Annotated in this window: 49 protein-coding genes and 1 pseudogene (1 of these 50 cut by a window edge); 22 read left to right on the forward strand and 28 right to left on the reverse strand. The window is 66.7% G+C overall.

Translation table 11 applies throughout. The features are described 5' to 3' along the window. Both RF644_RS05895 and RF644_RS05900 read right to left on the reverse strand, forming a co-directional pair. Positions 1-338: pseudogene (locus RF644_RS05895) on the reverse strand (cupin); the annotation flags it as partial. A gap of 117 nt (positions 339-455) precedes the next feature. Continuing rightward, positions 456-1,835, reverse strand: a complete 1,380-nt coding sequence (locus tag RF644_RS05900) for an MFS transporter (protein ID WP_368795811.1) — start codon at positions 1,833-1,835, stop codon at positions 456-458. Between the two features lie 145 nt (positions 1,836-1,980). Here RF644_RS05900 and RF644_RS05905 point away from each other — a divergent pair, with 145 nt between their 5' ends. The 5 genes from RF644_RS05905 to RF644_RS05925 all read left to right on the forward strand — a co-directional run bounded on the left by RF644_RS05905 (position 1,981) and on the right by RF644_RS05925 (position 8,951). Beyond that, positions 1,981-2,814 carry a PaaX family transcriptional regulator C-terminal domain-containing protein gene (locus RF644_RS05905; protein ID WP_368795812.1) on the forward strand — a complete coding sequence of 278 codons (834 nt, stop codon included), beginning with the start codon at positions 1,981-1,983 and terminating at the stop codon, positions 2,812-2,814. Between the two features lie 88 nt (positions 2,815-2,902). Beyond that, positions 2,903-4,474, forward strand: coding sequence for an FAD-dependent monooxygenase (locus tag RF644_RS05910; RefSeq protein ID WP_368795813.1), 1,572 nt, complete (start codon positions 2,903-2,905; stop codon positions 4,472-4,474). Continuing rightward, the gene (locus tag RF644_RS05915; protein ID WP_368795814.1) at positions 4,471-6,543 is read left to right on the forward strand and encodes an acetate--CoA ligase family protein; all 2,073 of its coding nucleotides are present in this window, start codon (positions 4,471-4,473) and stop codon (positions 6,541-6,543) included. Before RF644_RS05910 ends, RF644_RS05915 begins: the two co-directional genes overlap by 4 nt. 5 nt (positions 6,544-6,548) lie before the next feature. Next, a complete protein-coding gene (locus tag RF644_RS05920) occupies positions 6,549-8,219 on the forward strand; it encodes a (2,3-dihydroxybenzoyl)adenylate synthase (protein ID WP_368795815.1) in 1,671 nt (556 codons plus the stop codon). A gap of 183 nt (positions 8,220-8,402) precedes the next feature. Beyond that, positions 8,403-8,951, forward strand: coding sequence for an antibiotic biosynthesis monooxygenase (locus tag RF644_RS05925; RefSeq protein WP_133410751.1), 549 nt, complete (start codon positions 8,403-8,405; stop codon positions 8,949-8,951). A 181-nt stretch (positions 8,952-9,132) separates the two neighbouring features. Here the strand turns inward: RF644_RS05925 and RF644_RS05930 are convergent, their stop codons facing one another. From RF644_RS05930 to RF644_RS05950, 5 genes are all read right to left on the reverse strand, one after another. Then, positions 9,133-9,294 (reverse strand): hypothetical protein, encoded by a 162-nt coding sequence (locus RF644_RS05930; RefSeq protein ID WP_206064055.1) that lies wholly within the window; start codon positions 9,292-9,294, stop codon positions 9,133-9,135. A 502-nt stretch (positions 9,295-9,796) separates the two neighbouring features. Next, a complete protein-coding gene (locus RF644_RS05935; protein WP_368796161.1) occupies positions 9,797-10,789 on the reverse strand; it encodes a formylglycine-generating enzyme family protein in 993 nt (330 codons plus the stop codon). Further along, positions 10,761-12,419 carry a sulfatase-like hydrolase/transferase gene (locus RF644_RS05940; RefSeq protein WP_206064054.1) on the reverse strand — a complete coding sequence of 553 codons (1,659 nt, stop codon included), beginning with the start codon at positions 12,417-12,419 and terminating at the stop codon, positions 10,761-10,763. The genes RF644_RS05935 and RF644_RS05940 overlap by 29 nt, the downstream gene beginning before the upstream one ends. A 302-nt stretch (positions 12,420-12,721) precedes the next feature. Continuing rightward, the gene (locus RF644_RS05945) at positions 12,722-13,834 is read right to left on the reverse strand and encodes an NAD(P)-dependent alcohol dehydrogenase (RefSeq protein ID WP_368795816.1); all 1,113 of its coding nucleotides are present in this window, start codon (positions 13,832-13,834) and stop codon (positions 12,722-12,724) included. A gap of 247 nt (positions 13,835-14,081) precedes the next feature. Beyond that, a complete protein-coding gene (locus RF644_RS05950) occupies positions 14,082-14,915 on the reverse strand; it encodes a PaaX family transcriptional regulator C-terminal domain-containing protein (RefSeq protein ID WP_368795817.1) in 834 nt (277 codons plus the stop codon). A 319-nt stretch (positions 14,916-15,234) separates the two neighbouring features. Here RF644_RS05950 and RF644_RS05955 point away from each other — a divergent pair, with 319 nt between their 5' ends. After that, positions 15,235-16,689: an aldehyde dehydrogenase family protein gene (locus tag RF644_RS05955; protein ID WP_368795818.1), complete on the forward strand. Its 1,455-nt coding sequence runs from the start codon at positions 15,235-15,237 to the stop codon at positions 16,687-16,689. A gap of 130 nt (positions 16,690-16,819) precedes the next feature. On the opposite strand, the gene RF644_RS05960 is transcribed toward RF644_RS05955, so the two are convergent. Beyond that, positions 16,820-17,770 (reverse strand): aldo/keto reductase, encoded by a 951-nt coding sequence (locus tag RF644_RS05960; RefSeq protein WP_368795819.1) that lies wholly within the window; start codon positions 17,768-17,770, stop codon positions 16,820-16,822. Positions 17,771-17,902: 132 nt separating this feature from the next. After that, positions 17,903-18,517, reverse strand: coding sequence for a cysteine hydrolase family protein (locus RF644_RS05965; RefSeq protein WP_368795820.1), 615 nt, complete (start codon positions 18,515-18,517; stop codon positions 17,903-17,905). Positions 18,518-18,723: 206 nt separating this feature from the next. On the opposite strand from RF644_RS05965, the gene RF644_RS05970 reads away from it, so the two are divergent. From RF644_RS05970 to RF644_RS05995, 6 genes are all read left to right on the forward strand, one after another. Continuing rightward, positions 18,724-19,254, forward strand: a complete 531-nt coding sequence (locus RF644_RS05970) for a PadR family transcriptional regulator (RefSeq protein ID WP_368796162.1) — start codon at positions 18,724-18,726, stop codon at positions 19,252-19,254. Positions 19,255-19,266: 12 nt separating this feature from the next. Then, entirely contained in the window at positions 19,267-20,247 is a 981-nt protein-coding gene (locus RF644_RS05975) for an NADPH:quinone reductase (RefSeq protein ID WP_368795821.1), read from the forward strand. A gap of 341 nt (positions 20,248-20,588) precedes the next feature. After that, positions 20,589-21,401 (forward strand): ABC transporter ATP-binding protein, encoded by an 813-nt coding sequence (locus tag RF644_RS05980; RefSeq protein ID WP_368795822.1) that lies wholly within the window; start codon positions 20,589-20,591, stop codon positions 21,399-21,401. Next, positions 21,398-22,075, forward strand: a complete 678-nt coding sequence (locus RF644_RS05985; RefSeq protein ID WP_368795823.1) for an ABC transporter permease — start codon at positions 21,398-21,400, stop codon at positions 22,073-22,075. Before RF644_RS05980 ends, RF644_RS05985 begins: the two co-directional genes overlap by 4 nt. Continuing rightward, positions 22,072-22,773, forward strand: a complete 702-nt coding sequence (locus RF644_RS05990) for an ABC transporter permease (protein ID WP_368795824.1) — start codon at positions 22,072-22,074, stop codon at positions 22,771-22,773. The genes RF644_RS05985 and RF644_RS05990 overlap by 4 nt, the downstream gene beginning before the upstream one ends. Further along, entirely contained in the window at positions 22,770-23,696 is a 927-nt protein-coding gene (locus tag RF644_RS05995; protein ID WP_368795825.1) for an ABC transporter substrate-binding protein, read from the forward strand. Before RF644_RS05990 ends, RF644_RS05995 begins: the two co-directional genes overlap by 4 nt. Before the next feature lie 161 nt (positions 23,697-23,857). Here the strand turns inward: RF644_RS05995 and catA are convergent, their stop codons facing one another. From catA to RF644_RS06015, 4 genes are all read right to left on the reverse strand, one after another. After that, positions 23,858-24,742: a catechol 1,2-dioxygenase gene (gene catA, locus RF644_RS06000; protein WP_368795826.1), complete on the reverse strand. Its 885-nt coding sequence runs from the start codon at positions 24,740-24,742 to the stop codon at positions 23,858-23,860. A gap of 132 nt (positions 24,743-24,874) precedes the next feature. Further along, positions 24,875-25,411: a VOC family protein gene (locus tag RF644_RS06005; RefSeq protein WP_368795827.1), complete on the reverse strand. Its 537-nt coding sequence runs from the start codon at positions 25,409-25,411 to the stop codon at positions 24,875-24,877. Between the two features lie 12 nt (positions 25,412-25,423). Next, the gene (locus tag RF644_RS06010) at positions 25,424-27,304 is read right to left on the reverse strand and encodes an FAD-dependent oxidoreductase (protein WP_368795828.1); all 1,881 of its coding nucleotides are present in this window, start codon (positions 27,302-27,304) and stop codon (positions 25,424-25,426) included. Positions 27,305-27,426: 122 nt separating this feature from the next. Beyond that, on the reverse strand, positions 27,427-28,311 hold the full coding sequence (locus RF644_RS06015; RefSeq protein WP_368795829.1) for a helix-turn-helix domain-containing protein: 885 nt from the start codon (positions 28,309-28,311) through the stop codon (positions 27,427-27,429). 719 nt (positions 28,312-29,030) lie between these two features. On the opposite strand from RF644_RS06015, the gene RF644_RS06020 reads away from it, so the two are divergent. Further along, on the forward strand, positions 29,031-29,927 hold the full coding sequence (locus RF644_RS06020) for a LysR family transcriptional regulator (RefSeq protein WP_133410734.1): 897 nt from the start codon (positions 29,031-29,033) through the stop codon (positions 29,925-29,927). A 249-nt stretch (positions 29,928-30,176) separates the two neighbouring features. Beyond that, positions 30,177-31,655, forward strand: coding sequence for an Nramp family divalent metal transporter (locus RF644_RS06025; RefSeq protein WP_368795830.1), 1,479 nt, complete (start codon positions 30,177-30,179; stop codon positions 31,653-31,655). A gap of 237 nt (positions 31,656-31,892) precedes the next feature. Here RF644_RS06025 and RF644_RS06030 read toward each other — a convergent pair whose 3' ends face one another. The 3 genes from RF644_RS06030 to RF644_RS06040 form a co-directional block, all read right to left on the reverse strand. Beyond that, positions 31,893-32,921 carry a cyclase family protein gene (locus RF644_RS06030; protein WP_368795831.1) on the reverse strand — a complete coding sequence of 343 codons (1,029 nt, stop codon included), beginning with the start codon at positions 32,919-32,921 and terminating at the stop codon, positions 31,893-31,895. A gap of 241 nt (positions 32,922-33,162) precedes the next feature. Next, positions 33,163-34,239 carry a zinc-binding dehydrogenase gene (locus tag RF644_RS06035; RefSeq protein WP_368795832.1) on the reverse strand — a complete coding sequence of 359 codons (1,077 nt, stop codon included), beginning with the start codon at positions 34,237-34,239 and terminating at the stop codon, positions 33,163-33,165. 51 nt (positions 34,240-34,290) lie between these two features. After that, positions 34,291-35,421: a mandelate racemase/muconate lactonizing enzyme family protein gene (locus RF644_RS06040; RefSeq protein ID WP_368795833.1), complete on the reverse strand. Its 1,131-nt coding sequence runs from the start codon at positions 35,419-35,421 to the stop codon at positions 34,291-34,293. A 632-nt stretch (positions 35,422-36,053) separates the two neighbouring features. Here RF644_RS06040 and RF644_RS06045 point away from each other — a divergent pair. From RF644_RS06045 to RF644_RS06055, 3 genes are all read left to right on the forward strand, one after another. Then, positions 36,054-36,932 (forward strand): VOC family protein, encoded by an 879-nt coding sequence (locus tag RF644_RS06045; protein ID WP_368796163.1) that lies wholly within the window; start codon positions 36,054-36,056, stop codon positions 36,930-36,932. Next, positions 36,929-37,651, forward strand: coding sequence for an SDR family NAD(P)-dependent oxidoreductase (locus RF644_RS06050; RefSeq protein ID WP_368795834.1), 723 nt, complete (start codon positions 36,929-36,931; stop codon positions 37,649-37,651). Before RF644_RS06045 ends, RF644_RS06050 begins: the two co-directional genes overlap by 4 nt. A 272-nt stretch (positions 37,652-37,923) precedes the next feature. Further along, positions 37,924-38,631 carry an SDR family NAD(P)-dependent oxidoreductase gene (locus tag RF644_RS06055; RefSeq protein ID WP_368795835.1) on the forward strand — a complete coding sequence of 236 codons (708 nt, stop codon included), beginning with the start codon at positions 37,924-37,926 and terminating at the stop codon, positions 38,629-38,631. A 144-nt stretch (positions 38,632-38,775) separates the two neighbouring features. Here the strand turns inward: RF644_RS06055 and RF644_RS06060 are convergent, their stop codons facing one another. Beyond that, positions 38,776-39,702, reverse strand: coding sequence for a helix-turn-helix domain-containing protein (locus tag RF644_RS06060; protein WP_368795836.1), 927 nt, complete (start codon positions 39,700-39,702; stop codon positions 38,776-38,778). A 181-nt stretch (positions 39,703-39,883) separates the two neighbouring features. Here RF644_RS06060 and RF644_RS06065 point away from each other — a divergent pair, with 181 nt between their 5' ends. After that, positions 39,884-40,672 carry an SDR family NAD(P)-dependent oxidoreductase gene (locus tag RF644_RS06065; protein ID WP_368795837.1) on the forward strand — a complete coding sequence of 263 codons (789 nt, stop codon included), beginning with the start codon at positions 39,884-39,886 and terminating at the stop codon, positions 40,670-40,672. A gap of 51 nt (positions 40,673-40,723) precedes the next feature. Next, positions 40,724-41,509 carry a (S)-acetoin forming diacetyl reductase gene (locus RF644_RS06070; RefSeq protein WP_368795838.1) on the forward strand — a complete coding sequence of 262 codons (786 nt, stop codon included), beginning with the start codon at positions 40,724-40,726 and terminating at the stop codon, positions 41,507-41,509. A gap of 267 nt (positions 41,510-41,776) precedes the next feature. On the opposite strand, the gene RF644_RS06075 is transcribed toward RF644_RS06070, so the two are convergent. The 6 genes from RF644_RS06075 to RF644_RS06100 form a co-directional block, all read right to left on the reverse strand. Then, positions 41,777-42,820, reverse strand: coding sequence for a zinc-binding dehydrogenase (locus tag RF644_RS06075; protein ID WP_368795839.1), 1,044 nt, complete (start codon positions 42,818-42,820; stop codon positions 41,777-41,779). 105 nt (positions 42,821-42,925) lie between these two features. After that, on the reverse strand, positions 42,926-43,807 hold the full coding sequence (locus RF644_RS06080; protein WP_368796164.1) for a 3-hydroxyacyl-CoA dehydrogenase family protein: 882 nt from the start codon (positions 43,805-43,807) through the stop codon (positions 42,926-42,928). Positions 43,808-43,845: 38 nt separating this feature from the next. Next, positions 43,846-44,703 carry an enoyl-CoA hydratase/isomerase family protein gene (locus RF644_RS06085; protein ID WP_368795840.1) on the reverse strand — a complete coding sequence of 286 codons (858 nt, stop codon included), beginning with the start codon at positions 44,701-44,703 and terminating at the stop codon, positions 43,846-43,848. Then, on the reverse strand, positions 44,703-45,917 hold the full coding sequence (locus RF644_RS06090; protein ID WP_368795841.1) for an acetyl-CoA C-acyltransferase: 1,215 nt from the start codon (positions 45,915-45,917) through the stop codon (positions 44,703-44,705). Before RF644_RS06090 ends, RF644_RS06085 begins: the two co-directional genes overlap by 1 nt. Before the next feature lie 56 nt (positions 45,918-45,973). Beyond that, positions 45,974-47,203, reverse strand: coding sequence for an acyl-CoA dehydrogenase family protein (locus tag RF644_RS06095; RefSeq protein ID WP_368795842.1), 1,230 nt, complete (start codon positions 47,201-47,203; stop codon positions 45,974-45,976). Positions 47,204-47,225: 22 nt separating this feature from the next. Beyond that, positions 47,226-48,470 carry a CaiB/BaiF CoA transferase family protein gene (locus RF644_RS06100; RefSeq protein WP_368795843.1) on the reverse strand — a complete coding sequence of 415 codons (1,245 nt, stop codon included), beginning with the start codon at positions 48,468-48,470 and terminating at the stop codon, positions 47,226-47,228. 110 nt (positions 48,471-48,580) lie between these two features. On the opposite strand from RF644_RS06100, the gene RF644_RS06105 reads away from it, so the two are divergent. Then, on the forward strand, positions 48,581-49,480 hold the full coding sequence (locus RF644_RS06105) for a LysR substrate-binding domain-containing protein (protein ID WP_368795844.1): 900 nt from the start codon (positions 48,581-48,583) through the stop codon (positions 49,478-49,480). A gap of 183 nt (positions 49,481-49,663) precedes the next feature. On the opposite strand, the gene RF644_RS06110 is transcribed toward RF644_RS06105, so the two are convergent. Together RF644_RS06110 and RF644_RS06115 are read right to left on the reverse strand one after the other, a co-directional pair. Further along, positions 49,664-51,052: an aldehyde dehydrogenase family protein gene (locus RF644_RS06110; RefSeq protein WP_368795845.1), complete on the reverse strand. Its 1,389-nt coding sequence runs from the start codon at positions 51,050-51,052 to the stop codon at positions 49,664-49,666. Positions 51,053-51,103: 51 nt separating this feature from the next. Then, positions 51,104-52,714, reverse strand: a complete 1,611-nt coding sequence (locus RF644_RS06115) for a flavin-containing monooxygenase (RefSeq protein ID WP_368795846.1) — start codon at positions 52,712-52,714, stop codon at positions 51,104-51,106. Positions 52,715-52,990: 276 nt separating this feature from the next. On the opposite strand from RF644_RS06115, the gene RF644_RS06120 reads away from it, so the two are divergent. Continuing rightward, entirely contained in the window at positions 52,991-54,607 is a 1,617-nt protein-coding gene (locus RF644_RS06120) for a helix-turn-helix domain-containing protein (protein ID WP_368795847.1), read from the forward strand. 1,381 nt (positions 54,608-55,988) lie between these two features. Further along, positions 55,989-56,111: a hypothetical protein gene (locus RF644_RS06125; protein WP_280531841.1), complete on the forward strand. Its 123-nt coding sequence runs from the start codon at positions 55,989-55,991 to the stop codon at positions 56,109-56,111. A gap of 94 nt (positions 56,112-56,205) precedes the next feature. Here the strand turns inward: RF644_RS06125 and RF644_RS06130 are convergent, their stop codons facing one another. The 3 genes from RF644_RS06130 to RF644_RS06140 all read right to left on the reverse strand — a co-directional run. Then, complete coding sequence (locus tag RF644_RS06130; RefSeq protein ID WP_368795848.1) at positions 56,206-56,682, reverse strand: VOC family protein; 477 nt, start codon at positions 56,680-56,682, stop codon at positions 56,206-56,208. A gap of 246 nt (positions 56,683-56,928) precedes the next feature. After that, entirely contained in the window at positions 56,929-57,201 is a 273-nt protein-coding gene (locus tag RF644_RS06135) for a putative quinol monooxygenase (RefSeq protein ID WP_368795849.1), read from the reverse strand. Between the two features lie 87 nt (positions 57,202-57,288). Then, positions 57,289-57,325: the 3' portion of a DUF1801 domain-containing protein gene (locus tag RF644_RS06140; protein WP_368795850.1), read on the reverse strand. It continues 392 nt past the right edge of the window; 37 of the gene's 429 nt are visible here — the last part of the coding sequence; its start codon lies off the right edge, out of view; its stop codon occupies positions 57,289-57,291.

Consider the following 57,325-nt stretch of genomic DNA (forward strand, 5'->3'; position numbering starts at 1 on the left):
GCCACCTCGTGGCCGCCGAGGTACTGGATGGCGCACCACAGGGTGGGGGTGGCGTACGGGCGCCCGCCCAGGCCGGGGTTGGCCAGCGCGATGGCCCGCCGCTCCCCGCCGCGGCCCACGGGCACCAGGTCCCCGGCCCGCTCGGCCAGCGGCAGCAGGTTCTTCCACTCCCACACGAACGGCACGGCCGCCGAGGCCGGGGCCTCCGGCATGAGGTCGCCGATCTCCGTCCACAGCGGGACCATGTGGCCCGACTCGAAGTCCTGGTAGAGGGCGTCGAGCTGGGCCTGCTCCTGAGGCGTGGGGGCCGGGACCGTCATCCGGTTGTCGTGACTCATGGGGAGCTCCTCGATGTCGATGGTGAATAGCCGGTGGTCTGATTCGTTCTGTCTGCCGGGCTGTGGCGGACCGGGATTGGGGCGAGGGCGGATGCCTCGGGTGTGGGCCTGGTCTGGCTACACCGCGGGGGAGGACCGGCGCGCGGACGTCATGCGCGGAACGGTCAGGACTGCGAGGATGCCGATCAGCGCGGCGACGGACCAGACCGCGAAGTTGGTGAAGGTGCCCAGCTCGGCGGCAACGAGCACGCCGCCGCCGGCGATGGCCAGCACCGCCCCGATGCGTCCGATGCCCAGGGTGACGCCCAGGGCGGTGGCACGGGTGGCATCGGTAAAGTAGGTGGCGACGAAGCCGTTGACGAGGATCTGGGCGCCGATGGATCCGAAGCCGACGACGGCCACGAGCAGGTACATCGCCCACAGGGGCATGATTCCGGTGGCCATCAGCAGCAATGCGGCTCCGGAGGAGAGGAATGCGAAGGCAGTCACCGGCCGGGGGCCGAACTTGTCGGCCAGACGGGAGGAGATGATCACTCCGAGCACGGCACCGATGTTGACGGTGAGCAGGAAGCTGAGCGAGGAGGTCAGGGAGTAGCCGGCCAGGACGAGCAGCTGCGGCATCCACGTGTTGAGCCCGTAGACGAGGGTCTGGCCGGCGATGCCGGCGAGGCAGAACAGGGCGGTGGCGATCGCCCAGCGGCCGGTGAGGATCGACCGGAGCCGGTTCGGTGCCTTGGGCTGCTCAGTAACGCTGCCTGCCGCGGTGGCGGCCTCTGTCGGGGTGGCGTCCTCGGGGGTCGGCAGGCCGTAGTCGGCGGCCACCTTCGCTGCTTCGGCGTGGCGGCCACGGGCGCGGAGGTAGGCCGGGGACTCGGGAAGCAGGAAGAACAGCAGCGGGACCACCGTGATCAGAGGGAGGCCGCCGATGGCGAGCATGCCGCGGAATCCGATGGCGCTGAGGAGGAGGATCGCCAGCAGTGCGGCCATGATGCCGCCGATGGCGTAGCCGGAGAACATCAGGGCATTGTTGAAGTTGCGCCGGTGCGGTGCGGAGAACTCGACGGTCACAGCGATGGCTGTGGGGATCACGCCGCCCAGGCCCAGGCCGGCCAGGAATCGGAAGAGGCCGAACAGCTCCGGGCTGGGGGCCGAGGCTGTGGCGACCATGAGCAGGGAGAACACCGCGATGCAGGTCAGCAGCACCTTGCGCCGGCCGACGACATCGGTGAGGTAGCCGACCAGGATCGCCCCGACGAACATGCCCGCCAGGGCGTAGCTGCCGTAGGCGCCGGTCTGGACCGGGGTGAGGCCCCATGCCTCGTACTGGAGGAGAGCCGGGACGATGGCACCGTAGACGACGAGGTCGTAGCCGTCGAAGACAATGGCCACGAAGCACAACAGGATCACGACGGCGGCGGACTTCCGAGGACGGGGGGTCCCGTTCTCGAATGCGGCCTCGCGGCCGTTGGCCGCCAGGCCAGTGGGTGAGTCATTCATGGGGTACTCCTTGATGAACGGTGATGCCGCACCGTCGTGGCGAGCACCAAGAGCATATGTAACACTTAAAATGTGAACACACGGTGGGATGTTTCACAAGAGGAAGTCGGCAGTTGTCGAAGAATGCCGCCGAGGAGGAGACGAAATGCGACCCAAGGACCTGGTGATGGATCTCTTCGGGGACTATGTCCGCTACATGGGTGGCAGCATCCGCCTGAGTCAGCTGAGCCAGCTGCTGGAACTGTTCGGGGTGGAGCCGGCCACCACTCGCGTGACCCTGTCGCGGATGCGCAAGGACGGCTGGGTGGCAACAGAGCGGCACGGCAGGGAGATGGACTACTCGGCCACACCCAAGCTCCTGGAGGTCCTGGACGAAGGTCGCGAGCGCATCTTCGCCCCACCGCGATCCCCCTGGGCGGGACAGTGGACCATGGTGCTCTACCAGATTCCCGAGTCCCGCAGGGCAGACCGGGACCACTTGAAGAAGACGTTGTCCTGGGAAGGGTTCGGCCAGCTCAACCCCACCACATGGGTCGCCCCGCGCGACGTGCGAGAGAAGATGTGTGCCGCCCTGGGCTGCGATGCCGACGAGAACATCCACGTCGTGACGATGTCGACCGGCTCCTTGGGCCGGGATCGCGGGCTGGCCCAGCAGTGCTGGGACCTCGAGGATCTGGCAACCGACTACCGGCACTTCATCGATCAATGTGCCGAGTGGACACCGCTCGATCCGAGCGAGCTCACCTCGGAGGAGGCTCTGGTCGCCCGGGTGGAGCTGGTCTCGGCCTATCGGCAGTTTCCTTTCCGCGACCCGCAACTGCCTACAGTCCTCCAGCCGGACAGGTGGCCCGGGGACGAGGCCTATGAGGCGTTCGTCCGCGCACACCAAGCCCTCGCCGGTCCGGCCACCTCCTACGTCTCCTCGGTGCTGACCGAACCGGTCAAGGCATCCGGGACGTCACCCAAGACATTTGCGTGACACTCTTCCGTTGATACGCGAAGTGTTGTTACAGTTGGCGGGAGACCTCGATCACATCGAGACCATCCACACGAGGGAGTGACCCACCATGACGATCCGAGTCGCATGCATCGGCGGAGGACCCGGCGGCCTGTTCTTCTCCACCCTGCTCAAGCGCCAGCTGCCCGAGGCCGAGGTGGTGCTCTTCGAGCGCAACCAGGCCACCGACGCCTTCGGTTTCGGTGTGGTGTTCTCCGACGCCACGCTGCGGCGGATCACCGAGGCCGACCCGGTGCTCAACGACGCCCTGTCCGACCACGGGTGCCACTGGGACGCGATCCAGGTGTGGCTCAAGGATCAGCGGCACGCCTTCTCCGGCAACGGCATGGCCGCCATCCACCGCAAGACCTTGCTGTCTCTGCTCCAGGAGAAGGCTAGGGAGGCGGGGGTGGACCTGCGGTTCGGCACCTTCGTCCCTGATCTGGCGCAGCTGGCCGACTACGACCTGGTGGTCGCCGCCGATGGCGCGAACTCCAACACCCGTCAGCAGATCGGTGAGGAGGTCCTGGGCCACGAGGTGGTCGAGGCGACCGCGAAGTTCATCTGGTTCGGCACCACCTACATGTTCGACGGGCTGACCTTCGTGCACCGGCAGAACGACCACGGCAACTTCGCCGCCCACGCGTACCCCATCAGTGACGAGCTCTCGACCTTCATCGTCGAAGCCGACGAGCAGACCTGGCGCAACGCCGGCCTCGACGAGTTCGACCCGTCCCAGCCCCCCGGGGTCTCGGACATGAAGTCCAAGGACTACCTGGAGAAGCTGTTCGCGCCGGACCTGCAGGGCCACGAAATCGTGGTCAATAACTCCCGCTGGGGCAACTTCCGCACCCGCCGCACCGCCCACTGGTACCACGACAACGTGGTCTTCATCGGTGACGCCCTGCACACCGCGCACTTCTCCGTGGGCTCGGGCACCAAGATGGCGATGGAGGACTCGATCGTTCTGGCCCGCGAGGTCGCCGCCCACCCGCAGGACCTGCCCACCGCCCTGGCCAACTACGAGGCCGAGCGCAAGCCCGAGGTCGCCAAGGTCCAGGACGCTGCCCGTCCCTCGCTGAGCTGGTGGGAACACTTCGGCCGCTACCACAACGCCTTCGACCCGCTCCAGTTCACCTTCCACTTCTTCTCCCGATCCATTCCCCGGGAGAAGATCCGCCAGCGCGACCCAGAGCTGGTGGCCGCGGTGGAGCAGGAGTGGCTGCGCCGTCACGGGACCGACCCGCTGCGCACCCCGGTCGTCGTGGACGGGACCGAGTTCTCCGGTCGCCTGCTGTCCGCCGTGGACGATGGGCTGACCGACGGCACCACCACCTTCTCACTGGACGCCCCGGCCCTCACCGTTCTCGAGGCTCCCGCCGACGAGACCGGTCTGGCCGAGGTGTTCGCGCAGGTGCCGGCTTCCGGCACCGTTCTCGTGCGCGGCGGCACCGCTCTGACCCGCCGCCTGGTCTCGGAGGAGGCACGGCTGGGCCGAGGTCTGACCGCGATCCTGTTCGAGGACGCCACCGAGGACGCGGCGGCCACCGCGGTCCTCTCGGGCAGGGCCGACGCCGTGGCCGTCGGCACCGGCGTGGCCTCCCAGGGCTCCGACGCCGTGACCGCCGGAGGTGCCCGATGACCAGCTCCCTCGACATCAGTCCGACCCAGTCCGTCACCGGCCTGGAGGCGCTCTTCGCTCCGCGCGCCGTCGCGGTCGTGGGTGCTTCATCCACCCCGGGCAAGCTCGGGGCCGTGATGGCCCAGGCCGTCGCCTCCTACGATGCGCCGATCGCGCTGGTGAATCCCCGGGGTGAGGACATGCACCCCTCCATCGGAGCCGCCGCTGACGCACTGGACAGCCCGATCGACCTAGCCATCCTGTGCGTGCCGGCCTCCGTCACCGCTGAGACCCTGCGCGCCGCCGCAGCCGCCGGAGTACAAGCAGCTCTGGTCTGCGCCGGCGGCTTCGCCGAGGCCGGAGGCCCCGGGGTGCAGTACCAGCAGGGCGTCATCGACGCTGTCCGCGAGACCGGCATCCGCGTGCTGGGCCCCAACACCTCCGGGTTCTTCGCTCCGCACCGCGGCCTGCGCGCCAGCTTCGTGCCCGGGGTCTCAGCCATCAGCCCTGGACCCGTCGGAGTGATCTCCTCCAGCGGCGGGGTCAACCACGCCGTGTCCTTCCGCCTCCAGCAGGCCGGTGTCGGGGTGAGTCTGGGGGTGGGCCTGGGTGCCGGCATCGACGTCACCGCCCCGGACGTGATCGACCATCTCGCCGCCGACCCGCACACCACCGCCATCGCCCTGCACATCGAAACGGTCACCGACGGACCGCGCATGATGGATGCCATCCGACGAGCCACCAGGGTCAAGCCGGTCGTCGCCCTGGTCATCGGGCAGAACGACGTCGCCGAGTTCGCCCAGTCCCACACCGGGGCACTGGCCACCTCCTGGCGCACCAGCCGCTCGATCCTGCGCCAGTCCGGGGCGGTGCTCGTCAACGACGAGACCGAGCTGGTCGACGCCGTCACCGCACTGGCCCGCACCCGCATCCCCGCTCACCCTGCACCCGGGATCGGTCTGATCACCGGCCAGGCCGGGCCCGGGCTCATCATCGCGGACCAGCTGGCCGGCGCGGCCGTGGCCGTGCCGCGCCTGTCGGAAGCCACGACCGCGACCCTGTCGACACTGCTGCCGCCGCTCACCTTCCAGGGCAACCCCGTGGACACCGGCCGACCCGGCCCCGAGTTCCCGGACGTGGTGCGCGCCGTGGCGGAGGACCCGGCCATCCAGGCCGTGGGCCTGTACGGAATCCTCGAACCCGTCGTGGACCTGCCCGCCGCTGTGACCGCGGCCGGCATCGAGAGCACCCCGGCGCTCATCGCGGTCGACGGGCCGGCACCGGAGGTGGCCTCCGTCGTGGCCGACGGCGCCCAGCGGAACCTGCCCGTCGTGACCGGACCCACCGCCCTGGCTCGCGGACTCACCGCACTGGTCCGCGACGCCCAGGCACAGCACGGACTGGGCCACCCGCTCGTGGCAGCACCGGCCATCGAGACCGGCGACGGCCCGTGGGACGAAGCGGAGGCCAAGGACCTCTTCGAGGCCGCCGGCATCCCGGTGCCCACTCGGGCCCGAGCCACCACCCACGAGGCGGCCCGCACCGCTTTCGCCGACCTGAACAAGCCTGTGGCGGTCAAACTGGTGGACGCCGCGGTGCTGCACAAGACCGAGATCGGCGGTGTGCACCTCGGCATCGCTACCGAGTCTCAGCTCGACGAGGCACTGGCCGCACTGGACCGGGCCGGGGCCAAGGAGTACCTCCTGGAGGAGATGGCGTCCTCCGGCATCGACCTGGTGGTCGGCGCCCGCCGCGATCCCGTCTTCGGGCCGGTCGTGCTGCTCGGACTGGGAGGCACTGCAGCCGAGGCCCTGGCCGACGTGGCTCTGCGCGCCGCACCGATGACCGAGGGCGCCACCGAGTCGATGATCGAGGAGCTGGCCGGCAAGGCCCTGCTGCGCGGCTGGCGCGGCGGACCGGCCGTCGACACCGGGCAACTCGCGCGCATTCTGGCCACACTGGGCGCCACCCTGACTGCCGACACCGGCATCAGCGAGATCGAGATCAACCCCTTGCGACTCACCGGCTCCGGGCTCATCGCCCTGGACGCCGTAATCGTCGCCAACGGCACTTCGGTCGAGGAGGACTGAAACACATGGTCAAGCACACCAGCGAGGGCACCGTTCCCTGGCCCGCCGAGTACGCCGAGCTCTACCGCACCAAGGGATACTGGGAGGACAAGCCTCTGGGCGCCCACTTCCAGGAGGCCGCCCGGGCGTTCCCCGACCGAATCGCCGTCGTCGACGCGGCCGACGGTACGCGAATGACCTATGCCGAACTCGTCGGCCGGGCCGACGCCGCCGCAGAGCGACTCCTGCGGCTGGGCCTCGAGCGTGACGACCGCGTGCTCGTGGTGCTGCCCAACGGCTGGCAGTTCATGGTCTTCACCTTGGCCTGCTTCCGTGCCGGGATCATCCCGGTCATGGCGCTGCCTGCCCACCGGCAGTACGAACTGAAGTTCCTGGGCAAGCTCGCCGAGGCCCGCGCGATCGTGGCCGCCGACGAGGTCAAGGGCTTCGACTACCAGCAGCTCGCCGCTGAGCTGCGCCCAGAGATTCCCACCCTGGAGTGGACCCTCGTCTCGGGGACGCCCCAGGACGGCAATCTGTCCTTGGAGGACATCCTCCGCCCGGGCGATGATCCCGACGGCGCCCGCGCACGCCTGGACGCCTCCGCCCCGGCCGGTACGGACCCGGCCCTGTTCCTGCTCTCGGGCGGGACGACAGGTCTGCCCAAACTCATCACGCGCACCCACAACGACTACGCCTACAACATCAAGGCGTGCGCCGCGGTGGCCGGTCTGACGGCGGACTCTGTCTACCTGGTGTCCATGCCCGTCAGCCACAACTTCCCGCTGGCCTGCCCCGGTGTCCTCGGTGCCCTCTTCCTGGGCGCCCGCGCCGTGACGCTGCCGTCCCCGAACCCTGCCAAGGCGTTCCCCGTGATCGCGGCCGAATCCGTGACAATCACCGCGGTGGTGCCGGCGGTGGCGCAGAAATGGATCGAGTACCGAGAGGAACACCCCACCGACCAGCTCACATCCCTGGAAGTGTTGCAGGTCGGCGGTTCCCGGATGCCCGACGAGGTCGCCCGCAAGGTCAAACCGGTCCTGGGCTGCACCCTGCAGCAGGTCTTCGGCATGGCCGAGGGCCTGATCAACATGACTCGGCTGGACGATCCGGAGGAGGTCATCTGCACCACCCAGGGCCGGCCCGTCTCCGAGGCCGACGAGGTCCGCATCGTCGACCTGGTGGTCGACGAGGAGCTGCCCGATGGCACCCCCGGGTCCATCCTTACCCGCGGGCCCTACACCCCACGTGGCTACTACGCCGCCCCGGAGGCCAACACCAAGTCCTTCGAGGACGGCGGCTGGTACGCCTCCGGTGACATCGTCGAACGCCGCCCCGACGGCAACCTGATCGTGCAGGGACGGGACAAGGACATGATCAACCGCGGCGGGGAGAAGGTCTCGGCCGAGGAGATCGAGTCTCTCGTCTACCAGATCCCGGGTCTGAGCATCGTCGCCGCGGTCTCCATGCCGGACCCGGTGCTGGGGGAGAAGGTCTGCCTCTACGCCGAGATGGCCGGCGGAAAGCCGCTGACTCTCGAACAGGTCCAGGCCCACCTGAAGTCAGCCGGTGTCGCCGCGTACAAGATCCCCGAGAAGGTCGTCGTCGTGGATCAGATCCCCACCACCAAGGTCGGCAAGATCGACAAGAAGGCCCTGCGTGCCGACATCGCCGAACGGATACAGCTCGAGGTGTGATCCGTCCCGAGTGCCGAGCCGCCGCATGACCGCGGCGGCTCGGCACTCCCGTGCACGGTGCGGGCACGGCTCGCCGGTCCGCCGTCGCACGGACTGCCTCCCGGAATCTGGCACCGAAGCCCCCGGCTGATGGGCCCGCACTGAGCGGCCCGGACCCGCCTCGAGAAAGGACGGCTCACACCCATGGCGATGATCGCCGTCTCCATGCGGGCCCGTCCGGGCCACGAGGACACGCTCCGCGACAGGGCCGGCGCGCTCTGCGACGCCGCCGGCACCTTTCCGGGCTATCTCGACGCCCACCTCACCCGAGAGGATCAGGAGGGCCACCAGCTGCTGGTCGTCCTGACCTTCGACAGCACTGAGCACCTCCTGGAGTGGGAGCGCAGCGACGAGCGGCACCACCTCCTCGATCAGTGCCGGGACTCCATGCTCGTGCCGAGCAGCCGCTTGTCCGCCGCCGATCTGAACAGCGCGCTGCTGGGAGCGCGTCCCGGCGAACCGGTCTCGCCCCCGTCACGATGGAGGACCATAGTGTGGGTGTGGATCACGCTCTTCCCGACCTCCACCATTCTGGGCTACCTCCTGGTGCCTCAGCTCGAGCCGCTCCCGCTTCCCGTGCGCACCCTGATCACCACCTTCGTCACAGTCCCGTTCCTCATCCTGATCGCCATACCTGCCGCTCAGCGTCTCCGCGACTGGCTGCTGGGCCCGTTCCGGATTGCTCATCGATGAACACGGCCGTACGGATGCACGTGTGACCTTGCGCTCCGCGGAGGAGAAAACACTGACCGGCAATCCGGTCCGCACCCCACCACGCGGGCCGGGCCGGGCGCCGTCGTCGCGGACGACCGCACGACGATGGGCGCACCCCGCCACGGCGGAGAGCGCCCATCGTCGTGGCCCCGAGGTCGGGTCAGTCGGCGAAACTCACGATCGGCTTGATGACGGATCCGCTCTCCGAGTCCTCGAACCCCTGATTGATGTCGGACAGGGCGTAGTGCCGGACGAGCTTGTCGAAAGGGAACCGGCCCTGCCTCCACAGCTTCACGAGACGGGGGTTGAACACCTGTGGCACGGAACTCTCCGCACATCGTCGCGCCGTCGGTTCATTGCCTGCTCTGCTGACCAGGCGTTTCCCCAGCTTTTCGGATGCTTCGAGCATTGAGGGTACGTGCCGGTCGAGGTCTTCGCGCATGGAGTAACTGACGATCCCGATGGCCGCTTTGAGGACTTGTCCCGCGGCCGTGGTTGGTGAAGCGGCGGATCCGAGTGGGCTTCTACCACTTGCGGATGAGCTCGACCCGGCCCTTTGGACGGCCGTAGGGGTCGAGCAGCGTGTCCCTTCTGGGCCTCCCTGTCCCCGATGTCTCACGACGTCAATGGCCTCATGAAGACGTGTAGCAAGAATGGCTCGAGGGACTTGTTGATACACGGGATACCTTGTCAGCTGGATCATTCCCCTGGGAAACACCCTATGAAACGGAATGCAGGCCTCCCATGTTGAGGGGGAGGCCTGCATCTACCTGGAGGCTCTTTAGCGAGCCTGCTAGCCGAAGGGCAGTGTCATCTCACTGGTCTCACCTGATGTCGGCGACTACTCGGAATCCGATGTTGCCGGAGGTGGATTCCGGGGTGTTGGAGTTGCGGGCCGCGACCCTGTAGCGATTGCAGTAGGAATCGTGGCACAAGTAGGACCCACCGCGCAGCACACGCCGGGTGCCGGATGCCGGACCGTGAGGATCATTGAGTGGGGTCTGGGAATAGTAGTCCGCCTCGAACCAGTCCCGGCACCATTCCCAGACGTTGCCGGCCATCTGCCACAGCCCGTACCCGTTGGGTCGATAGGTCTTCACCGGTGCGGTGATCAGATATCCGTCATCGTCGGAGTTCTCATGCGGGAACCGGCCCTGCCAGATGTTGCAGTTCCACGTTCCGTCCGGGGTCAGATCATCTCCCCACGCCAGGCGTTTTCCCTGCAGGCCGCCTCGGGCGGCGTACTCCCATTGGGCCTCGGTGGGAAGACGGGTGCCGGCCCATTGGCAGTAGGCGGTTGCGTCGTCCCAGGAGACGTGGACGACCGGGTGGTCCTCCAGTCCGGTCAGATCAGATGCCCGTCCGTGGGGGTGTTGCCAGTCGGCTCCTTTTACGGCCAGCCACCAAGGGACACCGGCGGCCTGGTTAAGGATGTCGGTGCGTTGCGCCTGGAAGGCGGCGTAGAAGACGGCCGAGATACCAAACCGTTCGGCGGTGGTCCGGTAGCCGGTGGCCTGCACGAACTCCTCGAACTGGGCGTTGGTGACCGTTGTGCTCTGCATACGGAAACCCTCCAGAGCGACCTGGTGGACGGGGGTCTCCCCATCCTTCGGGTGGCCCTCATTGTGGTGGTCTCCCATGGCGAAGCTGCCGGCGGGGATGTCGGCGAACTCACCTGGTGCTTGCTGCCGGATGGCCCTGCCCGACAGGGTGGGCTGAGGATGGATGGAGCTGGTTGTTGTGACCGAGCCGGATGAGGAGAGGTCATCACCTGACGGCGAGCAGCAGTTACCCATTGGTGGCGGTCTCCGAAGCATTCTTTTCAACCGCCCAATCCATGACGTACCACTTGTCAGCTGCAGCAGGCGCGTTTTTGTTGACGGCTTCAAAGTCGACGACGGCGACACCGTTCTCTTCGGCGTACTGGTCCCACTTCCTGCTCAGATCGTCAAGGACGTCCGGGCGTTCGGATGCGAGGTTCGTGGTCTCGCCCGGATCGTCTGCCAGGTTGTAGAGCGAGTACTCACCCGTGCCACCCATGGGTGCAGGGGCGAATACCAGCTTCCAGTCACCGGAACGGTAGGCGCGGTGTCCGAAGTGCTCCCAGCCGAATTCATCGTCTCCGATGGTTTCCGCGGTGCCCTCCAGCAGCGGGCGGGCGGAATCACCGAGGAGGTTGCCGGCCGAGGCGAGATCCGCCCCGGCGTACTCGGCGAAGGTGGGGTAGAGATCGGTGATATGGGCGAACGTATCGACAACCCGTCCACCAGCATCCCCGTTGGTTCCCGGGGCCTTGACAATCGCCGGCACCCGGGTGCCACCCTCGAACAGGGTGTTCTTGGCCTGGAAGTAGGGTCCGGAGGAAACTTGAGCCCAGGGGAGACCGATGGACGCGAAGGATCCCTGCTGACCGTATGCCTCCATGTCCCCCATCAGTGGGTAAGCCCGGTCGTGCCAGCCTTCTTCAGTGCTGAATCCGAGGTAGTTGGCCTGGGTACTGGCGGCTGCGCCGTTGTCGCTGACCACCGCGATGAGCGTGTTGTCGTACTCGCCGCTGTCCTTGAGGTGGTCAATGACCCGGCCAATTTGTTCATCTGCCTCATGAATGACCGCTGCGTAGGTGGCCATGCGGTAGGCCAGATCCTGCTGCTGGAGGGGAGTCAGGGACTCCCATTCAGGTGTGCGATCCAGCCACCGGGTTTCCATGCCTTCGTCGATGAGATCGAGTTCAGCCATCCGTTGGATACGTTCGGTTCGAATTTCTACGAAGTCCTTATCCATGTACTCGTCTAGGTACTGCTCGATGAGTTCTTCGTTTTCCACATGCAGGGGATCATGAGGAGCGGTGTAAGCGAGGTAGCTGAAGAACGGCTGGTCAGCTTCCACGCTCTGATCGACCATCTGAAGCATTTCATCGGTATAGGAACGCGTGGAGAAGAAATCGTCCGGCAGCTCGTCGACCCGTTCGCCGTTGCGCTCATGGATGACGGTATCTACCGGCTCCACCGGCCTGTCAAAGAGGCGGTGTCCGTCGGAGAAGTAGGAGGCGCCGGCATCGTAGAGGGTGAAATTCTGGTCGAAGCCGAGGTCCTGGGGGGTCTGGCCTTCTTCCCCTCCTAGGTGCCACTTGCCCACCTGGTAGGTGTCGTACCCGGTGTCGCCCAGCAGCTCGGCGATGCCGGTGAAATCACCCTCCAGACTGCCCTTGTAACCAGGGGTCGTCTCAGGCACTCCTGGCGGGGTCAGACCCTCCATGGAGCCCAAACCGACTCGGTGCCGGTCCTGGCCGGTCATGAGCTCTGCACGCGTGGGAGCACACAGGGGAGAGGCATGGAAATCGGTGAACTGAGTGCTCTCCTTGGTCAGGGCATCCAGGTGCGGTGTGTCAATTTCGCTACCATATGCGCCCAGGTCGCTATACCCCAGATCATCCAAGAGGATCATCATGATGTTCGGCTGTTCCTGCCCGTGTGCAGCAGGCGTGATCTCCTGTCCGGCGGATTCTGAGGACATTCCGCAACCGGTCAGGCTGGATGCAAGGAGTACGGAGCCCCCTACCGACAGGATCGGCCAAGCCAGCCGGCCAGGGTGAGGTGTAGGAAAAGAGTTCATGAGCTTTCAACTTTCAACAGCGCGGAAAGAGGGGCAGCGAAAGGCGACCGGACCCACCTGGGAAGGGGTAGGTGCTCGCCGATTCATGAGAGAGGTGGAGGAGTTCTACCGGTCGAGCACGACGAGGAGCTTGGCACTCAGCTGGACAGCTTCACGATCGGCTTGATCACGGATCCGTTCTCCGAGTCCTCGAAACCCCGATTGATGTCGGACAGGGCGTAGTGCCGGACGAGCTTGTCGAAGGGGAACCGGCCCTGCTTCCACAGCTCCACGAGGCGGGGGATGAACACCTGGGGCACGGAACTTCCCTGCACCACCGTCTTGAAGGTCCATCCCTTGACCAGAGAACCACCGATCTCGAAGGGTACCTCCGTGCCCGGGGCGGCGGCACCGACGAGTACCAGGGTGCCGCGGATCCCCAATGAATCCGCCGCCTGTCGGAGGACTGCCGGCACCGCGGTGGTGTCCACGGCGTAGTTCACGCCCTGCCCGTCGGTGATGCGGCGCAGTTCCTCTACAGCATCGGTCGTCCGGCCGTTGATGGTGTGGGTCGCTCCGAGGTCGGTAGCCAGCTCCAAGCGGGAGTCATGCAGGTCCACGGCGACGATCGTCGTACACCCGGCGACCTTGGCGGCCATGATGGCCGCCGAACCCACCGCACCGGTGCCGAACACCACAAAAGACGTCCCCGGTTCGGGCCGGAGCTCGTTGAGCACCGCCCCCGCGCCGGTCTGGAGGCCGCACCCGAGCGGGCCCATGAGCTCCAGCGGGACCTCTCGGTCGATGACGACCACGCTCTCCTGGACCACGTTCGCGTAGGTGGAGAACGAGGACTGGCCGAAAAAGTGCGAGGAGATGCGTTCCCCGTCCTTGGACAGGGCGGTCGATCCGTCGCGGCGGTGACCGCCGAAGTCCTCGGCGAAGAGGTTCTCGCAATAGGCCATGCGCCCGGCCCGGCACTGTCGGCACGTGCCGCAGTACGCGGCCGAGAGCACCACGTGGTCACCGACCTCGACGGCGGCGACCTCGTTGCCCACGGCCTCGACGACACCGGCACCCTCGTGACCGAGCACAGCCGGCAGGGGAGTGGGGTACACCCCGTCGCGCACGATCGCATCCGTGTGGCAGATACCGGTGGCCACCAGGCGCACGCGCACTTCGTTCGCCTGCAGATCATCGAGCTGCAGCTCTTCGATGGCGAGCGGCTCGCCCAGAGTGCGGGCCACTGCTGCTGTGACTGTTGTCGTCATGGACTTCATCCTTTTTTCGGGACACCTGTGTGGACGCTCTGTGGGCGACTACGACCTCCCGCGGTGGGTCCGTCGATCACCGGGGTCGATGTCCGATGTGGCCCGCCGCCTGTCGACGCTGTACCGACCGTCTCGATGCCGCGGTGCGGGACAACACCGTCAACAGGGATGGCGACGTAGTCGATGCCCCATTGTGGTGACGTGCTTCACAATGTGTCAAGAGTAAGACGTCCGTCATAAATCTGAGTCAAACAGCGCCCGGGGCATTCTGTGTCCCGACGGGCCCGAGGAGGGTGTCGACATGACCCTCGGCGCTCGTGCGAAGGGCGTCCCGCGCCTCCAGGAAGAGTTCGTGCGCTTCACATCCCATCCACCGGGCGGGCAGGAGGTCGGTCGGCAGGTCGGGGTCACGGAACGGGAACTTCCGGTAGTCCTGGATGAGGCGAGTGCGCTCCACCAGCGCTTCCCGGGCCGGCATGCGGCCGGACCGGAACCGGGGCATCAGCTGGCGATACCGTTCCACGAACTCCACATAGTCGTGGTTGAGTTCCGTGAGATCCCAGCAGCGCTGAGCCATGTCGCGGTCATAGGTCAGTCCCTTGGATTGGGCGCGCAGCAGATCAAGGCGTACAGCCGGAATGCCGGCGAACTTCTCCTCGACCGTGGTCAACCGGTCGTGCGGGCAGATCCAGGTGGAGGCAGCCAGTGCGCCGAAGCCCAGCCAGGACAGCTCCTTGCGCAACTGCTCGCGCAGGGCCCGTTCGGGTTCGGGGACGTAGTAGATGACCATGTGCCACATGCCGCCCCACTCGCTCTCCGCGCGCGTGAAGATCCGTTCCCGCCCCTCGTCCAGGATCCGCCAGCTCTTCTCGGTAAGGGAGTAGATGACGCCCCGGCCGCTCGGATCCGGTTCGGTGCTGAACCACCCCTCCTTGCGCAACCGGGTCAGTGTGACCCGGGCTGTGCTCTCCCCGACGCCGAAGCACTCCAGCAGCGCGGTCAGGTCCCGCAACCGGGCACTTCCTCCCCGGTAGCGCAGGTAGTCTCCGAAGAGGTCGATGACGATCCCACGTGGTTTCACGACGGTCCTTCCTGTCGGTCCGGGTCCGGCACGGCCCACCGGTCGACTCTCGTAATTGTGATTCATCCTATTGACGTGCGTCGCACAATCGTATTGACTGTGTGATACACGGCACAGCCGTCACCCAGGTCAGACGACGGGCTCCGCCACGACGTCCCCATAAGGTCCCAAGGCCGGAGCCGCGGCGACTGCACGGCACGGTCACAGCGGGTCAGCACTGCATCAGGCACCCGGAACAGACTCGCCGGCGCCACTGCGACACTGCAGGCCGACCCCGCGCCGACGACCACTCCACCTTCCCACGCAGGAGGAAATCACCATGACCATCACTCCCACCAAGACTCTGCAGATCGGTCACCTGATCAACGGCGAGATGACCAGCGGCGACAACTTCCGGGACCACCGAGATCCGGGGCGGCTCACCGAGGTGGTGGCCCGTCTGGCGGTGGGCACCCCGGCCGACGTGGATCGTGCCGTGGAGGCCGCCCATCAGGCGTATCTGTCCTGGCGCACCGTGGCCCCGGCGGAGCGGGCGGGCAAGCTGCTCGAGGCCGCCGAGGTGCTCTCGGGGTCCGCGGAGGAGCTCGCGCCGCTGCTGGTGCGCGAGCACGGCGGGGTGCTGTGGGAGGCCCAGACCGATTTCGCCCTGGGTGCCGGGGTGCTGCAGCACACCGCGAGCCTGACCGAGCAGTTCTTCGTCCCGGTCGAGTACGACGACGAGACCAGCTTCATCCGGATCGAGAAGATGGCCCGCGGTGTCGTGGCGGCCATCGTGCCGTGGAACATGCCGATCGTGCTGACCATGATGAAGCTCGCCCCGGCGCTGGCCACCGGCAACACCTTGGTGCTCAAGCCTTCACCGTTCGCCTCGGCCGCCCTGACGCTGGCGCTGCAGCGGATGGCCGAGAAGTTCCCGGCCGGGGTGATCAACGTCGTCCACGGTGACGGTGACGTCGGCCAGGCGCTGACCTCCCACCGGCTGGTGCGCAAGATCGGTTTCACCGGCGGCACCGAGACGGCCAAGCACGTGGTGAAGGCCGCCGCCGACACGATCAAGAACGTCACCCTGGAACTCGGTGGCAACGATCCGGCGATCGTGCTCGACGACGCCGATATCGAGGCGACCCTGGACCGGATGCTCGCCGGCATCTTCACCCGATCCGGTCAGATCTGCTTCGCCGTCAAGCGCATCTACGTGCCGCGAGAGATGCACGACCGTTTCGTCGAGGCCATGATCGCCCGCGTGCAGGATTACGTCGTGGGGCACGGGCTGACCGAAGGCGTGAACTTCGGGCCGCTGGCCACGCAGGCGCAGTACGAGAAGGTGCGCGGGTTCATCGAGTCCACCCGGGCCACCGGGGCCGAGGTGGTCGAGCTCGGGCGCCTGGCGGAGGGACTGGACGCCGCGGACGGCTACTACGTGCTGCCGCACATCGTGGCCGACGTGGAGCACGGCTCGGAGATCGCCGGTTGCGAGCAGTTCGGGACGATCATCCCGGTCACCGCCTATGACGACGAGGAACAGGTCATCGCCTGGGCCAACGACAGCGAGTACGGGCTCGGGTCCTCGGTCTGGACCTCCGACCCCGAGCGCGGTCTGGCCATGGCCTCCCGCATCGAGGCCGGCAGCACCTTCATCAACACCCACTCCTTCGAGTCCCTGGACCTGCGGATGCCCTTCGGCGGGATCAAGCAGTCGGGCCTCGGCCGGGAGTTCGGCGAGGCCGGGCTGGCCGCCTACGCCGAGGACCACGCCATCCGCCTCCTCAAGTAGGGAGCTGAGCTACAAGCTCAGGGCCGCGCCGTCGGCCGATTCCCGATCGTGCAGCAGCCCCGATCTCGTCGGATGAGGTCGGGGCTGCTGCACGCCGCTGGAAAAGTCTGGCCGCCGTGCGGGCGTGCTCTCAGGCGAACGGCTGCGAGGCGTCGTCGAGGGCGCCCAACTCCTCGTTCGTCAGGCGCAGGGAGGACGCGGCCAGCAGGGCCGGCAGTTGCGCAGGCCTCGATGCCGAGGCAATCGGGGCGGTCACACCCCTGGCCCGCAACCATGCGAGGGCGACGGTGGGAATGTGCGTGCCGTGGGCAGTGGCGATCCGGTCCAGCGTGTCGACGACCTCCAACCCGTCCGCCGTCAGATAGCTCTGGGCGGCGTCCTGCCGCGCCGAGCCCTGCAGGTCCTCGGGTGTGCGGTACTTGCCCGTCAGGAACCCGGAGGCCAAGGAGTAGTAGGAGAACACTGCGGCGTCGAACTCCGCCGCGAGAGGCCGGTACTCCTGCTCGTACTCCTTGCGGGCCACCAGGCTGTACTGGGGCTGGATCGCGACCGGGATCGTCCTGCCGTCCTGTCGCGCGGTGGTGAAGAACTCCCGCATCCTGGCGGGGGAGTAGTTGGACAGGCCGACTCCACGGATCTTGCCGCTGCGCACGAGCTCGTCGAAGGTGTCCACCTGGTCGGAGATCTCCACGGACTCGTCGTCGTAGTGGGCGTAGTAGAGATCGACGTGGTCGGTCCGCAGGCGCTTCAGGGAGGCCTCCAGCGAGGCCACCACAGTGTCGTGAGCCAAGCCGGTGAACTCGGGGTGAGCTCCGGTCTTGGTGGCGATAACGACCTGGTCACGATTGCCGCGGGCGGCCATCCACGCTCCGAGGATCTCCTCGGACTCCCCACCGGAGTGCTCCGGTACCCATGAGGAATACATGTCGGCGGTGTCCACGACGTTGCCGCCGGCGTCCTGGAACGCGTCGAGCACGGCGAAGGACTGCTCTCGGCCGGAGGTCCACCCGAAGGTGTTGCCACCCAGGTGGAGCGGGACGATCGGAGCCCCGAGGCTGGGGTTGGAAACGGTGGTGGTCATGTCTCTCTTTTCTTGATGCGGTTCTCCTGCCGTGTCGATCCGTTTCGGCGCGGCGGCCCTACTGATGCAGTGCCTGAGGCGAGGGCCGGCCGGCGGCGTGCTTCACCGGACCGGCCCCCTGACCATGTGCGTTCAGCTCGTGGTCCAGGCACCGGTGACGTCACCAGTGGTGGTGAACTCGGCGATGTTGGTCAGCGCGTACGACAGGGCGGCGCGCTGCCAGTCGGCATTGATGCTGGACGTGGCGTCGGTGACCAGGATCGGGCGGTAGCCGTGGTCGGCGGCGTCCCGCACCGTGTGCTCCACCGCCATGTTCGTCCAGACGCCTGCCACGAGGAGGTCGGTCACGCCGGCGTTGCGGAGGAGGGTGTCCAGGCCGGTGCCGTTGAAGCCGCTCATGCGGTTGCGGATCAGGACGGGCTCTTCCGGCAGGGCCTCCAGGCCCTCGAGGGCCTCAGCACCCCATGATCCCAACTTGAGCGACTCCGGTCCGATCATGCGGAAGATCGGGGCATTGTCGCCGCCGTAGCTGCCGCCGGGGTAGAACACGATGCGGTTGTGGATGACCGGCATCTCCCGTGCCCGGGCCCAGTCGAGGAGCTCGCGCACGTTCGGCACGAGATTCTGTTCTGCGGCATGATCGGCTGCTCCGGAGGCGGCGAACGCGCCGTCGGGGTGGACGTTGTCGTTCTGCAGGTCCACCAGCAGCAGGGCAGTGTTCGTGGGGTCGAGGGTAGTGATGTCCATGGGTGCTCCTCAGGGGTCGTGGGATGTCGTCGGGGACCGGGACGAGCGGCTGACCGGTTGCGTCGCGACTGGGTCCGTGGTCAGCGTCTCGAGGGACTGCCAGATTCCGCGCTTGTGGTCGGCGGTGGGCCGATCTCTCGGTCAGGTCCTGGTCCGGCAATGACGACATCCACACTACCTCGGTTCGAGGTATAGTCGTGGCCATCATGCTTGAACTGGCAATTCTGGGATTCCTGGCGGAAGCTCCGCTGCACGGGTACGAACTGCGGCGCCGGGTGGCGCACTTGTCGGGCCACTCACGGCCGGTCAGTGACGGCAGTCTGTACCCTGCGATCAATCGGTTGGTCCGTCAGGGGTTGCTGGAACGACGCACCGAAGCCGGCAGGGCTGCCGCCCAGCGTCACGTGCTGCACCTGACGGAGGCCGGCCGGACCGATCTGCTGCAACGGCTGAGTCGGCCGCCCGAGCAGGACATCACCGACTTTAACCGCTTCGCTGTGGTCCTCGCCTTCCTCTCCCAGCTTCCGGACGTCGCCGACCAGCATGCCGTCCTCTCGAGGCGACTCGCCTTCTTGGAGGAGCCGGCCAGCTTCTTCTACGACGGCGACCGCCCCCTGCGTGAACGAGAGATGGCCGATCCCTACCGGAAGGGCCTCTTCGTCGTCGCGCGGGCCACGAGCCGGGCCGAAAGGACCTGGTTGCGCGGCGTCCTGGGCGGCGACCACACCCACGACTGATCAGGAGGCGATGTGCGCGCAGTCTGGTACGAGCAGCAAGGTCCGGCCGGTGATGTGCTCCAGGCAGGGGACTTGCCCGATCCCGAGCCGGGGCCGGGGGAGGTCCGGGTGCGCCTGCGGTATTCCGGGGTGAATCCGGGGGACACGAAGAAAAGGCGCGGCTGGCTGGGGTCGACCATGGCCTTCCCCCGGGTGGTCCCGCACAGTGACGGGTCCGGTGTTCTCGACGAGGTGGGACATGGTGTGGACTCGTCGAGGATCGGGCGGCGGGTCTGGGTCTACGGTGCCCAGTCCTACCGGCCTCTCGGCACCGCCGCCCAGTACACCGTGGTGCCCGCCGAACAGGCGGTCGATCTGCCTGACGAGGTCGATGACCTTCTCGGGGCATGCCTCGGCATTCCTGGGATCACGGCCCACCGTGCCGTCTTCGGCGACGGCCCGGTGGATGGGGCGACCGTGCTGGTGCACGGAGCCATGGGGGCGGTCGGCTCGTTGGCCGCCCAGCTCGCCCACCATTCCGGGGCTCACGTCGTCACCACCGTCCGGCGTTCCGAGGATACGTTCCGGTTGAGAGGGACGGCGTTCGGGCACACGGTGGCCCTGGGAGAGCCTGACCCTGCCGGCGCCGTCCGCGCACTGGCGCCGGACGGTGTGGACCGGATCGTCGAGGTTGACTTCGCCGGCAACATCGACTTGGACGCCGCCGTGGCGAAGAACGGTGCCGTGATTGCCGCCTACGCCAGTGGCCGCGACCGGCCGGATTTCCCGTTCTGGCCAATGCTGTTCGACAACATCACGGTCAGGCTCCTCGGCAGCGACGACTTCCCGCCCGCAGCCAAGCGGCAGGCGGCCAGTGACCTCACCGCTGCCGCGCAGGTCGGTGCGCTGAGCATTCCCGTCCGTCCGCCGTTCCCTTTCGAGCAGGTCGCTCTGGCACACGACCAGGTTGACGCCGACAACCGGCGCCGCGTCCTCCTCTCCATTCCGGACTGAGAGTTCGCTGCGGGCCCGGCCCGGGCGTCCAGCGGTGACAGAGAACATGCCGGGCGGGTGAAATTTCGAATCGAAATACCTCGTTTCGAGGTATATCCTCGATGAGGTCCTGCCCGCGACCCGCCAGCACGAGCTGTTCCCTCGAGCGGTCAACGCCGCAGTGAACGACGTCGCCCCGTGCGTGTCGTCCTCGTGGTCCTGGACCAGCCCCGTCGCTCCATAGCTGTCCCACATGCCGGGCTGGCTCCGATGCGCCGCCGGTACGCAGCCGTGCCTGTGGGCCGGCGCCACACCAGCACCCCGGTGAAGCCCATGCTTCTGTCCCGACCCGAAAGTCAGCCATGATCGAGTTCCAGTCCGTCACCAAGACCTACGCCGACGAGTCGGTCGCGGTGGACGACTTCTCCTACACGGTCCCCTCGCACCGGACCGTGGTGCTCGTGGGCTCCTCGGGTTCCGGCAAGACCACCCTGTTGCGGATGGTCAACCGGATGCTGGACCCCACGTCCGGGGTGGTAATAATCGACGGGCAGAACGTGCGGTCCCTCGACAAGGTGCGGCTGCGCCGGTCGATCGGCTACGTGCTGCAGGCGGGTGGGCTGCTGCCGCACCGCACGGTCCTCGACAACGTCGCCACCGTCCCCGTGCTCAACGGCACCTCGAAACGCCAGGCGCGCTCGACGGCCCTGGAGATGCTGGAGCGGGTCGGACTGAGCACAGAACTTGCCGTTCGGTATCCCGCACAACTGTCCGGCGGCCAGCAGCAACGCGTCGGCGTGGCACGGGCTCTGGCCGGCGCGCCCGACATCCTGCTCATGGACGAACCCTTCGGGGCGGTGGACCCCATCGTGCGCACCGGCCTGCAGGTGGAGCTGCGGCGGCTGCAAGCCGACCTGGGCAAGACGATCGTCTTCGTCACCCACGACATCGACGAGGCCTTCGCCCTCGGGGACGAGGTGGTCGTCCTGCGCTCCGGAGGGCGGATCGCCCAGACCGGGACACCCGCTCATCTCCTCGCCCACCCCGCCGACGACTTCGTGCGGCAGTTCATCGGAACCGACAGCGCCAAGCGCACTCTGCGCATCGAGCAGCTCGAAGGTCGACAGATCGTCGTCGACCGCGACGGGCGCCCCGCGGGGCTGCTGACACCATGACGTGGCTGCTGCAGAATCTGCCGCTGGTGGAGGAACTGCTCCTGACCCATCTGCTGCTGAGCCTGGTGCCGGTGGTCGCCGGGCTCGTCGTCGCCCTGCCGCTGGGCCGGTTCGCCTTCCGCCGCCCCGCCCTCGGGGCGCCCCTGCTCGGTGGCGCGGGCGTCCTGTACGCGATCCCCTCTCTGCCGCTGCTCATTCTGATCCCCACGGTGTTCGGCACGCCCCTGCGCTCCGCCGCGACCATGACCATTGCCCTGACCGTCTACGCCGCGGCGTTGCTCGTGCGCACAGCCGCGGACGCGTTCGCCTCGGTCCCCGAGCCGGTGCGCCAGTCCGCCACAGCGCTCGGGTACTCCTCGTGGGCGCGCTTCTGGCGGGTGGAGCTGCCCCTGGCCGGTCCGGTCCTGCTCGCCGGGGTCCGGGTCGTGGTGGTGAGCACAGTCAGTCTTGTCACCATCGGTGCGGTGATCGGGATCCGCAGCCTGGGCACCCTGTTCACTGACGGCTTCCAGCGCGGTCTCCCCGGAGAGGTCCTGACGGGGCTGGTCCTCACGGTCGCTTTGGCGCTCGCCCTCGACGGGCTGTGCGCCGCGCTGGGCCGCTCGGCCATGCCATGGACCCGCCCGGGGCGACGACGTCCGCCGATGAAGACCCAAACCCGGACGATGCCATGAACCTCCTGACCGAGGCCCTGATCTGGATCGGAGACCCCGAGCACTGGGCCGGCACCGAAGGCATCACCCGCCGGCTGCTCCAGCACCTCGGCATCGTGGCACTGGTGGTGGTCCTCGCCGCAGCGATCGCCCTCCCCGCCGGGGTCCTGGTCGGCCACACGGGCCGAGGGCGCGGCCTCGTCGTCGCCACCGCGGCCGCCGGCCGGGCGGTGCCCACCCTGGGGCTGCTCACCCTGATCGGTCTCCTCGTCGGGATCGGGCTGCAGGCACCCGTGCTCGCCCTGGTCGTGCTGGCGATTCCCTCGATGCTGGCCGGCGCCTACTCCGGCGTCGAAGCCGTGGACCCGGCCACGGTCGACGCAGCTCGAGCTGTGGGAATGACCGAGTGGCAGATCGTCCGTCGCGTCGAGCTGCCGCTGGCCGGATCGGTCATCGTCGGTGGCCTGCGCTCGGCCGTCCTGCAGGTGGTCGCCACTGCCACGCTCGCCGCCTACGTCGCGGACAGCGGTCTCGGCCGGTACCTGTTCACCGGACTGAAGGCTCGCGACTACCCCCTGATGCTCGCCGGATCCCTGCTCGTCGTGCTCCTCGCCCTCCTGCTCGACGGTGCGCTGGGCCTGGCGCACCGCGGGATCACCCGGGCCACCACTCCTGACGCACCCCCGCGTCGCTCCACCCCCACGGAAGGACTCCGATGAACCCCCGTACCCTGCCCGCGCTCGCCGGCACGCTGCTCGCCGGCACCTTGATGCTGACATCGTGCTCCGGTGCCGATCCCCTGTCCCAGGCCTCCGGTGACTCCACCGACGGGGCCGGGGAGAAACCGACCATCGTCGTGGGTTCTCAGGACTACTACTCCAACGAGATCATTGCCGAGGTCTACGCCCAGGCCCTGGAGACCCACGGGTACACGGTGGAGCGACAGTTCCGCATCGGCCAGCGCGAGGTTTACCTGCCCGAGATCGAGAGCGGCGAGATCGACCTGTTCCCCGAGTACACGGGTCCACTGCTGCAGTACTGGAAGCCTGACACCACCGCCCGCCTCACCGAGGACGTCTACGCGGAACTTGCTGGCACCGTCCCGGAGGGCCTGCGGGTCCTCGACCAGTCCTCGGCCACTGACCAGGACTCCTATGTGGTCACCCGTGCCTTCGCGGAGACCTGGGACCTCACCGGCATCGGCGATCTGGCGGACGTCACGGAGCCGCTGACCCTCGGCGGCAACTCCGAGGGCGAGACGCGGCCGAACGGACCGCGGGGGCTCCAGGAGGCCTACGACGTCGACGTCGACTTCACCCCGATTGAGGACGGCGGCGGCCCGCTGACGGTCAAGGCCCTGCGGGACAACAGCATTCAGCTTGCCATCGTCTACACCGCCGACCCCTCAATCGCAGCGAACGACCTCGTCTCCCTCGAGGACCCCGCCGGCCTCTTCCTTGCCTCGCATGTCGTGCCGCTGGCCAGCGACGACGTCGACGAGGCCGCCGCCGAGATCATCAACGAGGTGGATGCGGCGCTGACTCCGGAAGGGCTCATCGCGCTGAATGCTCGGAGCGTGCAGGAACAGGCCCCGGCCGGGGCGATCGCGGCGGCGTGGCTCGCAGAACAGGACCTGTTCTAGGGACGAATCTGCCCCGTGCCGAACCGCATCGGGTCCGTGCCGTGGGACGAGCTCGATCAGCCGCGATGTGTGCCACAGGACGTATCCCCGTCGATGCCGACGGGGATGCGTCCTGTGCCGGGAGTGCCTTTTCCGGCTGGTCTTCGGTGACGACTTGGGTCCTATTTGGTCTGGCCCTCCTTGGCGAGGACGTAGTCGTAGACGACCTCCTCGCCCGCCCCGCCGTCGGTGCGCGGCTTCGGGTCCAGCATCAGCTCGGGCTTGACCGCCGAGGCGATGTCGTCCTCGTTGTGCGGGTCGCCCGGGAAGTACAGCTGCTGGGTGACCAGCTGGTACCCGGGGGCGGAGACCTTGATGTGGATGTGCGCCGGGCGCCAGGCGTGCCAGCCGGCCGCAGCGATCAGCTGCCCGCAGGCCCCGTCGGTGGGGATCTGGTACGGGGCCGGGCGCTTGGTGTTGATCTCGAAGCACCCGTTCTCGTCGGCCTGCACGGCGCCGCGGAACAGCCACTCGGGCAGCTCCGGGGCGTACTGGGAGTAGAAGCCGTTGGCGTCGGCGTGCCAGATCTCCACCTGGGCGCCCTGCAGCGGGTTGCCCTCGGTGTCGGTGAACCGGCCCTTGAACAGCAGCGGGGTGCCGGGCTCGTCCTCGCGCATTTCAAGGGTCGCCGGAGTGGGCAGCACCGGGGCGCCCGGGACGTAGTAGGGGCCCTCGATGGCGCCCACCGCACCGGGTCGGTGCTGGGAGTTGACGTCCTCGATGGTGTGCTCCAGCCACACGTCCCGGAACAGCGGCCACTCCCCGTCGGTGCCGACCTTGATCAGCCACGCCTTCAGCGCGTTGTACTCCTCGTAGGTGACCTCGTGCTCCACGGCGATGTCGTTGATGGCCTTGATGGCCTCACCAGCCAGCAGACTCACCCGTTCCTGGGACACCTCCAGGGAAGTCAGCTTGCCGGCCTGGGCGAAGCGCTCGGTGGCCTTGGACCCGGCCTCGACCGCGGTGCCCTCGTTCTCCTTGCGGTGTTGCTCCTGCGTCTCGGTCATGATGTTCTCCTCGTCGATTGTCGGATCGGATGATGCTGGTCCGGCCCCGTCCCCGGGCCCCGGGAGGGTTCCGGCACGGGGCCGGCCGTGCGCCCGCGCGGGGATGGGGGGTGGCAGTCCGGGACGACATGCTCACGGCTGTTGCCCGGTGCTGTCGGATCGCGCAGGAGGACGCCACCGGCGTCGGCCGGTCCCCGCCTCGTAGGCCTGCGGGGAGGGATAGCTCACGAGCTCCACCGTGCTGCCCCACGGGGTGCGGGCGTACAGATAGCGGTTACCGGGGCCGGCGTCCCCTCCGGGCAGCTCGCCGGGTGGGCTCAGCAGCCGGCCCCCGGCGTGCTCCAGCCGGTCTGCGGCCACGTCGATGTCATCGACGTAGACACAGAAGTGCTGGAGGCCGAGATCGCTCGGCACCACCGGGTCCCGCTGGGCGGTGCCGGAGTAGGTGAACAGCTCCAGGTTGGCTCCCTCGCCCAGGCGCAGCATGCGGATCGCCTCGATCCTGGCCCCGGAGGGTATGCCGAGGCCGGCCTCGACCTCGGGGCCGGCGAGGGGTTCGTCGAGCATGTCGTAGATCTTCGCGGCCCCGAAGGCCTCGGCGAAGAACTGGGTGGCCTGCTCGAGGTCGGGCACGGTGATGCCGATGTGCTCAATGGCGCGGACTGTCATCGGTTTCTCCTCTCAGATCTGGGACGCAGCCCAGAAGCCGGACTGGGTCGCCTCGTACATCCGTCCGCCCCGCAGGCGGGTGCCGATGATGTGCACGCGGTCGTCGTCGACAGTCTCGGACAAGCCCTCGTCGGACGCACGGTCCTGTGCCCACACCACCCCGGGGCCGGTCGGCGCCTGCTGTCCGGTGAGTACGGTGACGTGCTTGGCGGCGAGCAGCTGGGTTAGATGAGCGCGCTGCATGTCGTTGGTGTCCAAGCCGATGTCATCGCTCGGGGAGGAGAGGGTCACCTCCCGGCCCTGTTCGGCCAGCCACAGGGCGGCGAACAAGGCGATCTCGGTGTCCCCGTGGACGGTGACCTGCTGTGCATCGGGAGCGCGGCGGGTGGCCAGCATCTCCACGGCGTCCAGCGCGTCGTCGGGTGCCCCCGTGCTGACGGTCCCCGTAGCCAGCAGAACGGTGTCGTAGTCGGCCAAATCCGTTTCCTGGACTTCGGTGCCCAGCCGGAGATCGACACCGGCGTGGTCGAGCTCGGTGCGGTAGAAGTTGATCAGGGTCGAGATCTCCGTGTTGAGCACCTCGGCCGCGGCCCAGGACCGGAGCTGACCGCCGATCTCCGCTTCGCGTTCCACCAGTGTCACCGCGTGCCCGCGCTCGGCTGCCAGCATGGCCGCCTCGCACCCGGCGGGTCCGGCCCCCACGACGAGCACCCGCTTGGAGACCGGCGCAGGGCGCCGGGCTTCCGAGGCTCGTTTCTCCTGGGAGAGGGCGGGGTTGATGACGCACTGGGTGCGCTGTCCGTTGAACATCCACCGTGAGATGCACTCGTTGACCGCAATGCAGCGTCGCACGCGAGAGGTCTCCCCGCGCCGGGTCTTCTCCACCGCTGCCGGGTCGGCCAGCTGGGCACGCCCCAGGGCGACGAAGTCGAGCTCGCCGGCGGCCACGTCGTCGTTGAGCTCGTCCAGCAACCAGGTCAGCCGGCCGACGCCGATGACAGGCACGGACACCCGCTTCTTCACGGCCTTGGCGTAGTGCAGCAGGTTCCCCGGGGGATGCATCGGCAGCAGGACGTCGGCGGTGTCGTAGTTGCCCGCCGATACATCGAGGGCGTCGACGTACTCCTCGAGCATCTCGCAGAACGCCAGCCCGTCGTCGAGGGACAGGCCGCCCTCGTACGGCTCCTCGACGCTGAGGCGGTAGAGGACGGGGAAGTCAGGGCCGACCTGATCCCGCACCGCCCGGACCACCTCGAGGGCAAAGCGTGCCCGGTTCTCCAAGGAGCCGCCGTATTCGTCGGTGCGCTTGTTGGTCTTGGGGGAGAGGAACTGGGAGAGCAGGTATCCGTGCGCACCGTGGAGCTCCACCGCGTCGAAGCCGACCTCTTTCGCCCGCCGGGCGCCCTGGGCGTAGCGCTGGATCAGTCCCGGGATTTCCTCCAGTTCAATCGCCCGAGGAGCCGTGCCGAAGGCGCTGGTGATACCGGCGGTCGGGGCGATCGGGGGCTCATTGCGCTCCGTGTTGCCCTGGGAGTTCTGACGGCCGGTGTGGTGGAGCTGTACGGCGATCTTCGCACCCTCGTTGTGCACGGCTTCCACCAGGTCGGCCAGTCCGGCCCGGAACCGGTCGTGGTCGATCCGGATGGGGTGGCCGACTGTGCGGCCGAGCTCCCAGTCGACCGATGTGTTTTCCGTGATGAGCAGGCCGGCGCCGCCGCGGGCCCGCTCCCGGTAGTACTCGATGAGCCGGTCGCTCACCTCGCCCCACGTGCCGGCGTACTGGGTAAAGATGGGGGACTGGACGAATCGGTTCTTCAGGATCATCCGGCCGATGCGGCCGGGCTGGAACAGGGCGCTGTGCTTCACCGCGCTGTGAGGTGATGTGCTGAGCATCTCGACTCCTTCATTGCCGGGAGGTGCCTCCTCGGTTGTCAGCAAGTATTGAAGGGCCGCAGGGGTTGAAACTTGCCGTGATGCGCACAAGAACGCGCACCACGTGCACAGTGTGAGCTAGGTCATGTCTGGCGCTGTGCGTTCCGTGCCGCCCGGGGCGACAGGCCGAAGGCGGCGCGATAGGCGCGGCTGAAGGAGGACGGGGTGTCGAACCCGCACCGGTGAGCAATCACGGTGATGGACAGACCTGTGGCCGACATCAGCAGTTGGTGCGCCGCTTCCTGGCGTCGGCGCATCAGGTACTGCCGGCAGCTCTCGCCCGTCTCCTGGAACAGCAGATGCAGATAGCGGGTGGACACCGCGTTGGCCGAGGCGATGGTGTCCACGGTGAGCTCCGAGTCGCCGAAGTGTGCGTCGATGAAGGCCCTGATCTCCATCAGCCTGATCGTCCGGGTGTCCAGGACCACGTTCGAGGACGCGCCGATCGCCGAGGTCAGCAGGTCAACGGCGACATGTCCGGCTGTCGCGGCGGCGGTGCCATCCAGGTCCTCGGTCGACGTCGACGTCTGCAACCACGAGAAGAGCAGGCGCAGGCTGGGGGAGTCGGGCACGGTGCGGGCGACGATCGCATCGAGATGGGGCATGGTGTCGCGGCACAGGTCGCGCGGCATGAAGAACGTGGTCTTGACGAGGTCCTGACCGCTGACGCACTCCCCGGGACGCACACCGTCCCAGATCACCGCGGTGCCGGCGTCGACCTGGGCGCGTCGGCCGTGCTGTGTGAATGTCTCCGTGCCGCGCCGCACCAGAAGAACCGCTACGTACTCTCCGTCCGTCCGCCGGATCTGTGGGGCATCACGTCGCCCTGCCATGCCTCCGAGACGAGAGTCCACGGCCCACGCCTCACCCAGATGGACTGTCTTGTGCTCCAGTACGCTGCCGCGGGAGACGTCCAGCCGCCACGGCAAGTGGCTGGTCGAGAAGTCTTCCACCATCTCATCGCTCACAGCAGCTGTTATCGACACGGGTGGCGTCCTCCTCCGGCGGGGGGTGGGATCCCCTGGTATTGACCGTCCCGACGTCCGTTCTGTCACCAGACACCGCCACGGCGCGTCGGCCGCGAGCCAGAAGCGCAGATCGGGCGCTCCCATCAACTTGAATGTGATGTACGTCCCATCACTGCGGTCCAGTGTAGCGGTGGACCATGCCCTCTGGGTCGAGGTCTTCGAGGTTCCGGACCGGTGCTACGTCAGGGGCGTGCCAGGGAGCGGAGCGAGGCCACGAAGGAACCGACTTCATCGCGGCCTCATGTCCAAAAAGCCCCTCATGGCCGGGCAACGGGCCGGCCTACCGAGGGCGAAGTCGGGTTGCTGGAGGGACAGGCCGTGTACGTGTTGCTCTGCAGTCGGAGTGAGGACCTTCAGGACTCCGAAGGAGTGGCTCCATGTGACCGCCGTAGGGGTAATCACGTGGAGGATGGCGGCAATTCCTCGGTGTCCTTCTCCAGGCCGTTCGAGGGAGGAGGTCCACGCGTGGACCAAGACCGCGTGGGGGACCACTGACCGCCGGCCGGTATCGAAGCGGTCCGCATCCCATGAACTCGATGACCGGCCGAGGATGTCGACGCCCTGTTATCCGTCCTGGGCGTGCTTATGCTGGGTCGACGGAGTGCATCCAGCGGATCTGCTCGGTTCGGCACTGACGGCTACGACCATGGGACAAGACGTTGGACATCAAGGAGCTGGAAGCGTTCGTCGCAGTGGCCGAGGAGCTGCATTTCAGTCGGGCAGCGCAACGACTCCAGATGGCCCAGCCTCCGCTCAGTTACCGCATCCAGCAGCTCGAGAAGGAACTCAAACTTAAGCTGTTCGTCCGCAACACGCGCTCGGTGACTCTCACGGACGCGGGGGAGCGTCTCCTAGGACCGGCGCGAAAGGTGCTGGCCGATGTGGAACTGGCTCACGCGGCGGCTCGTGCTCTGACAGCAGGGGAGTCCGGTCGGGTGCGGCTCGGCTTCGCCGGCGCCTCCAGCAGCAAGATCCTCCCCACTCTCGCCCAGGAGGTGCGCCGCCGATACCCCGGTATCGATCTGGTGCTGCAGGGGCAGACCTATGCCGGTGCTGCGCTCGACCAGGTGGTGCGCGGCCAGTTGGATCTCGGTTTCGTCCGGCTCCCCGTGCGGCACTCCGACGTCAGCTATCGCGTCATCGAGCACGAACGGCTCATCTGCGCACTGCCGTCCTCCCATCGGCTGGCTGGGGAGAAGGAGATCTCGCTGGCCAGTCTGGCCGACGACCCCTTCATCAGTTTTCCGGCGGAAGGCGGTTCCACCCTTCGGGCTGCCCTGCTGGACGCCTGTGCCAAAGCGGGAGTATCACCGAGGATCGTTCAAGAGGCTCCTGACTCCTACACCATTCTTGCCCTGGTCGCCGCGGGGGCCGGGGCCACGTTGACGTTGACCTCTGTGCGGCACGTCCAGCCCACGGGTGTCGCCTACATCCCCATCTCCGGGGAGCCGATCTGGTTGCACGCCGCACTGGCATGGCGCACGGACAACGCATCCCCGGCTCTCGAGCGGGTGCTGGACATCTGCGCCGAGGTCCTGCCGGAGCCAGCACTCTGAGGGCCTCCTCGACAGTCCGGGTGAACCGTGCATCTAAAAATGGTCATAGTCGATCAGTGACTGGTATTTCCCTCATATAGACGGCCGTTCTAGCCTTCTGGGGAGATGTAGCGCGCATCACACCCCTCGGGTGCTGGCGATGGTGCTGCGGCAGTCTCCCTCTCCATGCCATGGCGCTGAGCGCTCAACACGCCTGTGACCGCGCCATGTGCTACTCGATCGACCTCGACCAACAGTGAGGCCAAAGCCATGACAGTGAACGACCCGCCCACCACGACCGAGGTGGAAGCCAAGGAATTCGGCGGCTCAGCAGGCCGTCAGAGGCCGGGGCGGCTCCCGGCTCTGCGCTGGGCCGAGCTCCCCAAACCCGTGAACTTCCGCAGGATGGCGGGCCCCGGGGTCATCCTGGTGGCCGTGGGCATCGGATCGGGCGAGTACATCTCGCATCCCTACATCACCAGTCAGGTCGGACTCACGTGGTTGTGGGCCGCAGCGCTGGGCATCGGCATTCAGTATTTCCTCAACACCGAAGCGGCTCGATATTCTCTGGCCACCGGCGAGACGGCGATGACCGGATTTGCGCGGCTCTGGCGTGGATGGGCACCGCTGTTCATCGCGATGACCGTGATCCCGTTCGCCTGGCCGGGCTGGATGAGCAGTGCGGCCACCATGGCGACGTTCACCGCGGGAGGCCGTGGCAACGTCCAGTGGATCGCCATCGGTGGGCTCGTGGTGATCGGTCTGGTGCTGACGCTCTCGCCGATTGTGTACAAGACCGTCGAAAAGCTGGAGTTCCTCAAAGTCATCGGCATCCTGATCTTCGCCGTCATCATCTGCCTGGTCGTCATCGGCTGGGGTCCGTGGACCGCCCTGCCGGCGGACACTGCCCAGGGCTTCGGTCGTCTGCCAGAGGGGATTCCGGTGGAGTTCCTGGTGACCTCGGTCGTCTTCGCCGGTGGCGGCGGTGTCATCAACCTGACCGTCAGCAATTACACCCGGGACAAGGGATGGGGGATGGGGGCGCACGCTCCCCGCATCGTCTCCCCGATCACCGGTCATGAAGAGGCCGGCACCGCCACTGGAACGCAGTTCCTCATGACCCCGGAGAACCAGTCCCGCTGGAAGACCTGGTGGAAGAACGCTTGCGCAGAACAGTTCTGGACGTTCTTCGTGGTCGGGCTGTTCAGCATCACGATCTTCTCCCTGCTCGCCTACCGCTTGATCCCTGTGGGCAGCTACGAGGGCAAGGCCGACCTGTCCTTCATCCAGGTGCAGGCCGGCGTCCTCGGCGATCAGTTCGGGGGCGGGCTGCAGTTCTTCTACCTGCTCATCGGCACCGTCGCCCTCATGTTCGCGAACCTTGCCGTGGTGGATCTCGTGGCTCGGGTCGTCTCGGACGTCCTGACCGTGAACTACCTGCACGGGCACGCGTTCTGGACGGAGGCCAAGATTTACAGCACCTTTGTGTGGATCATGGTGGGGCTGGGCATCGTCATCCTCGGCGTCGGCATCACCCAGCCGATCACCCTGCTGGCCATGGCGGCAGTGCTGAACTGCGGAGTCATGGTCGTCTACTCCATCCTGCTCGTGGTGCTCAACCGACGTCTGCACAAGGTGATCCGCATGCCGGGCCACCGTGTGGCCGTCATGGGCATCGCGACCGTTTTCTACTCGGTCGTGGCGGTCTACACCCTGGTGATCCAGGCGCAGAAGCTGTTCGCCGCCTAGCGCGAGACAGTCCACGGCGGTGGGCCGGGCAGCGATGCCCGGCCCACTTCCTTGTTCCGTCCTGATCCGAAACGCATGGGCGGGCCAGGCTGCGACACCGTCAACGACTGTCGGCGGATGCGGTCCCGAGCCGCGCACGTGTTCACCGGGCGCCGTCCGTCAGCCGGGGCCAGTGAGGGTGAGCGGCACCGTCTGTCCTGGCAGATCATTTCGGCCTCGGTGGAGGCTGTGCAGTAGTCAGAGGATGGCGACGGCATTGGCCGGTGAGCCGACTCCTCCGGGCAGCTTCAATGGGGTGGCGACGACCATGAAGTCGTACCGCCCCTCGGCGGCGCAGGTGTCGGCAAGCTCGTCCAGTTGCCACAGTTCACCGATGACCAGTCCCAGCATCGGGATGAGAATGCGGTGGAGCATGCCGGTGTGGGAGGAGACCGGGAGAATTCCGTCGAGCTCGGCTCTGACCCGCAGGGCGGAAGCTGTCGCCGGCCAGGCCTCCAGCGCCACATTGTCGGCAGCGGCGACGGCGACCCGGTGGTCCCAGAGCCAGGCCGCGGTCTCATGGCTCGCCTCCAGCCCCACCGACACCAACGGGACCGGTGCTTCGGAGGTCGCGTCGACGTCGCCTGCGTTCGATGCGTCCCGAAGCTGCGCGAAGCGGTGTCCCAACCATCCGAAGCGGATCAGCAGGATGTCGCCGGGTTCGAGGTCGACGCCCTGATGGACTGCCGTCTCCTCCAGCACCTGGGCAGGGACGGGCCGTGGATCGGCATGGTCGATCGGCTCTCCACGACGAGCGAGGTACCGTTCGACGTCCAGGAGCACCCCACGGCCGGCGATGCCGTGCTCGGCGAAGCGCTGGACGCCCAACAGGGGATCGCCGGCGATCAGCCTCTGTGGATCCGCATGGTTGTAGAAGCCGTGGTCCGGGTGCCCGAAGTGGCGGAGGCCGTCGATTTGACTGGTGGCCTGGGGAAAAAGGTTGTCGATCCGGTCGTCGCGGTGGAACTCGTTCAGGCCGAAGACGCTGTGCTGCAGGGCGCCGCGGTGAGGAATCAGTGGCTGGGGAAAGGCGTCCAGGGGAAGATCCAGTGAGAACGTCCGGCCGCTGCGCACGAGACCGGCTGCCCGGACCCGGTGCTCGGGCGCGAGAAAATTGAGTGTACCGATCTCATCATCGGTGCCGAACAGTCCCCAACTGCTGCCCGGGGGTGCATTGGTCCGGGCAAGGAGGCTCTCATAGCTGGGAACGTCGGTAGGCCGGGGCATGCGTTGTCCTCTCGTGGTGTGGTGATGGACTATCGACGATTGTGCCGATCAAGTCCACGGGAATGTAAGAGCCACCGGCGAGCAGGGTTGTCCGCCTGAGGCCGTGCAGTCATGTCGTGCTGTGGGTGCGCCTGGGCCGGGAGGCCTCGATCTGGCGCATGGGAGGGTCTTCCCATGGCATCCGCATCGCCTCCAGGCCCACGGCACGGAGGCGATGCGGTGCGCTGCAGCAGCACGTGGATCAGTGCTCTAGTGTGGCTGTGCCCTCAGGAATGCGGTCCAGCGCCGGAATGAGCAGGACCTTGCAGGCCTCTCCCTGGAGCAGTGCGATGGCCTCGTCCAAGGCCGAAAGCGGAAGGCGGTGCGTGATGAAACGCGTGAGGTCCAGTTTGCCGCTGGCGACGACCGCTACGAGCTGTTCCCACGTTTCCCACAGAGCGCGACCGAAGCTGCCGCGGAGGGTCAGGCCCTTCTTGATGAGGTAGGCGGCCACATCCAGCTCGATCGGGCGGCCAGGAATGCCCACGGCGACAACAGTCGCCTCCTTGCGCACTGCCTCCAACAGCGATCCCATGGCGGCCGGAACGCCGGAGGCCTCAAAGGCAACATCGAATCCGTTCTTGTCGCCGGAGACTGTGCGACAGTGCGTCACGACGTCGTCCTCCGGGTGCATTGCCGTGGCGCCGAGTCCTTCGGCGAGCCCGCGGCGGTATGCATTGGGCTCGACGACGACCACGCGGGCGGCTCCCATGACGTCGACAAGGGCGGCGATAAGCAGGCCTACGGGCCCTCCGCCGCTGATGACCACGTCGGCCCCTGCAGGATTGAGACCCGAACGCTGGATGGCGTGCATGGCGACACCAGCCGGCTCCAGCAGGGCCGCCTGATCCAGAGGAAAGCCGGCGGGCAGTTTGAAGCACGCCGAGGCGGGGGCTACGAGACGCTCGGCGAAGCCGCCGTCGACGTGCAGCCCGAGAAGTTGCATGTTGAGGCAGTTGTGGGAGGCGCCAGTGCGGCAGGGATAGCAGATGCCGCACGCCCAGTGAGACTCCAAGGCGACCGTGTCTCCGACGGCGAGGGACGTCACGCCGGCTCCGACCTCGAGCACCGTTCCGGAGCATTCGTGGCCCATGACACCTGGGATGTTGAGCTTGAAGGCTTGAGCCATGGGGGTGTACTCGTAAATCTCACGATCGCTGCCGCACACGGATGCCGCGGCCACTTGGATCTTCACCTGTCCCTCGGCAATTTCCGGTTCGGGATGGTCGGTGACGTATCTCGCTCCGCGGCTGGGATTGTGCTTGAGGACAGCGCGCATCAGTCTGCCTTTCGAGGCGTGGGGAACGGCGACAGTGGGAGTCAGTACTTTTCAGGAGAACATGGTGGGTGCCGGAGCGGATCTGTCGGTGCGATAGGCGGTGAGCTTGTCCTCGTCGACGGTGGTGCCGACACCCGGTACCCGGGGGGCTGCGATGCGCCCGTCGGAAATGATGATCGGTTCGGCGAGGAGATCGTCGGCCATGTCCAGGAAGTTGGACAGCTCGGCGGCGCGTCGGGAGGTGTGGGCGAAAGCGGCGCCGAAGACCACGGAGGCGATCGTGCCTACCTGGGTGTCGATCTGGTTGCCCACGTACACGTCGACACCCATGCCCTCGGCCATGCCGACGATTTTCGCGGCCTCGGTGAACCCCGAGCGGGCCGTCTTCAGCGCCAGCAGGTTCGCCCCGCCGGTGAGCAGCTCCCGGGCGGCCTCCCCCAGGGTCGGGGCGGACTCGTCGGCGGCGATGGGGATCATCGACCTCTCCACCAGCCGGCGGCGGCCGAGCACCTCACGGGCGTCGTCGGGCTCCTCGAGGAACTGCAGGCCCAGATCGTCCGTGCGGCGCAGCACCTCCATGGCCTCGTTGGCGGACCAGCCGCGGTTGGCGTCCATGTAGAGCTCGGCGTCCTCGCCCAGGCCCTCGCGCAGCACCCTGGCGGCCTCGACGTCCAGAGAAAGGGGGTGCCGGCCGGTCTTGAGCTTGAACGTGGTGATGCCGTAGGTGTCGCGGATCTCCAGCGCCAGGTCCAGCAGCTCGGCGGCGGGCTTGAAGCCGAGCATGTGCGAGACGCGCATCGAGTCCGTGAAGCCGCCCAGCAGCTTCGTCACCGGCTGCCCCAGCGCCTGGCCGATGACGTCCCACAGGGCGATGTCCACCGCCCCCTTGGCGGTCTCGTTGTGGATCGTGCGGGCCAGCACGGCCTGGACCTTCTCACGGTCGAGGACGTCGAGTCCCACCAGTTGCGGGGCGAACAGGTCCTCCACGACCGCCACGATGGACTTCTGGGTCTCCCCGTAGGTGTAGGGCCGCGGCGGGGCATCGGCCGTGCCCACCACTCCGTCGTCGGTGGTGATCCGCACCAGCACGTGATCGGCCGTGAGGACCTCACCGCTGGCGAACTTCAGAGGAGTGACATAGGGGATCTCGTAGGGAATGGCTTCGACGCGCTGGATCTTCATGGGGCTGTGACAGCTTTCTCGTGACGGACAGTTTTTCGAACAGACCTGACGTGCACCGATATCCGGGCGAGGGGGAGACTCCTTCGGCCGGGTGGAAGTCGGGAGTCACAGGGCCTTGCCCACTGTCCGGCCTCACAGCACGCGGACCGACGTCTTGCCTCTGCTTTCGGCGGAGCCCATCGTGCTCCGGATCCGAATCCCAGCCCTGAGCGGGCCGGCGCCGCGGAGCAAGGAGATTCGGCCAGAACCTCGGAACTCGCACCGGAAGGGAGGGCGCAGTCACCCTTGACCACTCCAACGCGCTCGTTCCGTTGTTCCCTCCCGGTGCCGGAGGGTCGTGCTCCCACCTTCCCAGTCCCTATTGCACAGCGTCCAATACCAATCCACCACTCGGCCATACAAAGTTCAGATGGATAGGCTGTGGCGCCGCATACGCCGGTGACCGCGACGTCCGGTGTGTCATCTAATTTCAGAATGAACAATCGGAAGATCGGTATTGGATTCCAATCAATTCCTTGGGCAGACTTGTGACATCCGCCACCGGATCCATAACATCCGCCACGCCAGGATCACGCGTGGCGCCCCCAACGCCAACTCTTCGGGAGACCTGCGTGAAACTCCGCCTTCATCATGTGAATGTCTGCACGGACGACATGGGACAGCTCGACTCGTTCTACGGCACCGTCCTGGGGCTGCAGCAACTGCCCACCCCACCGATGGTCGGACAGTCCGAGGCCGACACCGACGGTTCCGCTGAATGGGGCGGAACGGCCAGCTTCTTCGTGGCCGGGCACGAGTCCGAGCTGCAGATCCACGCCACTCGCCGTCGCCCCGATGCCTCGTACGAGCACAAGCAGTACGTCAACCCGCTGCTGAACGGTCACTTCTGCTTCCGCACCGACGACATCGAAGCTGTGCTGCGCCGGCTCGAGGAGCACGGCGTGCCGTACTCCGACTACGGCTACTGGGCCCTCAAGGGATGGCGGCAGGTGTTCCTGTCCGATCCGGCCGGCAACATCATCGAGATCCACCAGGTCGATGGCGTGGAGGAGCTGGAGGAGTTCGTGCCCTCCGGACCGCTACGCCTTCATCATGTGAATGTCTGCACGGACGACATGGGACAGCTCGACTCGTTCTACGGCACCGTCCTGGGGCTGCAGCAACTGCCCACCCCACCGATGGTCGGACAGTCCGAGGCCGACACCGACGGTTCCGCTGAATGGGGCGGAACGGCCAGCTTCTTCGTGGCCGGGCACGAGTCCGAGCTGCAGATCCACGCCACTCGCCGTCGCCCCGATGCCTCGTACGAGCACAAGCAGTACGTCAACCCGCTGCTGAACGGTCACTTCTGCTTCCGCACCGACGACATCGAAGCTGTGCTGCGCCGGCTCGAGGAGCACGGCGTGCCGTACTCCGACTACGGCTACTGGGCCCTCAAGGGATGGCGGCAGGTGTTCCTGTCCGATCCGGCCGGCAACATCATCGAGATCCACCAGGTTGATCAGTCATGAGCACCGACAACGCGCAGCGGCGGGCCGTCATCGTCACCGGTGCCAGCGGCCTCGTCGGAGGAAGCGTCGCCCGGACCGTGGCGGAGGCGGGTTATGAAGTCGTCCCGGTAGATGTGCGAGCCGGCACGGTGGACGGGCTCGACGTCACGGCCTGCGACATCACCGACACGCAACAGGTGGTCCAGCTCATGGAGAGCATCCAGACCGGCGGGGCACAGCTGTACGGACTCGTCAACGCTGCAGCCGTCATTCCGACGGCCGGCTTGTGGGACGTCCAGGTCGACGAGTTCATGACCGTCTTGAAGATCAACACGTGGGGCAGTCTCAACATCGCCCGCGAGGCATCCAAGCTGATGGCCGCCGGCGGGGCCGGCCGCATCATCAACATTGCCTCTGTGGCCGCCTACACCGGAGGGCTGGTCGGAGGACCTCACTATGCCGCCTCCAAGGCCGGGGTCATCGTGCTGACCAAGGTCCTGGCCAAAGAGCTGGCAGCCCAGGGAATCACGGCCAACGCGATCGCCCCAGGGGCTCTGGACAGTCCTGCGACGCAGGCATTGCCGGACGAGGCGCGCACCGCGTTGGTCGATCGCATTCCCGCGGGCCGATTCGGCACGCGTGACGAGATCACAGGGGCCGTCACTTACCTGCTGACGTCGGCAGCCGGCTACATGACCGGGGCGACCCTGGACATCAACGGCGGCGTCCACCTTCGTTGAGGAGCCTGTCGAGGCCGCACCGTGCCTCGTCCGGTCCGGGAGTGCGCTCCTACGGCCGCGCATGAAAACCCCTCGACACGGGCATGGGCAGGACGAGGGCCCGGTCTCTCCGGCGATCCCTCCACCGTCCTCGTGAAGAAGTTCCCGAGGACTACTGCCCGCCTCAATCCTGCTGTCCGCACGGTCACCCACTGCTGACGGCATCATCGTCCAGCTTTCGGCGTGTTCGCGCCTTGAACGAAGCCCAGAGCAACTACCTAGTGGAGTCAACCGTGAAGAAACATGCTCTCGTGACCGGAGGGTCGGGCGGCATCGGCCTGGCCATCTGCGAAGCCCTCGACGCCTCCGGATACCACGTCACCTCCATTGATCGTGTCGAGGGGCGCTACGACACGCTGGCGGGAGACTTGTCCTCAGCGGACACCGCGGCGCAGCTAGCCGATGAAGTTCTGGACCGCGTGGGCCGAGTCGATGTTCTGGTCAACAATGTAGGCGCAGTGTTCCCAGGTGCACTTGCCGACCTCGACCCCTGCTCCATGGAGGCGTCCTTCCGCCTGAACTTGATGCCCGCAGTCATCCTCAGTCAGAAGATGACTCCCGGCATGGCGAAGGCGGGCTGGGGCCGGATCGTGAACATCACGTCGCGGGCAGCACTCGGCAAGGCCGAACGCACAGCTTACGTCGCGGCCAAGGCCGGACTCATCGGACTGACGCGAGTGTGGGCTCTCGAGTACGCTGCCGCGGGCATCACCGTGAACGCGGTGGGACCCGGCCCCATCGAAACTCCCCTTTTCGCCGGCGCGAACTCGCGGCCGTCCGACGGAACCGACCTGGCGGAGTCCGTGCCGGTGAGACGGATGGGCAAGCCGTCCGAGGTGGCCCACGCCGTGGACTTCTTCGCTTCCGAGGAAGCCGGATTCGTGACCGGACAGACCCTCTATGTCTGTGGTGGCATGACGGTCGGTGCCAACCACTTCTGACGGAGCGGCAGCACTCGCTTGCCACGCCGATGCTGACGGACCGCTCTGTCGACCTTGTCCTGTGCAGCGCGGGACTCGCGCACCGGATGAATCACGCGGGGGTTCCGCACGAGCAGCTCAAGACAGCCAGGTGTGCTCCGCCCGTCAGAGACCGTAGCGGCGGATCCGCTCGTAGAGCGTGCCGCGGGAGATCTGCAACCGGTCGGCCGCATCGGATTTGTTGCCGGCACATGCATCGAGAACGGCCGCAATGACCTCCCGTTCGGCGGTCTCCAGCGGGCTCAGCGGGGCCCCGGCGGCCACCGGCACCCCACCTCTCAGCGAAGCTTGCGCGAAGGCTGCGGCGTCGACGTGTCCGACGACGAGAGAGCACCCGGCGGAATCATCGCCGGGAACCACGGGCACGACGCGGGCATGCCCCCCGGCAGGCAGTGCCACTTCTGCGGCGCCGGATCCCGCACGCTCCAGCAGCGCCCAGATCGCTGCCCGTTCGCCGATGGCCGGACCTGTTCCGTCGGCGATCACGGTGTGGCGGTCCAGGGTGACAACGGCAGCTCGGGTGCCCGCCTTGACGCGCAGATGTGCCTCCATCAGGCGGCGGTGCCGCGCCTGTGAGGCGCGGCTCAGCGCGGTCTGGACCTCGCTGATCACGTGACTCAGCGCAAGCCTCAGATAGGGATTCGCCTCGTTCGCCAGGCACGTCACATTCACGGCGCCCAGCACTTCCCTGGACGCAGGGTGGAGCAGCGGGCCCGCCGCGCAGGTGAGTCCTTTCCACCGCTCGTCCTCGTGGTCGGTCCCGTGGATGATGGCGGCGGTACGGCGGTCCAGGGCGAGGCCGATGCCGTTGGCCCCGGCGGCTCCGATGGCCAGGTCCACGCCGGCGTGGACGTCGGCTCGCTGAAGCTGGCGCCTCAGCCGGTCGCTCGACGACCACTCGTACACGACGCGCCCGTCGGCGTCACTCAGCGCGAGCCATGTCGTCGTGCCTTCCAGGGCGGACCTCGTGGAGGTCAACGCCTTGGTGGCAACGCGCACCAAGGGCGCGGTGCCTCGATCTGGATCGGTCATCATTCCTCCGCGGCCTTGCGGTGAGTGGAACTGTGAGCCTTGTGCCGACTGTTCAAGTTCTGCACACATCCTCCGGGAAGTGTGCCCGTCGTCACAGTATGGGAGCACCCATCCCGCCATGAGGGCGTCATGACGACGCCACCGCTGTGCGGGCCACCCGACCGAGGAGCGACAGACGATCATGGTAGGACGCGTACAGGACAAGAGAATTCTGATCACCGGGGCCGGCAGCGGCATGGGCCGCACCATCGCCCTGAAGCTGGCTGATGAGGGTGCCAAGGTCGTGCTCTTCGACCTGAACGTGGACGCAGCCCAAATTGTCGCCGACGACATCGAGACTAAAGGCGGCCGGGCAATCGCTGTGGGCGGCAACGTCACGCAACGCGGCGACGTCGCCGACGCGGTGCAGAAGAGCGTCGACGCCTTCGGCGGACTCGACGTCCTCTTCGCCATCGCGGGCATCATCAAGCCGATGCACTTCCTCGACGTCACGGAGGAGAACTGGCGGATGACTCTGGACGTCAACGGGCTCGGCACCCTGATCTGCCAGCAGGAGGCGGCCAAGCAGATGATCGCTCAGGGCACCGGAGGCAAGCTCATCCTGACGTCGTCGATCGCCGGGCGTCAGGGCTACCCGAACTTCGCCCCGTACTGCGCCAGCAAGTTCGCCGTGACCGCGCTGACCCAGGCGGCTGCCCGGGGCCTGGCCGAGCACGGCATCACCTGCAACGCTTTCGCCCCCGGCGTCGTCGACACTCCACTGTGGAAGAAGCTCGACCTGGACCTCATGGAGCTCGGCGACAGCAAGGCGCCGGGCGAGGCGTTCTCGGAGTTCTCCAGCGGAATTCTCGCCGGCCGCCCCGGCACCGCCGACGACGTCGTCGGCACAGCGCTGTATCTCGCCTCCGGCGACTCCGACTACATGACCGGACAGATCGTCATGATCGACGGCGGCATGGTCCTCGTCTAGAGGACCCGGCGTCGTCCGTTGCATCGAACCGCGAGAAAAGGAACGAAGAACATGGAACGCACAGAGAACGGAAAAGTCGCGCTGGTCACCGGCGGCGGGCAGGGCATCGGCCGGGCGATTGCCGAGCGGCTGCACGCCGACGGCTTCAAAGTCGCGATCGCGGACCTGAACATGGAGACGGCCGGTGCTGTCGCGGAGAGTCTCGGCGGCAAGGACGGCGGAGCCATCGCCCTGCACGTGAACGTCGCCGACCGTGACAGTGTGTTTGCCGCTGTCGCCGAGGCGGCCTCCGCGCTCGGCGGCTTCGACGTCATCATCAACAACGCCGGCATCGCTCCGCAGTCTCCCATCGAGGACATCACGCCCGAGAGCATCGAGATGATCTTCTCGATCAACTTCAACGGCGTCGTGTGGGGCATCCAGGCGGCCACGAAGGCGTTCAAGGATCTCGGCCACGGCGGCAAGATCATCAGCGCCGCATCGCAGGCGGGCCACGTCGGAAACCCCGGCATCGCACTGTACTCGGCCACGAAGTTCGCAGTACGCGGCCTCACGCAGAGCGCAGCGCGGGATCTGGCTCCGCACGGGATCACCGTGAACACGTACGCCCCGGGCATCGTCCGGACGCCGCTGATGGAGGATCTCGCCAAGAAGACCGCGGCGTCTGCCGGGCAGTCCGAGGAATGGGGCTGGGCGCAGTTCACCCATGGCATCACGCTCGAGCGGCTGTCCGAGCCGTCCGAGGTGGCGGGCATCGTCTCTTTCCTGTCCGGGCCCGACTCGGACTACATCACGGGACAGTCGATCCTGGTCGACGGCGGCATGGTCTTCAACTAGGAAGGAGCGGACGCACGAATGAGTGACCCCTGATCCTGCTCGCAGGAGGGGTCGCTCGACGACGGTGCGCAGGCGGCGCTGGGATGTTCTCACGAAGACCTACTTGATGGCGGTTGCGCTTTCGCCGGCGGTGGGCCGGAGCGCATCGGTGCGTGTCGGGTGGATGGCCGCAGGAATCGAGCGGTGATGCCCGGACGACGACGGAGCCGAGTTTCGCAGAGCGAAGCCCGGCTCCGTCGAGGCGCTTTCAGATGATCCGCGGGCCGATCACCGGTGGACGTCGATCACGACCTTGATGACCTCGTCCTTCTTCTCGATCACGGTCCTGAACGCCTCGACCACGTCCTCCTGCGGGAAGTGGTGCGTGACGACCGGGGTCGGATCGTATTTCTCGTCACCGAGGTAGGACACGACCTGCGCGATGTCGTCGTTGTCGTAGGCGGTGGAGCCGATCATGGTGAGCTCCGAAAGGACGAACTGCGTCTGCGGGGCCTCGATCGGCCGGGGGGTCAGTGCCAGGACGACCATGCGGGAACCGGCCTTGCCGCCGCGGAGGTAGTCCGGGATGGCTGTGGGGGCACCGGCCGAATCGAAGTAGATGTCCACGTCCGGGCGCTGCTCACCGAGGAAGTTGGCCACGGTGCCGAACTTCTCCTTGGCGAACTCGATCGGGTCGACATCCTTGCCGTTCACCGGGATGCCGCCCATCTGCCGCACCACCTCCAGCTTGCTGGGGATGATGTCCGAGACGATGACCTCTTCCACCCCATTGGCCTTCAGATTGGCCAGCACACCCAGGCCCACGGCACCGGCGCCGAACACCAGGGCACGCTCACCCGGCGTCGGCTCAGCCAGGTTCACCCCGTGGTTGGCCACGGAGAAGGGCTCGATCACCACTGCCTTGTCGAAGCTGACATTGTCCGGCAACGAGTGCAGGTTGTAGCCGATCGCCGCGTCCTGAACCGAGATGTACTGCGTCAGGCCGCCGGCGGAGTCGGTGATCTCCAGCTTGGTCCGACCGTCGTCACCGCGCTTGGAGGTGGAGGCGTTCACGAACACCCGCAAGCCCGGGACGATCCGCGGATCTTCCACCTCCGCACCCACCTCGACGACTTCGGACACGAATTCGTGGCCGACCAGTCCACCGGGAAAGATGCCCAGGTCATCGCCACCCTTCGTATAGGCGCTGATGTCGGTACCGCAGATACCGGTGCGCATGTTCTTGACCAGCACGTCCTTCGGGCCGATCTCGGGAATCGGGCGATCCTCGACGACGAGTTCACCGATGCCCTTGTAGACAACTGCACGCATGATTCCAGCTCCATTTCTGTTCGGACATGCTCTGTACGGGGCATGTCGACTGCTTGCACGCAGGACCTCGCGGCGGCGCACGACATTGGCTGCGCCACCTACTGCCTATTGCTCGTAGTCGAAGAAGCCCTTGCCGGTCTTGCGGCCGAGCTCGCCGCGGGCCACCATGTCCCGCATCAGCTGCGGGGGAGCGAAGCGCTCGCCGAGCTGCGACTCGAGGTACTCGGCGATGCCCAGGCGCACGTCCAGGCCCACGATGTCCGTCAGGGCCAGGGGGCCGACCGGGAACCTGTAGCCCAGGACCATGGCGTTGTCGATGTCGGCGGGAGAGGCCACGCCCTCCTCGACCATGCGGATGGCCTCGAGCGCGATCGCCACGCCCAGCCGCGAGGAGGCGAAGCCGGGGGCGTCGTTGACGACCACCGGGGTCTTGCCGAGGCCCTCGACCCACTGCACCGAGAGCCGCCTGAGCTCCTCGCCGGTGTGCTTCGAGTTCACGACCTCCACGAGCTTCGAGGCCGGCACGGGGTTGAAGAAGTGCAGCCCGCAGAACCGCTCGGGGCGTCCCAGCTGCTCGGCCAGCCCGTTCACGGACAGCGAGGAGGTGTTGGTCGCCAGCCACGCGGTCGGGCCCAGGTGGCGCTCGACCTCCTGCAGGGCCGCGACCTTCAGGTCCCACGCCTCGGGGACGGCCTCGACGACGAGCTCGCAGTCCGTGAAGTCGGCGTGGTCGAGGGAGACGGTCAGCTTCCCGGCCCACTCGTCCAGGTTGCCGTCCACGCCCCCGCGCTCCAGGGACTTGGCGAGGTCCCGCTCGATCCGCTCGCGGGCGGCCTCCGCGGCCTGCCCGTCCCGCTCCACCACGGTCACCCTCGACCCGGCGAGCAGGAAGGCGTGGGCGATGCCCGCGCCCATGCGGCCTCCGCCCAGGACACCCACGACGGCCGGGACCGAAGCGGGAGTGGTGGAGGCCTGCTGGGGTTCCATGACGGGGGCGTTCCCGGCTGTGCTGCGGTGCTTGGTGGTCACTTCTGCTCCTGGTGCTGGTCCTGCGGCGTCTGCGCCGGAAGGTTTGGGTGTGGACCCTGATTCGGCTCGGGCTTCTGGGTTTTCTTGCGGTCCAGGAAGGACTGCATCCGGTCGAACTTCGCCTGCGACTCAAAGAGCACGGCCTGGGCCAGCTCGTCGATGTGCGGATGGGCAGACGGCGGGGCGGCAAAGACCCGCTTGGAGATCCGCACGGCCAGGGGGTCCTGGGCGCCGATCCGGTCGGCCAGCGCATGCGCCGCGTCCAACAGCTCCTCGGGTTCCACCAGTTCGGTGACCAGGCCGACCCGTAAGCAGTCCTGGCCCGTGAGCACTGCGCCCGTCAGGAGGAGCTGTTTGGCGACCGGCTCGCCCACCAGCTCCTTGAGCCGCCAGGTCGCCCCTGCCGCGGCCATGATTCCCAGTCCGGTTTCAGGATTGCCCATGCGCAGGGTCGGGGTGCCGAGGCGGAAGTCGGCGGCGTAGGCCAACTCCGCGCCGCCGCCCAGGGCGTAGCCGTCGAGAGCGGCGATCACCGGCATGGGCAGCTTGTGGATCCGGTCGAAGATCCGGGAGTTGATCCCGGCCAGGGCGTCGTCGCGGCGACGTTCCCGCAGCTGCGCGATGTCGGCGCCGGAGGCGAAGACTCCCCGGCCGTTCACCTCGGTGCCGGAGAGGATCAGGATCTTCGGGTGCCGCTCGAGGTGGCCGCACACGGTGTGCAGCTCCTCGACCATGGTCGCGTCGATGGCGTTGCGCACGGCGGGGCGGTCCAGGACCACGTGCAGGCGGTCCTCGCGCTCCTCGAGCCGCAGGGCGGTGAACTCCGCGCCGAGGATCTCGCTGGGCCCGACCATCAGAGCTTCTCCATGAGCATCGCGGTGCCCTGGCCCACACCCACGCACATGGTGGCCAGGCCGCGGTCGGCGCCCTCGCGCTCCATCCGGCCCAGCAGGGTCACCACCAGTCGCGAACCGGAAGATCCGAGCGGATGACCCAAGGCGATGGCCCCGCCGTCGTTGTTCACGGTGCCAGGATCGAGTCCCAGCTCGCGCATACAAGCCAGGGACTGGCTGGCGAAGGCCTCGTTGAGTTCCACAGCGCCCAGATCGTCGACTGTGATGCCAGCGCGCTCAAGCACCTTGCGGGTCGCCGGGACCGGGCCGATGCCCATGACTTCTTGGGACACGCCGGCGGAAGCTCCATCGACGATGCGCGCCCGGGCGACCAGGCCGTATTCCTCCACGGCCCGCTCGGAGGCGACGATGATCGCGGAGGCGCCGTCGTTGAGGGTCGAGGCGTTGCCAGCGGTGACCACGCTGCCACCCTTGACGACCGGGCGCAGACCGGCGAGCACATCCGGGCTCGTACCAGGACGCGGACCCTCGTCGGTGTCCACGACCGTCTCCGCGCCCTTGCGGCCGGTGATCGTGACCGGGACGATCTCGTCGGCGAAGCGGCCCGCGTCGATCGCGGCGATTGCACGCTCGTGAGAGCGCACCGCGAAGGCGTCACAATCCTCACGGGAAGTGCCGAAGACCCGGGCCACCTCCTCGGCGGTCTCGGGCATCGAGTAGGTGGCCTTGCCCTCGCGCGAGAGCTCCCCGGAAAGGAAGGTGGGGTTGGGGAAACGCCAGCCGATGGAGGTGTCGAAGACGTCGCCGGGCTTGGCGTAGGCCTTGGCGGGCTTCTCCATCACCCAGGGGGCGCGGGACATGGACTCCACCCCGCCGGCGACGACGATGTCGGCGGCGCCGGCCTTGATCATGTGGGAAGCCATGATGATCGCCGAGAGCCCGGAGGCGCAGAGCCGGTTGACGGTGATGCCGGGGACGGTGTCGGGGAAACCGGCCAGCAGCCAGGCCATGCGGGCGACGTTGCGGTTCTCCTCGCCGGCGCCGTTGGCGTTGCCGAGGATCACCTCGTCCACGTCGTGCGGGTCGATCCCGGCGTCGGCCACCGCGTGCCTGACCACGAGGGCGGCGAGGTCGTCGGGGCGCACGCTCGCCAGCGCGCCGCCGTAGCGGCCCACCGGGGTGCGGGCCCCGCCGATGAGAAATGCTTCGGGCATGGAAAAAACTCCTTCGTTCTGCTGAGAGCTGGTCATACAGAGGTGCGGCACTGGAATCAGCGGAAGGCGGAGATCCCGGTGATGTCGCGGCCCACGAGCAGGGCCTGGATGGAGTCGGTGCCCTCGTAGGTGGAGACGACCTCCATGTCGGTCAGGTGCCGGGCGATGTGGTTCTCCAGCAGCAGCCCGTTGCCGGCCAGCAGCTCCCGGGCCTCGTTGCAGATCCACTTGCCTTTCTGGGAGGTGGACATCTTCACCATCGAGGCCATGGCGTTGGTCAGCTCGCCCCGGTCGGCGAGTTCCGCCATGCGGTTGCACAGCAGCTGCATGGTGGTGAGCTCGCTGAGCATGTTGGCCAGCCGGGCCTGGACGAGCTGGTAGCCGGCGATCGGGTTGCCGAACTGCACCCGGGTGGCGGCGTAGTCGGCGGCGATCTCGAAGGCGGCCATGGCGTGGCCGACGGCCTCCCACGAGGCACCGCCGCGGGTGGCCTGCAGGACGCGGGAGACGTCGGCGAAGGAGCGGCACTCGACCAGCCGGTTCTCCGCGGGGATGCGCATGTCCTCGATGACGATGTCGGCCTGTTGGATCGCGCGCTTGCCGACCTTGCCGGTGATCACCGTCGGGGCGTAGCCGGCCGGGTGGTTGCCCTCGGTGTCCTTCTCCACGACGAACGCGTTGACCTTGCCGTCTTCGACGTTGCGGGCGAACAGGACGACGACGTCGGCGGCGTGGCCGTTGCCGATCCAGCGCTTGTGCCCGTCGATCACCCACTCCTCGCCCTCGCGGCGGGCGCTGGTCTCCAGGGCCACGGAGTCCGAGCCGTGCTCGGGCTCGGTCAGCGCGAACGCCCCGGTCTTCTCCAGCCGGGCCAGCGCCGGCAACCATCGATCCTTCTGCTCTTCGCTGCCCAGGATGTTGAGGGCGCCCATGCACAGGTTGGCGTGCACGCCCAGAAAGGTGTTGATGCTGCCGTCCACCCGGGCCATCTCGCGGGCCACCATGCCGGCGGCCTTGCGGCTCATTCCCGGGCATCCGTAGCCCTGGATGGTGGTGCCGATGACGCCCAGCTGGGCCAAACCGGGCAGCAGCTCCCAGGGGAACTCGGCCCGTTCCCAGTAGTCGTTGATGATCGGCTGCACCTGGCCCTCGGCGAAGGCGCGGACCTTGTCCCGGATCGCGATCTCCTCGGGGGTGAGCTCGTCGTCGAGCCGGAAGTAGTCGGAGGACGCTCCGGGCGCCCGGGGAGTGGACGTGGCTGAGGGGGTTACAGAGGTGGTGGTCATGATGGGTCCTTTCAGCAGCGGTTCAAGATCTCCGGAGCGCATCGGCCGGGAGCGAGACAGCGGGAGTGCGCACCCAGGACAGGATGGCCTCGCGGTCACCGTCGAGGGTCGGCGGTGCCAGGTCGTAGCCGGCAGGCGTGCGGGAGAAGGCGACCGGATGGCGAATCCCGGGCACCGCCTCCGTGCCGTGGCCGACAGTCACCACGGGTTCCAATCCGATCTGCTCGGCGAACTCGATGCCTCCGCGGACATCGTTGATGGGACCACAGGGGATGCGGGCGGCAGTGAGAATCTCGAACCACTCAACGGCGGTTTGATTCGCCAACAACTCCTGCAGGAGCGGGCGCAGCTGGGCACGGTTGCGACTACGTTCGGGGGCGGCGCTGAAACGCGGATCGTCGGCGAGGTGTCCGGCCTGCAGCGCGTTGCACAGCTTGCGGAACTGTCCGTCGTTGCCGATGGCTATGACGATGTCCCCGTCCTTGGTGGGAAAGGGCTCGTACGGGTAGAGGCTGGGGTGGTCATTGCCCATGCGCTGGGGCACGGTGCCGCTGAGCAGGTACCCACCGGTCTGGTTGACCATCCCTGACAGTGCCGAGGACATGAGGTTCAGCTCCACAAGCTGCCCCTTGCCGGAGTCGTTGCGATCATGCAGTGCGGCGAGAATGCCGATGCTGGCGTGGAGTCCCGTCATCACGTCGAACACGGCCACCCCGGAACGGAACGGGGATGTGTCCGGACCGCCGGTGACGCTCATCAAACCGGACATCGCCTGGACGAGCAGGTCATAACCAGGCAGCGAGGCACCTCCGGCAGTTCCGAATCCCGTGATCGAGGCGTAGATCACCTCCGGGTTGCCCACCGTCACGGCCGGATAGTCCAGGCCGTACTTGGTGAGACCGCCCGGCTTGAAGTTCTCCACCAACACGTCGGCGCGGCGAGCGATCTCCTGGGCCACCTGCAGGTCGTCAGGGTCGTTGAAATCCAGGGCGATCGAGCGCTTGTTCCGGTTGATCGAAAGGTAGTACGTGGATTCCCCGTCACGCACCGGTGGCATCCACGCCCGGGTGTCATCGCCGGCGGGGCCTTCCACTTTGATCACGGTGGCTCCCATGTCCGCCAACAACATGGTGCAGTACGGGCCAGCCAGCACCCGGGAAAAGTCGGCCACTACCAGGCCCGTCAGGGGACCGGTGCCTGTGGCATCCAAGAGATCGTCGGACAGGGTCTCGAACCGGGCGGACGCACCGTTCTTCGTCGCTGTCATCGTGCACCTCACATCGTTGGTTGGACTGAATTCCACCTTCCCACCCCGGATTACTGCAGGTCCAATACCAATATGCCGGAAAGTATTGCGGAGATTGCAATAATGGGTACATGGACTTCCAACAACTCCGCCTGTTCATCGCAGTGGCAGAAGAGCTGCATTTCGGTCGCGCCGCAGAGAAGCTGCACATGGCCCAGCCACCGGTGACTCGGGGCATCCAGCAGCTGGAGCGGGAACTGGGAACCAAGCTGTTCGACCGCAGCACGCGCAGCGTGCGGCTCACGGCGGCCGGTCAGGCGCTGGTCCAACCGGCCCGGGAAGTTCTCAGCGCTGTGCAACGTGCTCGAAGAGTGGCCCTGGCCGCCGGGCGAGGTGAAGTGGGACGGGTGACGCTCACTTACGCGGGTGCGTCCACCCATGTACTGGTCGGTGTGCTGGCTCGAGAGGTGCGCCGACACCATCCCGGAATCGAACTGGGCCTCTACAGCCAGAGCTTCGCCCTGCCCGCCCTGGGTCGAGTGCTGCGCATGGAGATGGACCTGGGACTGGGACGCTGGGACGTCATTCCTGCGGACATACGGACCCGTGTCGTCGCCGATGAACACCTGGTGATCGCCCTACCCGCCTCGCACCGCCTGGCCGACGCCGACGGCGTGCACATGGTTGAACTTGCCGGAGAACCCTTTGTGGCTCTGCCCCCGCACGAGGGAGCCGTGCTGGGGGACCGATTGCGGCGGCTCAGTCACGGAGCGGGCTTCGAGGCGGAGATCGTCCAGATCGCCCCGGACTCTTGGACAGCGATGGCACTCGTTGGTGCGGCGGTAGGCTGCTCGCTCACCTTGTCCTCCGTGGCGGAGAACGTCACGGATTCCCACGTACGCTTCGTGAGAGTTCTCGACGACACCCTGCCCGTCCAGCTGCGCCTGGCCTGGCGCGCCGACAACGACAATCCCGCCCTGACCGCGGTGCTGGCGCTCACCGAGAAGGTATGGCCCGCAGAACCCGCATAGACTCTGCCCAAATGGGCAGGCTCCTGGAAAGCTAGGAGCTTCGCGGCGTGCACACGGCGCACGCAGGCAGCCGGACGGAACCCCATGATGTGACCACGGTCAAAAATCGTCGTTGCTGTTGTGCAGGGACCCGTGTGGTGCCCCTGCACAACAGCAACGACGCAGAGCGGAACGCGGGGCTGCTCAGCCTTCGACGATCGCAGCGGGGTCACGGATGAGCTTCTGGTTGGCGAAGGCGATGAATCCGTCCTTGGCCAGTTCGCGTCCCATGCCGGAGCGCTTCACCCCGCCGAAGGGCAGGTCCGGTGCTGACCGAGAGACGCTGTTGAGCCACACCATGCCGGTCTCGATCCTCTCGGCCACCGAGCGGGCCCGGCCCTTGTCCTGACCGAAGACCGTGCCTGCCAGACCGAAGGGCGAATCGTTGGCAAGGCGCACTGCCTCGTCGTCATCAGTCGCAGAGTGGACCACGGCCACTGGTCCGAACAGCTCCTCGCGGTAGGCCCGCGCCGGCTCGACCACGTCCACGAGAACGGTCGGCGGGAAGTATGCGCTTTCGTCTCCCTCGGTGCGACCACCCGTGGTGACGCGGGCTCCGTGCCGCACGGCGTCGGCAACGAACGCGTCGAGCTCCTGAGCGGCCTGTGCCGAGACGAGCGGACCCAGCGCGCAGTCCTCGGTCATCGGATCGGAGGGTGTGTACTGGGCCATCTCCTGGGTGAACCGCTCGACGAACTCGTCGTAGATCCGCTCGTTGACGATGAACCTCTTGGAAGCCGTGCACGTCTGCCCACCGTTGATCAAGCGTCCGGCGGCAGCCACCTTGGCCGCCTCGGCGACATCGGCGTCGTCCAGGACCACGAACGGGTCAGCGCCGCCGAGCTCCAACACCGCGCGCTTCAGATGGCGTCCGGCCGCGGCGCCCACGGCCTCGCCAGCACGTTCAGACCCGGTGAGGGAGACGCCGGCCACCCGCGGATCGGCAATTGCCCGCTCTACTTGGGCAGATGAGATGAAAGTGTTCGTGTAGACCCCCTCCGGCACTCCCGAGGCACGCAGCACCTGCTCGATCATCAAAGCAGCATCCGGACAGTTGCGAGCATGCTTGACGAACACCGCGTTGCCCAGTCCCAGGTTCGGAGCCACGAAGCGAACCACTTGATAGTAGGGGTAGTTCCAGGGCATCACGCCCAGCAGGACACCGATCGGCTCGTTGCGAATCACCGCGCTGCCCTCTCCGCGGATCGGCAGCTCGGACTCGCCGAGGAACTCCTGGAGGTGCTCCGCGTAGTAATCGAAGATCGCCGCGACGATGTCGACCTCTTTGCGGGCCTGGGCAATGGGCTTGCCCATCTCCCGGGTCAGGACCGCAGCCAGCTCCTCACGCCGTTCGCGGTGGGCTCGGGCCACGGACGCCAGGACGGCGGCACGCTCCTCGGCGGACCGGGACGCCCAGGCCTTTTGAGCCTGCGCCGCCGTAGTGATGACGCCGTCGAGCTCCTCATCCGAAATCTCCTGGTACGTGGCCGTGACCGTTCCGTTGGCGGGATTCGTGGAGGTGTATACACCCAATGGAAAACTCCTTGTCGTGTCGTGCGAGGACTGCAAGCGGAAGGCTTGACTTCAGGCGTCGACCGACACCGGGGAGGTGAGGCCGGAGTACCCGGACTGGGCCTCCTGCGCCATCCTCTGCCGGTAGTTCGCCAGGCCCCCGAGGTAGAACAGCACACTGCGCTTCTTGCCCGGAACGTTGGCACCGAAAATCCAGGAGTCCACACGGCCGAACAGCGAGTCCTTGGCCAGCTCACGGCAGGTCTCGCTCCACTCCTGCTCGCTCTTTTCGGTCGGCTCCAGTCGCTCAATTCCCTCTCGTCGGGCGTGGTCGACGGCGCCGGCGATCCACTCCACCTGGACTTCGATGCTGGTGGGAAGGTTGGTGAACGGACCCTTGGGGCCCAGCACCATGAACCAGTTCGGGAAGCCAGGCGTGGTCACCCCGAGGTAGCTGGTCGGGTTCTCTGCCCAGTGCTCATTGATGCCCACGCCGTCACGGCCCGTCAGGTTCATGCGGCGGTAGTTGCCGTCCACGGCATCGAAGCCCGTGGCGAAGACGATTACGTCGAACTCACGCAGTGCACCGTCTGCGGTCAGAACGCCCTCAGGAGTGATCCGCTCGATCGGGGTCTCCTTGATGTTCACCGGCTCGACGTGGGGCAGATTGAACGTCTCGTAGAACCCGTTGTCGCACAGGGGACGCCGTGCGTGGAGCCCCTGCGGCATGATCTTTCGTGCCGTCTCAGGATCCTTGATCGTCTCAGCGATCTTGCGGCGGATGAAGTCACCGGCGAGCCGATTGGCCTCTTCGTTGGTGGCGAGATCCCCGAAGGTGCTGAACATGAACCGGAATCCGCCGCCCTGGTCCCAGGCCTGCTGGAAGATGCGCTCCCGCTCCTCTTCGGTCGAGTCGAAGATGGACCGTTCGACCTCGTCGATGCCGAAGGCCAGAGCCGACTTCTTGATCTCATCCCACATCTGCTCATAGCGCTGATGGGTGTCCTCGACCTCGCCTTCGCGCATCGGGCGCAGCCCCACCGGCACGGAGTACTGCGGGGTGCGGACGAAGACGCTCAGGGCCGCTACATTCGGCCCCAGGGCCGTGACCACCTGCTGGCCGGTCGAGCCGGTGCCGATCACGGCCACTCGCTTGCCGGTCACGTCGAGATCTTCCGGCCATGCGGCGGTGTGCACCAGCCGGCCCTGGAAGTCGTCGCGTCCAGGGATGTCGGGCATGTTGATGGCCGCCAGCAGTCCCACGGCGTTGATGACGTAGGTCGCACGGATCGTGGCACCGTCGTCAGTGGTCAGGACCCACTGGTTCGCATTTTCGTCGAACCTCTGGGCAGACACCCCCATGTTGAAGCGGAAGTGGCGGCGCAGGTCGAACCGATCGACGACTCCTTCCAGATAGGACAGGATCTCCGGCTGTGTCAGGTAGGTGTTCTTCCAGGTGGTGTCCTGGTACAGATCCTTGTCGAAGGAGTACTGGTAGACGTAGCTCTCGGAATCGGACAGCGCACCGGGGTAGCGGTTCCAGTACCACGTGCCGCCCGGTCCTCCCGCCCGGTCGAAGCCGACGGTCGTCAGGCCCAGTTCGTTGACGAGCTTGTGCATGGCGTAGATGCCGCCGAATCCGGCTCCGATGACGACGGCGTCAACAGTCTCGTGAGTACCCATGGAATCCTCCTGTGTGCTGTAACTTCGTGGTCTCCGGCATGTGTGACCCTGACCACTCCTGATTAAGGACTCTATGGAGTGATCCGGATCACTCTGTGTTCCGCTTTGGTACACCCGCCTGCAGGCGAGCGGACTCGCCCGGCTCGATGCCGCGGGATGTATGGGCGACTTGGACCGGACCGCGGTGCAGACAAAGGAGCCGTCGCGGCATCATGATTGACATAACGTCGAAAGGGGGGAGCTATGGGTGGCGGACGGTACGACGCTGAGGATCCCGTGCGCGCTGCGCTGCGGCGCCTGATCGATCAGGGGCTGATGTCCGACGTCGGCATCGACCACATCGTGCCCCCGGCGATCCAGAACAGCTGGCGTCGCTCGATCGCTTCGAAGGTCGATCCCTCAGGGCATCCCCGCATCGAGGACATCGGTTCCCAGGAGGACCTCATCCGTGAAGCTGCCGGCCGGGTGATGGACCGGTGGTACGGCTCCCTGACCAACACCCGGGCCACCCTCCTGCTGGGCAATGCCCAGGGCCACATCATCTGGCGACGGACCATCGATGCCCGCGATCGACGCACCCTCGACGGTGTGGGAGCGGTCGAAGGAAGCGATTTTTCTGAGAGCTCCTCGGGGACGAACGGCTTGGGAACTGCGATCGAGGGGCGCCAGCCAATTCTCATCCGCGGAAGTCAGCACTTCCTGGAGTCTCTACGCGACGTGGCCTGCGCGGCAGCCCCGGTCGTCCATCCGCTCACCGGCCGGATCACAGGGTCGGTTTCACTGACCTCTCCCGCGCAGGAGGCCAACGACTTCATGGTCGCGCTGGTGCGCCAAGCCAGTCAGGAGATCTCCGACGCCTTGCTCGAGGGCTCCGACAGTAGGGATGTGGCCCTGGCGCGGGCGTTTCGCAAAGCCCGGTCTGGCAGTCGCGGAGTGGTGGTCATGAACCGGGACACCGTGATGTCAGATTTGCCAGCGCTGTCGTATCTGGACGCGGAGCTGCAGGCCCAGATTTGGGACCAGCTCGTCAGTCGGCTCGGCGTCGGCGAACAGCGGAACTTCGATCTTCCAGAGGCCGGTCTAGCGGGAACTGTCAGGAATGTCGGGGCGTCCTCCGAGCCGGTGCTGGAACTGCGGCTGTCCACCACAACAGAAGACCCGCAGCCACGGCCGGCTCCATTCAGTGGGCCGCGAGCGGTAGCCGATCCGGACGTGGCGTCACCGCCACCCCCACGGGAGGCCGATCAGGCCGTCTCGGCATGGTGGTCCGCGATGAATCGTGCATCAGGAGGGGGAGGTCAGGAACTGTCGGTCCTCGTCCCGGCAGGGTCTGATGGGGAAAAGTGGATCCGCAGCTGGTCGAAGGCCTCCGGCAGGCCGGCGCGCGCTGTGGCCGCCTCCTTCGATGCCGATGAACGGGGGTCGGAGGACATGGCCGCGGACGGTGTACCCGTCTTTCCGACCTTGCGTCACCGCCGCTCCGCCCTGGCAGACCTGGCCCGAGAGGCCTACCGCGGAGAGTCCTCACCGCCACGCTTCACCGCTGAGGCGCTGAGCGCTCTGCTGTCGTGGCACTGGCCCGGTGACATGGCGGAACTGGCGAAAACGATCAACGGACTTCGGCGGACCGCGGAGAACCCGTGGACCGTGGACGTGAACGACTTGCCCCCACAATTCTTGGCAGCACCGCGGCGGCGGCTGAGCAGATGGGATCAGGCAGAGCGCGACTCTGTTCTCGCCGCGCTGGGAGAGGCAAAGGGAAACAAGTCAGAGGCCGCCGCGATGCTCGGCATCGGGCGGACCACCCTGTATCGGAAAATCCGATCCCTGTCGATCGATCAACGGCAGATAGACGCGGTGGCAGAAGTTCTGAGCCTTGCAGAAACTAGTTGATTTATCGTCGGACCCGAGGGGGCATGGTGAAAAAATATCCTCAACCCACGGTACAGGTCCTAGGTTTCCTAGCGAGCATCTCGGCCTCAAAAGGTTCGCTGTAAAAATTTCTACATATGAGTGGATTCATTTAGGGTTTGGCCAGGAGAGTAAGTGGCCTGCGACTCGCAGTATCTTAGGTTGCTGTTTGAATCCAAAGGTTTTTGACAGCACAGAGTGTTCGGTGAATGCTTGATAACACGCCGACTTTCCAGCTGGCTTTTTGCTACCCTTGCCATGGAGAGCATTGACCTGGCGCCTTAGACGCGCGTTCGATGAGCAGTTCGCGATCTGCTTGTTGTGCGGAAGGGATTGATTTCCGTCGCTTCGGACCCGAGGTTCTCTATGGCTGACTTCTTGTTAGCAGGTCGATGAAGGGTGTGCAAAATTTCATCGATGTCCTCGACGGTGAACCATAACGAGTTTTTGGGTCCGAGGTGGTGGGGGATTTCTCCCGCCTTGGCCTTCTGGCGCAGCGTGGACTCGGAAATAATTCGGACTGCGTCCGCAACTTCCTTGGGCCTGTAGCACCGAAATCTTTCGGGGACTTCGGGCATCACTGCAGACCTTTTCGCGAATGGAAGCCCGGCATGGAATCAGGTGAGCGGTGTGTATCTGGTCCGTAAGCGTTGAAGATCTCGGGCATGAGCATTCCTTGGGGCAATCGTTTCTGTCTCGATATTCCCTGGAGCGAGATGGGTTCGTGCCGGGAACGCTGTAGGTCAAGAATATGAGAGGGTTGCGCCGAGTGGAAGTCAATACCCCCTCGATGTGATGTAAGGGTACTTACTGTACTGTGTACCCGCGCCCGCACCATAAGATCCGCTCGTTGTCCGCAACCGCGGCGAGATGCTCCACACAAGTCTGTTCCCAGCGACACTGCAACCTGCACCTAGAAGAGGTGGTGAACCAAGCGATCGCCAGTAGGGGAGTGGGGTGCTGAACGGGACACGTTGAGGCTCGTCTTTGGCATCGCTGCCCGGGTTATATCAGTACTCAACGATCGACGTCTGGCGGGACGTGCTGAATCATGGAGACGAAAGCACTCCCGTACCCGACTTAAGGCACTCCGGTGGTTGACGCCCATGGCATCCGACGTCGTCGGACCGACTGACGTCGACCTTGACTGGCTGGGCGGAGAGCAGATGAGAGCTCCGGTCACGTTGACGCCGTCAACATAGCTGACTGTCCGGTCTGCCTAGGACTTCGGCGTACCCGCGACTTTTCGGGGATTGTGGTCGCACAAGATCCCGTCTGGCAGTTTTCAAGTCCCCCCTCGCGCACAGTGCGATGTCTCAGGACATCGGAAACACCCCGGACCTGTGGTCCGGGGTGTTTTTCTGTGTCCGGGGGTCGGGTGGAGATCCTCGAGCCGCTGACGGACACCGGCTACGGCTTCCACCAGTTCGGGATCCGCGACGGCGACGGCAACCTGTGGACCGTGGGCACCTACCCCGGCGCGTGAGCAGATGCGCGCCGGCGCCCCGACTCGCGCTCTCCCCTGAGCCGTCCCGGCCCGCTGCGACGGGGGCTCGGCGGTTCGAGGCGCCCTCCGTGTTTCAGGGAACGTCGGCGGCGGCCTCCAGGTCGGCGATGACGAGCTTGCGCATCGGCATCATCGCGGCCATCACCCGCTGCGCCCGCCCCGGATCCGGATCGGCCAGCAGCTCGACGAGCCTGCGGGGCACCACCTGCCAGGACAGCCCGTACTTGTCCTTGAGCCACCCGCACATGCTCTCCTGCCCGTCGTCGGCGGTGAGAGCCTCCCAGTACCGGTCCACCTCCGCCTGATCGGCGCAGTCGATCTGGAACGACACCGCTTCGCTGAAGCTGAACTCGGGCCCGCCGTTGAGCGCGGTGAACGGATGACCGTCGAGCTCGAACTCCACGGTCAGCACCATCTCCGCCGGCCGCGGCCCGGCCTCGCCGTAGTAGGTGATGTCGGTGATCCGGGAGTTGGGGAACACCGTCAGATAGAAGTTCGCTGCGTCCTGGGCTTCGGTGTCGAACCACAGGCAGGGCGTGAGAGTAGTCATGGTGGGATTGTCTGCTTCCGCGCCCGGTCCGGGGAAGGTGCAGGGAAGACATGACGACGCCTGGTGCAGAAGAACCTCGAGGGGCCCGAATGTCGACGCCTTCGGGGCCGGGGTGCCGTGGGCACGTGTGCTTCCCCGCCCTTCTGGCACTCCGTTGGCACTCCGTCACCCGGCGATCCCGTTCGCGACCGGGCGAGCGTTTCCTGGGTCTCCCGTCACAGCCCTTGGATTGCCGAGTCGGACGCGTCAGGACTCGTACTGCGCGAGGGGGTCGATCTTCACCGGTGGCTCGGAGAGGGCGAGCTGCCGCGCGATGGCCGGGATCTCGGGATCGGAGAGGAACCCCTGGTAGTCCTCGATGCCCCAGTCGAAGAAGATCCACACCCGGTCGGGGTCATCGGGATCACGGAACACGTAGGCGCCCTTGCATCCGTGCTCCTTCCTTTTCTCGACGCCGATGGTCGAGAAGGCCGCCATGAACTGATCGAACTCGGCGACCTTGGCGATGGTGGCGATCATTGCTCCTTCACCTTTTCTTTCGAACGAACCGTTGTCGGCGTGCTCGACAGAGAACGGACACAGACTCAGGCCCGCCCAGCAGGTGGGTCACATCTTCTCGCCGGGCAGCTTGCTGGCCTGCTCG

Source organism: Kocuria sp. CPCC 205258, assembly GCF_040981005.1.
GTDB lineage: Bacteria > Actinomycetota > Actinomycetes > Actinomycetales > Micrococcaceae > Kocuria > Kocuria rosea.

Excerpts from the sequence above, each read along its gene's own strand:
- RF644_RS05900 (WP_368795811.1), bottom strand. The coding sequence starts at position 1,835 with ATGAATGACTCACCCACTGGCCTGGCGGCCAACGGCCGCGAGGCCGCA.
- RF644_RS05905 (WP_368795812.1), top strand. The coding sequence starts at position 1,981 with ATGCGACCCAAGGACCTGGTGATGGATCTCTTCGGGGACTATGTCCGC.
- RF644_RS05910 (WP_368795813.1), top strand. The coding sequence starts at position 2,903 with ATGACGATCCGAGTCGCATGCATCGGCGGAGGACCCGGCGGCCTGTTC.
- RF644_RS05915 (WP_368795814.1), top strand. The coding sequence starts at position 4,471 with ATGACCAGCTCCCTCGACATCAGTCCGACCCAGTCCGTCACCGGCCTG.
- RF644_RS05920 (WP_368795815.1), top strand. The coding sequence starts at position 6,549 with ATGGTCAAGCACACCAGCGAGGGCACCGTTCCCTGGCCCGCCGAGTAC.
- RF644_RS05925 (WP_133410751.1), top strand. The coding sequence starts at position 8,403 with ATGGCGATGATCGCCGTCTCCATGCGGGCCCGTCCGGGCCACGAGGAC.
- RF644_RS05935 (WP_368796161.1), bottom strand. The coding sequence starts at position 10,789 with ATGCTTCGGAGACCGCCACCAATGGGTAACTGCTGCTCGCCGTCAGGT.
- RF644_RS05940 (WP_206064054.1), bottom strand. The coding sequence starts at position 12,419 with ATGATGATCCTCTTGGATGATCTGGGGTATAGCGACCTGGGCGCATAT.
- RF644_RS05945 (WP_368795816.1), bottom strand. The coding sequence starts at position 13,834 with ATGACGACAACAGTCACAGCAGCAGTGGCCCGCACTCTGGGCGAGCCG.
- RF644_RS05955 (WP_368795818.1), top strand. The coding sequence starts at position 15,235 with ATGACCATCACTCCCACCAAGACTCTGCAGATCGGTCACCTGATCAAC.
- RF644_RS05960 (WP_368795819.1), bottom strand. The coding sequence starts at position 17,770 with ATGACCACCACCGTTTCCAACCCCAGCCTCGGGGCTCCGATCGTCCCG.
- RF644_RS05965 (WP_368795820.1), bottom strand. The coding sequence starts at position 18,517 with ATGGACATCACTACCCTCGACCCCACGAACACTGCCCTGCTGCTGGTG.
- RF644_RS05970 (WP_368796162.1), top strand. The coding sequence starts at position 18,724 with ATGCTTGAACTGGCAATTCTGGGATTCCTGGCGGAAGCTCCGCTGCAC.
- RF644_RS05980 (WP_368795822.1), top strand. The coding sequence starts at position 20,589 with ATGATCGAGTTCCAGTCCGTCACCAAGACCTACGCCGACGAGTCGGTC.
- RF644_RS05985 (WP_368795823.1), top strand. The coding sequence starts at position 21,398 with ATGACGTGGCTGCTGCAGAATCTGCCGCTGGTGGAGGAACTGCTCCTG.
- RF644_RS05990 (WP_368795824.1), top strand. The coding sequence starts at position 22,072 with ATGAACCTCCTGACCGAGGCCCTGATCTGGATCGGAGACCCCGAGCAC.
- RF644_RS05995 (WP_368795825.1), top strand. The coding sequence starts at position 22,770 with ATGAACCCCCGTACCCTGCCCGCGCTCGCCGGCACGCTGCTCGCCGGC.
- catA (WP_368795826.1), bottom strand. The coding sequence starts at position 24,742 with ATGACCGAGACGCAGGAGCAACACCGCAAGGAGAACGAGGGCACCGCG.
- RF644_RS06005 (WP_368795827.1), bottom strand. The coding sequence starts at position 25,411 with ATGACAGTCCGCGCCATTGAGCACATCGGCATCACCGTGCCCGACCTC.
- RF644_RS06010 (WP_368795828.1), bottom strand. The coding sequence starts at position 27,304 with ATGCTCAGCACATCACCTCACAGCGCGGTGAAGCACAGCGCCCTGTTC.
- RF644_RS06025 (WP_368795830.1), top strand. The coding sequence starts at position 30,177 with ATGACAGTGAACGACCCGCCCACCACGACCGAGGTGGAAGCCAAGGAA.
- RF644_RS06030 (WP_368795831.1), bottom strand. The coding sequence starts at position 32,921 with ATGCCCCGGCCTACCGACGTTCCCAGCTATGAGAGCCTCCTTGCCCGG.
- RF644_RS06035 (WP_368795832.1), bottom strand. The coding sequence starts at position 34,239 with ATGCGCGCTGTCCTCAAGCACAATCCCAGCCGCGGAGCGAGATACGTC.
- RF644_RS06040 (WP_368795833.1), bottom strand. The coding sequence starts at position 35,421 with ATGAAGATCCAGCGCGTCGAAGCCATTCCCTACGAGATCCCCTATGTC.
- RF644_RS06050 (WP_368795834.1), top strand. The coding sequence starts at position 36,929 with ATGAGCACCGACAACGCGCAGCGGCGGGCCGTCATCGTCACCGGTGCC.
- RF644_RS06060 (WP_368795836.1), bottom strand. The coding sequence starts at position 39,702 with ATGACCGATCCAGATCGAGGCACCGCGCCCTTGGTGCGCGTTGCCACC.
- RF644_RS06065 (WP_368795837.1), top strand. The coding sequence starts at position 39,884 with ATGGTAGGACGCGTACAGGACAAGAGAATTCTGATCACCGGGGCCGGC.
- RF644_RS06070 (WP_368795838.1), top strand. The coding sequence starts at position 40,724 with ATGGAACGCACAGAGAACGGAAAAGTCGCGCTGGTCACCGGCGGCGGG.
- RF644_RS06075 (WP_368795839.1), bottom strand. The coding sequence starts at position 42,820 with ATGCGTGCAGTTGTCTACAAGGGCATCGGTGAACTCGTCGTCGAGGAT.
- RF644_RS06080 (WP_368796164.1), bottom strand. The coding sequence starts at position 43,807 with ATGGAACCCCAGCAGGCCTCCACCACTCCCGCTTCGGTCCCGGCCGTC.
- RF644_RS06085 (WP_368795840.1), bottom strand. The coding sequence starts at position 44,703 with ATGGTCGGGCCCAGCGAGATCCTCGGCGCGGAGTTCACCGCCCTGCGG.
- RF644_RS06090 (WP_368795841.1), bottom strand. The coding sequence starts at position 45,917 with ATGCCCGAAGCATTTCTCATCGGCGGGGCCCGCACCCCGGTGGGCCGC.
- RF644_RS06095 (WP_368795842.1), bottom strand. The coding sequence starts at position 47,203 with ATGACCACCACCTCTGTAACCCCCTCAGCCACGTCCACTCCCCGGGCG.
- RF644_RS06100 (WP_368795843.1), bottom strand. The coding sequence starts at position 48,470 with ATGACAGCGACGAAGAACGGTGCGTCCGCCCGGTTCGAGACCCTGTCC.
- RF644_RS06105 (WP_368795844.1), top strand. The coding sequence starts at position 48,581 with ATGGACTTCCAACAACTCCGCCTGTTCATCGCAGTGGCAGAAGAGCTG.
- RF644_RS06115 (WP_368795846.1), bottom strand. The coding sequence starts at position 52,714 with ATGGGTACTCACGAGACTGTTGACGCCGTCGTCATCGGAGCCGGATTC.
- RF644_RS06130 (WP_368795848.1), bottom strand. The coding sequence starts at position 56,682 with ATGACTACTCTCACGCCCTGCCTGTGGTTCGACACCGAAGCCCAGGAC.
- RF644_RS06135 (WP_368795849.1), bottom strand. The coding sequence starts at position 57,201 with ATGATCGCCACCATCGCCAAGGTCGCCGAGTTCGATCAGTTCATGGCG.